Origin of the sequence: Vibrio sp. VB16 (assembly GCF_015594925.2) — a bacterium.
Classification (GTDB): domain Bacteria; phylum Pseudomonadota; class Gammaproteobacteria; order Enterobacterales; family Vibrionaceae; genus Vibrio.
In genome coordinates this window covers 3,571,735-3,629,405 of sequence record NZ_CP087590.1, presented here as the reverse complement: position 1 = coordinate 3,629,405, position 57,671 = coordinate 3,571,735, and the positions used below count along the sequence as shown (strand labels likewise).

Genomic DNA, 57,671 nt, shown 5'->3' with positions numbered 1-57,671 from the left:
ACCGGCAGAAGAGTGGTTAGTCTCAATTATTAATCAGATATAATCAATACATAAAGTGGATCGATAAGAGTCCACTTTATACCCTCATGTGGATAACTTATCCCTATAAACATAAATCAAACTAGACGACAAATAAATAATCATTGTGGATAACTACCCCTAAATCCGGTGATTAAGCTATAGTTATCCAGATAATAACTTTATTTTTATCTCTCTTGTGTTGATAACTAACCATTTTGATCCCAGCTAATCCTCCGTTAGATCAAAGCAAGATCACAAGATATGATCGTCATAACTACTATGATCTTGTTGATCATTTTCGAGTTACTAACAAGATCATGCTCCCTTAATAATAGATCCAATAGAAAGATCTCTATATAGATCCTATATATATTCTATATTTTTGATCCCTTTAAAATAATGTTAAAACCATTTTATCAACTTCACAAAAAAGGTAGAATGACGCTCTTTTTTCATTCACGTTTTAATTTGAAATACCTTAAGGTCGATCCATGCTTTATCACGAACAATTTGACGTCATCGTTATTGGTGGCGGACATGCTGGAACGGAAGCCGCACTTGCATCTGCTAGAACGGGTAGAAAAACACTTCTGCTGACACACAATATTGATACGTTAGGTCAAATGTCTTGTAATCCTGCTATTGGTGGAATTGGCAAGGGACATTTAGTCAAAGAAGTTGATGCCTTAGGTGGGTTAATGGCCCAAACAATAGATGAAGCAGGAATTCAATTTAGAACACTCAATGCTTCAAAGGGCCCAGCAGTTAGAGCAACTCGTGCTCAAGCGGATAGGGCAATTTATAAAGCCTTTGTAAGAAAAACGTTAGAGAACACGCCAAATCTAACCCTTTTTCAACAACCCGCTGATGATCTTATTGTTGAAAAAGATCAAGTGGTTGGTGTTGTGACTCAAATGGGCCTTAAAATACGCTCTAAATCGGTCGTGTTGACGGTTGGTACCTTTCTTGGTGGAAAGATCCATATAGGAATGGAAAGTTCCTCTGGAGGTCGTGCAGGCGATCCTCCTTCAATTGCTCTGGCCGACAGATTACGTGAATTACCACTACGAGTTGATCGACTAAAAACAGGAACACCACCGCGCATTGATGCAAATAGTGTTGATTTCTCAGTGTTGGAAGTTCAACACGGCGATAACCCAACACCTGTGTTCTCATTTTTAGGTAATCGTAGCCAACACCCAAGACAGATCCCTTGCTATATCACTCATACGAACGAAAAAACCCACAGTATTATTCGAGCTAATTTGGATAGAAGTCCAATGTATGCTGGTGTCATTGAAGGGATAGGGCCTCGTTATTGCCCTTCTATTGAAGATAAAGTAATGCGTTTTGCGGATAAAAATAGTCATCAGATTTTTGTCGAACCAGAAGGCCTAAATACAACAGAATTGTACCCAAATGGTATTTCTACCAGTTTACCATTTGACGTACAGGTTCAGATTGTTCATTCGATGAAAGGCTTTGAAAATGCACATATTGTCCGTCCAGGTTATGCCATTGAATACGATTTCTTTGATCCAAGGGATCTTAAACAGACCTATGAAAACAAGTATATCAAAGGGCTATTTTTTGCTGGACAGATAAATGGTACAACGGGCTATGAAGAAGCCGCTGCTCAAGGGTTAATGGCTGGTTTGAATGCCAGTTTATACACCCAAGGAAAAGAAGGTTGGAACCCACGCCGTGATGAAGCTTATATGGGGGTACTTATTGATGATTTATCAACAATGGGAACCAAAGAACCATACAGGATGTTTACCTCTCGCGCTGAATATAGACTGTTACTTCGTGAAGATAATGCTGACTTGCGTCTAACTGAGAAAGGTCGCGAATTAGGATTGGTTGATGACGAGCGTTGGGCTCGATTTAACCAAAAAGTAGATAGTTTGGAAACGGAACGCCAACGGTTGAAAGATATTTGGGTTAATCCTAAATCGGAAGGGGTAGATAAACTTAATGTTGTACTTAAAACTCCTTTGACAAAAGAAGCCAGCGGAGAGGACTTATTACGTCGCCCAGAAATTACTTATAAGCAACTCACAGATCTAGAAATGTTTGGTCCTGCTTTAGAAGATCTACAAGCGTCTGAACAAGTTGAAATTCAAGTTAAGTATGAAGGGTATATTCAACGTCAAAAAGATGAAATAGCAAAATCATTGCGTCATGAAAATACAAAATTACCCGTTGATACCGATTACAAAAACGTTCAAGGTCTATCTAATGAAGTTGTGGCTAAACTGAATGAAGCAAAACCAGAATCAATAGGTATAGCATCAAGAATTTCAGGTATTACTCCGGCTGCAATTTCAATCCTGCTCGTTTACTTAAAGAAGCAAGGTATGCTTAAGAAAGGGGAAGAGTAATTGAATAATTTAGATAATAAATTAGATCTTCTTATAGACAAAACCAATCTTGTTGTGAGTGAACAACAAAGAAGTCAACTTGTCAGATATGTTGAGATGTTAGATAAATGGAATAAAGCTTATAACTTAACATCTGTTCGTGATCCGATGGATATGTTGGTTAAACATATTCTTGATAGCATTATGGTCAGTCCGCATTTACATGGTAATCGATTAATAGATGTTGGAACTGGACCTGGTTTACCAGGCATTCCTTTGGCAATAATGAATCCGGAAAAAGAGTTTTATCTTCTGGATAGCTTAGGAAAACGTATACGATTTATCAAACAAGTTACCCATGAATTGGATATAAAAAACGTCACCACAATTCAAAGCCGAGTAGAACAATTTCAGCCTGAGGAAAAGTTTGATATTGTTTTAAGTCGTGCATTTGCTTCTATGAGCGATATGGTTAATTGGTGTCATCATTTGCCTAAACCAGAAACAGGTCGATTTTTCGCGCTAAAAGGGCAGCTTTCGCAAGATGAGATTGAACAGTTACCAGAATGGTGTAATGTGATCGAAGTCAAAGCTTTAAATATTCCTGAGCTAGAAGGTGAGAGACATCTTGTAACCTTAGCCAAGATGAAAGAGTAGAGAGGTTACAGTGGGAAGAATTATCGCAATAGCCAACCAGAAAGGTGGTGTCGGTAAAACGACGACTTGTATTAATTTGGCCGCTTCAATGGCGGCAACAAAAAGAAAAGTTTTAGTCGTTGATTTAGACCCACAGGGCAATGCAACTATGTCCAGTGGTGTTGATAAGTACCAAGTAGATTCTACTGCTTATGATCTTCTTGTTGAGGATGTACCATTTGAGGAAGTGGTATGTAAAAACACTAGCGGAGGCTATCACCTTATTGCCGCTAATGGAGATGTAACGGCTGCCGAAATTAAATTGATGGAGGTATTTGCACGTGAAGTTAGGCTTAAAAATGCATTAGCTTCGGTTCGTGATAACTATGATTTCATCTTTATAGATTGTCCCCCAGCCTTAAATCTACTTACAATCAACGCGATGGCAGCTGCAGATTCTGTGTTAGTTCCTATGCAATGTGAATATTTTGCACTCGAAGGTTTAACAGCACTAATGGATACCATTAGCAAATTAGCTGCCGTTGTAAATGATAATTTGAAAATTGAAGGTCTGCTCCGAACCATGTTTGATCCGCGTAACCGCTTATCGAATGAAGTATCGGATCAGCTTAAGAAGCACTTTGGCGATAAGGTATATAGAACCGTTATTCCTCGAAATGTACGTTTAGCAGAAGCTCCAAGTCATGGTCGTCCTGCGATGTATTATGACAAACATTCTGCTGGCGCAAAGGCCTATTTAGCATTAGCTGGTGAAATACTTCGTCGCGAAGAAGTACCAGCATAATAGACAAGAGAAGGGAATAACGTAAATGTCTAAACGTGGTTTAGGGATGGGCTTAGATGCCTTATTAGCTACCAGTTCTCTTGCTAGAGAAAAAGAGAAAACAGCATCCAGTAGTCAATCTATTTCAGTTGATGGTGAGTTGGCTGATATTTCAATTACTAACCTCAAGCCTGGTATTTACCAGCCTCGTAAAGATATGTCTTTAGAGGCATTGGAAGATTTATCTGCATCTATTGAATCTCAAGGGATTATTCAACCTATTGTGGTTAGGCATGTTGCAGGACATTCCTATGAAATAATTGCTGGTGAAAGACGTTGGCGGGCTGCTAAGCGTGTCGGCCTTAAACAGGTACCGTGCATCGTAAAAAATGTACCTGATAGTGCTGCAATCGCGATGTCACTCATTGAAAATATTCAGCGAGAAGATCTCAACGCTATAGAGGAAGCACAAGCTTTAGAGCGGTTACAGGACGAATTTGAATTAACACACCAGCAGGTAGCTGATGTAATAGGTAAATCACGGACAACCGTGACGAACCTACTTAGGCTGAATCAACTCGATGAATCGGTCAAGAATTTGGTTGAGAAAAAACAGCTTGATATGGGCCATGCTAGAGCGTTATTGGTTTTAGATATAGAAAGCCAAGGTGATACGGCTAAAGTGATTGCCGATAAAAAAATGACCGTTCGTCAAGCTGAGCAGTTTGTTAAGAAGTTATTGGCTCCAAAAGTTGAAGGTGAAACGAAAAAAGATACGGAAGCGGCTGATATATCAGAGCGACTAAGTCAGTGTATTGGCTCAACAGTATCTTTAACTCGTGGTTCAAATGGAAAATCTAAGATGACGATTACATTTGATGAACCTCACAAATTAGATCAATTGATTAAATTACTCGAAGACAATCAATAGTCTTCGGCTAATTTTGTTATTTGTTACAATTTTTATTGCTAAAGTTGTAGGTTTGTAAACAAATTTGTTATTTAATGCAGCGTTTTTATTGCAAATATATGTATCGAACGTATAATTTTGGCGATTTTTCCAAGCTCATTGATAAGAGTTTATGTGGGATTGGTATGAAGGTATGAATACATGGTAGCTAGGCTAGTTCAACCAGGACGGATACTTGCAAAGCGTCTGTTATTGATTCAATCTAGCGTGGTTACATTTGTGGCAGCAGGGATGGCTTTGGCCGTAAATGTTGATTGGGGAGTTTCTGCGTTTATAGGTGGCGGCATTTTTGTGCTTGCTAATACTGTGTTCGCATTTTTTGCTTTTATGTATAGTGGGGCTCGTGCTGCAAAAGCAGTCACGGCGTCTTTTTATACCGGTGAAGTACTGAAAATCCTCGTTACGGTTGTTCTCTTCTCTGTAGCTTACATGTATATGCAGGTGGAACTTGTTCCCCTGAAGCTAACCTATTTGTTGGCATTAGGTATTAATATCTTTTTGCCAGCGCTATTCATTAACAAAAAAAAATAGGATGAGTTATGGCTGCGCCAGGTGAAGCGCTAACAACGTCTGGATATATTGATCACCATTTGACTAATCTGTCACTTGCTAAGATTTCTGAGCATTTTGATTTAGGTTGGGGAATAACGGAGACCAGTTTCTGGAACGTTAATATCGATAGCCTGTTCTTTTCTGTGCTTACGGGCTTGATATTCCTAGGGATATTTCGTTCGGTAGCAAAGAAAGCAACAGTAGGTGTACCGGGTAAGCTGCAATGTGCGGTTGAAATGGTAATGGAATTTGTCGCAGATAACGTCAAAGAAACATTCCATGGACGCAACCCATTGATAGCTCCGTTAGCACTGACTATCTTTTGTTGGATATTACTAATGAATATCATGGATTTAATTCCAATTGATTTCTTACCGTATCCAGCTCAACATTGGTTAGGTATCCCTTATTTAAAAGTGGTTCCTTCTGCTGATGTTAATATCACGATGGCTATGGCTCTAGGCGTTTTCTTTTTGATGATTTATTACAGCATCAAGGTGAAAGGTCTAGGTGGTTTTGCGAAAGAATTAGCATTACATCCATTTAATCATCCAGTGATGATACCGTTTAACTTACTATTAGAAGTTGTTTCGCTACTCGCTAAACCTCTTTCTCTTGGTATGCGTTTATTCGGTAACATGTTTGCTGGTGAGGTTGTATTCATTCTTATCGCGGCTATGCTTCCGTGGTGGTTACAATGGTTAGGTGCTCTCCCATGGGCAATTTTCCATATTTTGATTATTTTGATTCAAGCGTTTGTATTCATGATGTTAACTATCGTTTATTTATCGATGGCACATGAAGACCCGGATCACTAATTTAATTTTACAAAGCTTTTTTAGGCACATATAAGCCAACAACTATAAATTGGAGATAGTAATGGAAACTTTACTGAGCTTTTCAGCAATCGCCGTAGGTCTGATCGTCGGTCTTGCTTCTCTTGGTACAGCGATTGGTTTCGCAATTCTAGGTGGTAAATTCCTAGAAGGTGCTGCGCGCCAACCAGAGATGGCTCCTATGCTACAAGTTAAGATGTTTATCATCGCGGGTCTACTTGATGCGGTTCCAATGATTGGTATCGTAATAGCACTACTATTCACATTCGCTAACCCATTTGTTAGTCAACTAGGTTAATTAACAGATCAAAGTAAATACTTTGTCGTTGATTAGCATTTTTTCGTTGGTGAACAAAATAGAGGGGTAGCTGTTGTGAATATGAACGCAACTCTGCTAGGTCAAGCAATAGCATTCTTTTTATTCGTGGTTTTCTGCATGAAATATGTATGGCCACCAATTATAGAAGCTATTGAAGAACGTCAGAATAAAATTGCTGATGGTCTATCTGCTGCGGAAAGAGCAGCAAAAGATTTGAATCTAGCTCAAGCCAACGCTTCTGAGCAACTTAAAGAAGCGAAGCGCACAGCAACTGAGGTCATTGATTCAGCGAATAAACGTAAAGCTCAAATTATTGATGAAGCACGCGAGGAAGCTCAGGCAGAACGCCAGAAAATCCTAACGCAAGCGGATGCAGAAATTGAAGCAGAACGTAATCGCGCGAAAGATGATCTGCGCAAACAAGTTGCTACTCTGGCTTTAGCTGGTGCAGAGAAGATCCTAGAGCGCTCTATTGATAAAGATGCGCACAAAGATATTCTTGATAACATTACTGCGAAACTTTAAAGCGAGGGGTGCACATGTCTCAACTGACAACAATAGCACGCCCTTACGCTAAAGCAGCGTTTGACTTTGCGGTAGAAAAAGGAGCACTTGACCAGTGGGGTCAAATGCTTACTTTTGCAGCCGAAGTTACAAAGAACAAAGATATAGTGGAGCTACTTAGTGGTTCTGTTTCTGCGGATAAACTCACAGAAATATTTATTGTTGTTTGTGGCGAACAGTTTGATGAGTTTGGCCAAAACCTTATTAAGGTAATGGCTGCGAATGGTCGACTTAAGGCCCTTCCTGAAGTATGTGATGCGTTTTTAGCTCTTAAACAAGAGTATGAGAAAGAAATGGATGTTGATTTAATATCAGCGACAGAACTTTCTGATAAACAACTTACAGACATCAGCAACAAACTTGAACTGCGTTTTGAACGCAAAGTTAACCTGAATTGTAGTGTAGATGAGACCCTACTTGGTGGGGTTGTAATTCGAGCCGGAGACTTAGTCATCGATAACTCAACACGCGGTCAGTTAGGCCGTTTGAGCGATGCATTGCAGTCTTGATGGGGATTGGAGCATGCAACTTAATTCCACAGAAATAAGCGACCTAATCAAACAACGTATCGAATCTTTCGAAGTTGTTAGTGAAGCTCGTAATGAAGGTACTATCGTATCGGTAAGCGATGGTATTATTCGCATTCACGGTCTAGCAGACGTGATGCAAGGTGAAATGATTGAACTACCGACTGGTCGTTATGCATTAGCACTTAACCTTGAGCGTGACTCGGTTGGTGCGGTTGTCATGGGGCCATATGCTGACTTACAAGAAGGCATGAAAGTTACTGGTACTGGTCGTATTCTTGAAGTACCTGTTGGTCCTGAAATGCTTGGTCGTGTGGTAAACACGCTAGGTGAGCCTATTGATGGTAAAGGTCCAATTGATGCGAAATTATCTTCTCCTGTAGAGATAATTGCGCCGGGTGTAATTGACCGTAAATCGGTTGATCAGCCTGTACAAACTGGTTATAAGTCCGTTGATGCCATGATCCCTATCGGGCGTGGTCAGCGTGAGCTTATCATCGGTGACCGTCAGACTGGTAAAACAGCGATGGCTATTGATGCGATCATTAACCAAAGAGATTCAAGTATTTACTCTATCTATGTAGCGATTGGTCAGAAAGCATCGACTATTGCTAACGTAGTACGCAAATTGGAAGAGCACGGCGCATTGGCTAACACCATTGTTGTTGTTGCATCGGCTTCTGAATCTGCAGCGCTTCAATATTTGGCGCCTTACGCAGGTTGTGCAATGGGTGAGTACTTCCGTGATCGCGGTGAAGATGCTCTGATTGTTTATGATGATTTGTCTAAGCAAGCGGTAGCGTATCGTCAGATCTCTCTACTACTTAAGCGTCCACCAGGCCGTGAGGCATTCCCAGGTGATGTATTCTATCTCCACTCCCGTCTACTAGAGCGCGCTGCTCGAGTAAGCGAAGTGTATGTAGAACGTTTCACTAAGGGTGAAGTGAAAGGTAAGACAGGTTCTTTAACTGCGCTTCCTATCATTGAAACTCAAGCAGGTGACGTATCAGCATTCGTACCAACTAACGTAATCTCGATTACAGATGGTCAGATCTTCTTACAAACTGAGCTGTTCAGTGCAGGTGTTCGTCCTGCTGTTGATCCAGGTATCTCAGTATCTCGTGTAGGTGGTGCTGCTCAAACGAAAATTATCAAGAAGCTATCTGGTGGTATTCGTACCGCACTAGCGCAGTATCGTGAACTTGCAGCGTTTGCTCAGTTCTCGTCTGACCTTGATGAAGCAACGAAACGACAACTAGATCATGGTCAAAAAGTAACAGAACTTATGAAGCAGAAACAATATGCTCCTATGTCTGTATTTGATCAGGCTATTGTTATCTTCGCTGCAGAACGTGGATATCTAGAAGACATCGAGTTGAATAAGCTTGCTGATTTCGAAGATGCGCTACTTTCGTTTGCTCGTAGCCAGTTTACCGATTTTGTAAAAGAGATCGATACAACGGGTGCATACAACGATGAGGTCGAAACACAACTTAAAAAGATTGTGGACGATTTCATAGCAACCCAGACCTGGTAATTGATAATGAGTAGGTGGCTCTAGGGTCACCAATATTTTTTATCTAAAGAGAGAGTAATACGATGGCCGGCGCAAAAGAAATTCGTACTAAGATCGGGAGTGTTAAAAGCACTCAAAAGATCACGAAAGCGATGGAAATGGTAGCGGCTTCAAAAATGCGTCGTTCTCAAGACGCAATGGGAGCTTCCCGTCCATATGCTGAAACAATGCGTAAAGTGATCGGTCATTTGGCGAACGGTAATCTAGAGTATAAACATCCATACCTAGAAGAGCGTGAAGCCAAACGTGTTGGTTACATCATTATTTCAACTGACCGCGGCTTGTGTGGTGGCTTGAACATTAACTTGTTCAAAAAGGCCATGTTAGACATGCAAGAGTGGAAAGAGAAAAATGCTGATATTGACTTAGCCATTATCGGTTCAAAAGCAACGGCATTTTTTAACAACAGTGGCGCTAAAGTAGCTGCTCAAGTTTCTGGTCTTGGAGATGATCCAAGCCTAGAGGAATTGATCGGTTCTGTTGGTGTTATGTTGAAGAAGTATGATGAAGGCGAGTTGGATCGCTTATACGTAGTATTTAACAAGTTTGTAAATACTATGGTTCAGGAACCAACGATCGATCAATTATTACCTTTACCTAAATCGGATAGCGAAAGTATGAAGCGCACTCACTCATGGGATTATATCTATGAGCCAGAGCCTAAACCATTACTCGATGCACTATTGATTCGTTATGTCGAATCTCAAGTATATCAAGGTGTGGTTGAGAACCTTGCTTGTGAGCAAGCGGCTCGAATGATTGCGATGAAAGCAGCTACAGACAATGCAAGCGATCTGATAGATGATCTAGAACTTGTGTATAACAAGGCCCGTCAATCGGCTATTACACAAGAACTATCTGAAATCGTATCAGGCGCAGCAGCGGTTTAAGCATAGGTAAAACTAATTAGTTAGAGGATTAACGATGGCTACAGGTAAGATCGTACAGATCATCGGTGCGGTAGTCGACGTAGAGTTCCCACAGGGTGAAGTACCTCGTGTATATGACGCTCTGAATGTTATTGAAGCGAAAGAACGTCTTGTTCTTGAAGTTCAACAACAGCTTGGCGGTGGCGTTATTCGCGCAATCGTGATGGGCAGCTCTGATGGTTTACGTCGTGGATTAGTAGTAGAGAACACTGGCGCTCCAATCACCGTACCAGTAGGTACGAAAACTCTTGGCCGTATCATGAATGTTTTAGGTGATGCGATTGATGAGTGTGGTGATATTGGTGCGGAAGAACACTATGCTATTCACCGTGAAGCACCAAGTTACGAAGAACAGTCCAATGTGTCTGAACTTCTAGAGACTGGCGTGAAAGTTATCGACTTGATTTGCCCATTCGCTAAGGGTGGTAAAATAGGTCTATTTGGTGGTGCAGGTGTTGGTAAGACCGTTAATATGATGGAACTTATCAATAACATCGCACTGCAGCACTCTGGTCTTTCAGTATTTGCGGGTGTCGGTGAACGTACTCGTGAAGGTAACGATTTCTATTTTGAGATGCAGGAAGCAGGCGTTGTTAACGTTGAAAATCCTGAAGAATCTAAAGTAGCAATGGTTTACGGGCAGATGAACGAGCCACCAGGAAACCGTCTACGCGTAGCGCTGACTGGTCTAACGATGGCAGAGCGTTTTCGTGACGAAGGTCGTGACGTTCTATTGTTCATCGATAACATTTATCGTTATACCCTTGCGGGTACAGAGGTTTCGGCTCTATTAGGTCGTATGCCATCTGCGGTAGGTTATCAGCCAACACTAGCTGAAGAAATGGGTGTTTTACAAGAACGTATCACATCAACTAAAGCCGGTTCTATCACGTCTGTACAGGCGGTATATGTACCAGCGGATGACTTGACTGACCCATCTCCAGCAACCACGTTTGCTCACTTAGATGCAACGGTAGTACTTAACCGTAATATCGCAGCTATGGGTCTATACCCAGCAATCGATCCATTGGATTCATCTTCTAGACAGCTTGATCCATTGGTAGTAGGCCAAGAGCATTACGACGTAGCTCGTGGTGTTCAGTCTACTCTTCAGCGCTATAAAGAACTGAAAGATATCATTGCTATTTTGGGTATGGATGAGTTATCTGAAGAAGATAAACTTGTGGTATCACGTGCACGTAAGATAGAGCGTTTCCTAACTCAGCCTTACCACGTAGCGGAAGTATTTACAGGTGACCCTGGTGTCTATGTATCTCTTAAAGAGACTTTACGTGGATTCAAAGGTCTTCTGGGTGGTGAATACGATGACATTCCTGAGCAAGCGTTTATGTACTGCGGTGTAATAGACGATGCTATTGAGAATGCTAAGAAGCTATAAGGCTAAATAGGAGGCTATATGGCAGCAATGACCTTGCACCTAGACGTAGTTAGTGCTGAGAAAGAAATTTTTTCAGGATTAGTTGAAACGTTTCAGGTGACCGGGAGCGAAGGTGAACTTGGTATTTTCCATGGGCACACTCCGCTGCTGACCGCTATTAAGCCTGGTATGGTGCGTATAGTTAAGCAACACGGCCACGAAGAAATTATTTATGTTTCTGGTGGTATAGTTGAAGTTCAGCCTGGTACAGCAACTGTATTGGCTGATACGGCAATTCGTGGTGATGAACTAGATGCAGCGAAGGCTGAAGAAGCTAAACGCCAAGCTGAGGAGAAAATCCAAAATCAGCATGGTGATATGAACTTCGCTCAAGCGGCTAGTGAACTGGCTAAAGCTATTGCTCAGCTTAGAGTTATCGAGCTGACAAAAAATAGACGCTAATCTACTTAGTGTATTGCTAAAAAGGCGGCCTGTTGGTCGCCTTTTTGTTTTTATTACGTCAAATTTAATTAACTCTTTTCGGTTAAGCGGTTAGAATTAAAACTTCAAAAAATAAATAAGGTTATTCCTATGAGCTTCAGCGCGGTGATTCTAGCGGCGGGTAAAGGTACTCGCATGTATTCCAATATACCTAAGGTGTTACATACCTTAGCCGGAAAGCCAATGGTCAAGCATGTTATCGATACCTGCAATGATTTGGGTGCGCAAAATATCCATCTTGTTTATGGTCACGGTGGTGATCTTATGCGACAAGCTTTATCTGCGGAGTCGGTGAATTGGGTGCTCCAAGCTGAACAATTAGGAACTGGACACGCGGTTGATCAAGCATCAGACAAATTTGATGATAATGAAAAAGTATTAGTGTTATATGGGGATGTTCCTCTTATCTCACCTGAAACTATTGAAAGTCTGCTAGATGCTCAGCCTGCTGGTGGCGTTGCTTTGTTAACCGTTGTTTTAGATGACCCAGACGGATATGGACGCATTGAGCGTAAAAATGATGCTGTTATTGCAATTGTTGAGCAAAAAGATGCGACGGAAGAGCAAAAACGTATCAAGGAAATAAATACCGGAGTAATGGTCGCCACTGGTGGTGATCTGAAACGATGGTTGTCAGGACTTAATAACCAAAATGCACAGGGTGAGTATTACCTTACGGACATTATTGCCGCCGCTCACGAAGAGGGCCGATCAATAGAAGCCGTTCATCCTTCATGCGCAGTTGAAGTTGAAGGGGTAAATAATCGTGTTCAACTTGCTCGTATTGAGCGTGCTTACCAACTCATGCAAGCTGAAAAATTACTTGAGCAAGGCGTGATGCTTCTTGACCCATCCCGCTTTGATCTGCGCGGTAAGCTTCAATGTGGTATCGATGTGCAGATTGATGTTAATGTTATTATCGAAGGCAGCGTAAGCCTAGGTAATAATGTCATTATTGGTGCTGGTTGTGTTCTGAAGGATTGTGAGATCGATGACAACACCCTTGTACGCCCTTATAGCGTGATAGATGATGCAATAGTAGGAGAAGCTTGTACAGTCGGTCCATTTACTCGTCTTCGCCCAGGAACAGAGCTAAAAAACAATGCTCACGTAGGAAACTTTGTCGAAGTTAAAAATGGCGTGATAGGTGAGGGATCTAAAGCAAATCACCTTACTTATATTGGAGATACTGTCATTGGTCAGCGTTCAAATATTGGTGCTGGAACGATTACTTGTAATTATGATGGTGTGAATAAGTTTAAGACGATTATCGGTGATGATGTTTTTGTCGGCTCTGACACACAGTTAATAGCGCCTATAACGGTTGGAAATGGGGTGACTATTGGTGCAGGCACAACTGTCACGAGGGACATATCTGAAGGCGAGCTAGTGATCACTCGTGCGAAAGAGCGCAGAATTGAAGGCTGGCAGCGCCCTGTTAAGAAGTAGTATAAGAAAGGATTTATGTTGTTTAGATAAAACTATTTTATAGATGTATAGTTAATCTATTTATCTGCTTGTAATTAAGGTAGTAATGTTTTAATTACAAGCAATATTAAAAAACATAAATTATTAATTATATTTTTAATATTATATATTTTTTGCAATCTTTATGATTAACGATATAAATCGTCAAGTAATGGCTTTTTCTTATATTTAACGATAGTCATAACTTGATATATACTCACCCTCTTTCTTGATAAAAAAGGCGGGAATTGTACAAGATATTAATAAAACAGCACTATAGAATGCACGGTCTGTTAAGCCGTTATAAGCATATGCAAAACTCCACAGGCCATAAACCATAATCCAAAGCCACATCATTTCTGGCCAGATCATATCTTTCTTTTTGTTCTTAGCAATAATAATACCAAACCAACCACAAATAGTAACAATACCTGCAATCGCACCTGTTCCCGCTCCTGATGTTTTAGGCCAAACAAAAATAGTAAGAAAAATACACCTAAAATTTTATAACGAGTAATTTCATTTAGAATAATAAGATCAATTAGAAATAACGACTAAAAAACCATGAACACCAAGGGGCTGACTCAAATAGAATTATATTTCCTCCATGTTTAATTAGATATAAAAACAACGTGCATATAAAAATTAATCGTCAAATTTGTTTTTTGTAATCGCGTATAAATTTTTTATTTAAAGTCATTAGTACAAAAGTAAGATATTTGTCTGGTTTTTTTAATTAGTACCTTTATGGTCAATGAAATGGCTTGTAAAGCCAAACAGAATGTATTTGTTTTCTCTATATTATACTCATATTTACATTCGATAATGTAATATTCACCTACATTATTTGAAGTTTGTTTTCCAGATTAGTGTCAGTGACCATGACTATGGTTTAATTTCTTATTAAGGATAGTACTATGTTATTCAACCCAAAATTGCACAATATCGAATATAGAGACCAGAATACGCAAGAGCTGATGCAAAAAGTCATCGACTTTTTTGAGAATAAAGGCTTGAAAAGCATTAAGGAAGATTGGCACAACAAAGTTTGGAATTATGAGTTTGTAGAGTTCATGAAAGAAAATAACATTCTAGAAACGTTAATGACGCCATCTGGTTACGGAGCTGAAGATGCTCGTTGGGATACTTATCGAAATACAAAGTTTGCTGAAATTGTTGGCTTCTATGGGTTAACGTATTGGTACACTTTTCAAGTGTCTATGCTGGGTCTCGCACCTGTTTGGCTAGGTAGTAATGAGGAGTTGAAACATAAAACAGCACGGCTTTTGAAAGAGGGAGAAGTATTTGCTTTTGGTCTTTCAGAGAAAGAACATGGTGCTGATATTTACTCTTCAGAAATGCAACTTCATCCGCAATCGGATGGTGGGTATTTGGGCCAAGGTGACAAGTATTATATTGGTAACGGTAATGAAGCCGCATTAGTATCCACTTTTGGTAAAAACTCTGATACAGGTGAATATGTTTTTTTTGCAGTAGATTCTAAACATGCGAATTACGAATGTATTAAAAATACCGTAAATGAACAAATGCACGTCTCTGAATTTCATATAGATAATTACCCACTTACTGAAGAAGATATTATGGAAAAAGGGCCTAATGCATGGGACAACATGCTTAATACCGTTAATATCTGTAAATTTAATCTCGGCTTTGGAGCGGTAGGTTTGTGCGAACATGCGTTTTATGAAGCAATTAAGCATGCAGCAAACCGGAATGTTTATGGAAAGCATGTAACAGATTTTGTTCATGTAAAACGTCTTTTTGTTGATGGATATGTACGATTATGTGGCATGAAGCTTTTTTCGGAACGTGCAACCGATTATATGCGTTCAGCTTCAACTGAAGATCGTCGTTATTTATTATTTAATCCATTAGTGAAAATGAAAGTAACGTCTCAGGGAGAAGATGTGATTAATCATTTTTGGGATGTTATTGCCGCAAAAGGTTTTGAAAAAGAACCGTTCTTTGAAGTTGCTGCACATGAAATCCGTATGTTGCCCAAATTAGAAGGTACAGTGCATGTCAATATGGCTCTGGTTATCAAATTTATGCAAAACTATCTATTTAATCCTAAAGAGTTTAGTCATATTCCTCGTCGCGATGATTTAGTCAATGACGATTTTCTGTTCGATCAAGGGGCAACAAAAGGGTTAAGTAAGATTCAATTTCATGATTATAAATTAACTTATGATCAATTCGACTTACCTAATGTAAACGTATTTAAAGAACAAATTAAGCTATTTAAAGATTTTTTGATAGAGTCTTCACCTAGCAAGGAACAGTCAAAAGATATTGATTACTTATTGGCAATGGGTGATTGTTTTACGTTGATTGTTTATGGACATTTGATTTTAGAAAATGCACAGATTAATGGGTGTCAAGATGAATTAGTGGAAGAAATATTCGATGTGCTCATTCGTGATTTCTCCAAATATGCCGTAATACTGATGACAAAACCAAGCAATACAGATACACAAGTTGAGCGAGTACGAAAACTAATCAAGGCTCCTATTGCGAATGAAACGCGTTTTGAAAGGTTTTGGTTTGAGCAAGTATATGCGTTAAATGATGCATATACTTTGGCTAATTGATAACGGATGATCAGAACTAGAATAATTGAGATGTCTAAAGAGTTTTATTGATTTAGCATTTCCTTTTAATCTAGTGGGGACGTTTGATGGGGCAGTTTACTTGCCCCATCAAATTTAATTTCTAGCACACTATTTTAATAGTCTACTCCTAAGATAAAAAGAACTTATACGCCGCATTATCTGATTCATCCTTGTAGGGATAATCCAGTTCATGAAGATGTGCGGCAAAACGTGGCAAGTCTGATTCTTCTAGCTCGAACCCGCAGAGCACACGACCATAATCAGCGCCTTGATTTCGGTAGTTGAACATACTGATGTTCCAATGAGTACCAAGCGTACTCAAGAACTTCAATAAGGCGCCTGGGTATTCAGGAAACTCAAAGCTGAACAATTTCTCTGTAAGTGCCTTTGACGGTTTACCACCAATCATATATCGAATATGTAGCTTCGCCATTTCGTTATCAGAGAGGTCGATAACAGGATACCCACCTTCTTTTAGATCATGAACAATACTCTCTAGCTCTTCCTGACCATTTTGCAGGCGTACACCTACGAATATATTGGCTAAACTGGCATCGTTGTACCGATAGTTAAATTCGGTGACAGCTCTACCACCAATAATCTGACAGAACTTAAAGAATGCTCCTGGTACTTCTGGAATTGTCACGGCTAATAGACCTTCACGTTTTTCACCAAGCTCGCATCTTTCTGATACATAGCGTAAACCGTGAAAGTTGGTATTTGCTCCAGATAGAACCGTCGCCAGTTTTTTATCTTTGAGGCTCTGTTGTTCTACAAATTTCTTCAATCCGGCCAAAGCAAGAGCACCTGAAGGTTCAGCAATCGCACGAGTATCTTCAAAGATATCTTTTACAGCAGCACATATTTCATCGCTAGATACCGCAATATGCCCATCAAGATACTTGTTACAGAGCCTAAATGTTTCATCACCAATACGCTTAACGGCAACACCATCGGCAAACATATTTATTTGGTCGAGAACAACTGGTTCACCAGCATCTAATGCTGCTTTTAGGCAAGATGACTCTTCTGGCTCAACGGCAATAACCTTAATTTCTGGCATTAGCTGTTTAACGAGTACGGCGACACCGGCTGCGAGACCGCCACCACCAACAGGAACAAATATATAATCCAAATGACCATTTTGTTGTAGTATTTCCATACCGATGGTTCCTTGGCCTGCAATCACCAATGGATGATCAAAAGGAGGAACAAAAGTATAGTTATTTAGCTCTGCCAATCTTTCGGCTTCTGCTTTTGCTTCATCAAAATTACTGCCATGAAGCACAACGTCACCACCAAAGCTTTTAACGGCTTCAACCTTGATATCTGGGGTTGTTATCGGCATTACAATGATGGCTTTAACGTCTAGTTTTTTGCCAGAGAGTGCAATGCCTTGAGCGTGATTACCTGCCGAGGCAGCAATGACACCTGCTTGTTTCTGAGCATCCGATAGGCTTGAAACCATATTGTACGCACCGCGTAATTTAAACGAGTGTACGGGTTGCCTATCTTCTCGTTTTATTTGCACCTGGTTTCCAATACGCTCAGAGATTCTAGGCATGTCTTGCAATAGAGTGACGGTTGCTACGTCATAAACTGGGGCTCTAAGGATGTGGCGCAGATATTCTGCACCACTCTTAGGCAGTGTTCCTAACGGATTTTCTGCCATTAAATTTAACCTTCCAACATGGATTTATCGCGCACAGCACCTTTATCCGCGCTGGTCGCTAGCATGGCATAGGCTTTGAGTGCCAAAGAAACTTTACGTTGGCGATTTGCAGGTTTCCAACCTGATTTTTCTTGCTCTGCTCTACGACTGACAAGTTCATCTTCAGTTACGTCTAAGGTGATCGAACGAGCGGGTATATCTATTGTGATGGTATCGCCTTGATTAACAAGACCGATAATTCCGCCCTGAGCGGCTTCTGGAGAAGCGTGGCCAATAGATAGCCCAGATGTACCACCAGAGAAGCGACCGTCAGTGAGAAGGGCACACTCTTTGCCTAAGCCCATTGATTTTAGGTAAGTCGTTGGATAAAGCATCTCTTGCATACCCGGACCACCTTTAGGACCTTCGTAACGAATGACAACCACATCACCCGCTTTCACTTTTCCACCAAGGATGCCCTCTACGGCATCTTCTTGGCTTTCAAATACTACCGCTGGACCTTGGAATTTGTGATTTTCTTCATCGACGCCAGCCGTTTTGACGATACAGCCATCGATAGCGATATTGCCTCTAAGTACAGCCAAACCCCCTTCCTGGCTAAAGGCGTTTTCTTTCGTACGGATACAGCCGTCTTCACGGTCGTTGTCTAGTGTGTCCCAACGACAATTTTGTGAAAATGCCTCGGTTGTACGAATACCAGCTGGACCAGCACGGAAGAATTCTTTCACCTCTTCTGATTCGGTTTGCATGATGTCGTACTGCGCTAATTGTTCTTTCATTGTCAGGCCAAGAACAGTATTGGTCTGATTGTTGATTAGCCCTGCACGATCAAGCTCACCAAGTATGGCCATAACACCACCTGCGCGGTGCACATCCTCCATATGATACTTTGGAGTAGAAGGCGCAACCTTACAAATATGTGGAACTCGGAGTGACATGCGATCAATGTCATCCATATCAAAGGCTATTTCACCTTCTTGCGCAGAGGCTAGTAAGTGTAGAACCGTGTTTGTTGAACCACCCATCGCGATATCAAGCGCCATCGCATTTTCAAATGCTTCTTTGCTGGCTATATTACGAGGCAATGCAGAGTCATCACCTTGCTCATAGTAGCGCTTAGTCAGTTCGACTACTCGGCGTCCTGCGCTTAGGAATAACTCTTTACGATCAGCATGAGTCGCGAGTAAAGAGCCATTGCCTGGTTGACTTAAGCCAAGAGCTTCAGTTAAACAGTTCATGGAATTTGCTGTGAACATACCAGAACATGAACCACAAGTCGGGCAGGCGCTGCGCTCAATTTGCTCACTTTGTTCATCGGATACGGATGGATCCGCACCTTGAATCATGGCATCAACAAGATCGAGTTTGATTATTTGATCAGAAAGCTTGGTTTTTCCTGCTTCCATTGGACCGCCTGATACAAAAATAACAGGGATGTTTAGGCGCAATGCCGCCATCATCATTCCTGGAGTAATTTTGTCACAGTTAGAAATACAAACCATCGCATCGGCACAGTGAGCATTTACCATATATTCAACTGAATCTGCAATAAGCTCGCGTGAAGGCAGAGAGTAAAGCATTCCGCCGTGACCCATGGCAATACCATCATCAACGGCAATGGTATTGAATTCTTTTGCAATGCCACCCGCCGATTCGATTTCTCTTGCGACAAGTTGCCCCATGTCCTTTAAGTGAACATGACCCGGTACAAATTGTGTGAATGAGTTTACGACCGCGATAATTGGCTTACCGAAATCCTCTTCTTTAACGCCTGTAGCACGCCATAAAGCGCGAGCGCCAGCCATGTTGCGTCCATGTGTTGTCGTGGCGCTGCGATATTTATTAGGAGTAGACATTTTACTTAAATTCCTTCTTTTACTTGTCTGAACGAACAGAGTTTTCGGGATAGACAAAATCTAACCAACCCCATTTGTCTTCTGTTGTACCGTTGAATAATCCAAAGAATGTGGATTGAATTTTTTCTGTAATAGGGCCGCGTTTGCCTTCACCGACGGTAATCTGGTCAACGCTTCTTACTGGTACTATCTCAGCGGCGGTACCGGTCATAAATATTTCGTCTGCAAGGTATAACGCTTCGCGAGCAATATTTTCTTCTCTGACTTCATAACCAAGTTCTTTGGCTAATATCATGATTGAGTCGCGAGTAATTCCTGGCAGGATAGCGCTAGTGGCAGGAGGAGTATGTAAAACACCATTTTTAATAATGAAGATGTTTTCTCCTGCACCTTCAGAAAGGTATCCATCAACGCTTAAGGCGATACCTTCAGCATAACCATGACGGCGAGCTTCTCCCCCAACAAGTAAAGACGAAAGGTAGTTACCGCCAGCTTTAGCTGCCGTTGGAATAGTATTGGGTGCCGCACGATTCCAACTTGAAATCATTGCGTCGACACCGTTAGCCAATGCTTCTTCCCCCAAATAGGAACCCCATGGGAAGGCGGCAATAATAAGATCCATTTCCGTGTCAGTTGGTGGACAAACACCTAAGCCAACGTTGCCAATAAAACCTAGCGGACGAATGTAAGCGGAGTCTAGCTTGTTGTCTCTTAAGGTTTCACGGCATGCTTCCATCAACTCATCAACAGAGTATTTAATAGGAAACCGATATATTTTTGCAGAATCTTTTAGGCGTTGCATGTGCTCTTTGTGGCGAAAAACAATCGGCCCTTCAGGTGTGTTGTAACAACGAATACCTTCAAATACTGAGGTGCCATAGTGCATAGCATGCGTAAGAACATGGACTTTAGCTTCGCCCCAAGGAACCATTTCACCATTAAACCAAATATAATCAGCAGTGTTTGTTGCCATCTTAGAATCCTTCCTTAAATTTTATAAGCACTGAGCATTTCGTCTTTTTTCAGTCTAGAGGTATGTACATTAGTGACATCCCATAGTTTCTCGACTTGATTTGTAATCAAGGTAATAGGACGATCACTGTCAACGACAAGTTCTATTTGAGCAACTTTACTCTCATGATTTTGTGTCGCAAGTATTTGCTTGATGGTAAAACCTCGGTGTCTTACCACTCTAAGTATACGTTCAACCAAAACAGGCTTATCGTTGGCTTCTATTTTTAATAGGTATCTATCCATTAGGTATTCTCCAACATATCTTGATTTGCTGCGCCCGGTGGAACGAGCGGCCATACGTTTTCATCTTCATCGATAAGAACATGAAGTAGATAAGCGGTTTCACTTGCTAGCATTTCTTTTAGGGCCGGCTCTACTTCTGCTTTCGTTGTAATGGTTTTACCTGGGATACCAAATGCAGCCGCGAGTGCTTGAAAATCTGGGTTATCATCCAGAATGGTTTCACTGTGGCGACCATCAAAAAAGAGTGATTGCCATTGACGAACCATACCCAAACGATGGTTGTTAAGTAAAACCATTTTGACGGCTACTTGCTTTCTTTTTATCGTGCCTAACTCTTGAATATTCATCATAAAAGAGCCATCACCAGTGATCAATATAGATTGATCATCAGGTCGAGCAATCTTTGCTCCAATGGCAGCCGGAAGGCCAAAGCCCATAGTGCCAAGACCAGCAGAGGTTATATAGTTTTCTGGTTTACGTGGTTGTATATGTTGCGCCGCCCACATCTGATGTTGGCCAACATCCGTAGACACGATAGAGCTGTCAGGCATTGAGTCTGAAAGTTGCTTTAATAGTAAAGGCGCATAGATAAGCTCTCCGGGATGATCGTAGCGCCATTTGAATTCTTTTCTCAGACTAGATGTCTGTTCAAGCCATGGAGAAATATCTTGTTCAAGTGTGAGTTGTGGAAGAATTATGTTGATATCACCCTGCAAAGATGCATTTGAACGGCGCAGCTTATTAAACTCTGCTGCATCAATATCGATATGGATGACTCTCGCATCTGGGGCAAACGAATCTAATCGGCCCGTCACTCTATCGTCGAAACGGGCACCAACCACAATTAATAGATCGGACTCTTGAACGATTAGATTGGCTGCTTTCGTTCCGTGCATTCCAACCATTCCTAGGTAATTAGGATCATGACGTTCTACGCTACCCAAGCCTTTTAAGGTACTCACGGTAGGGATTGGATTGTTAATAAGAAATTGTCGCACCGTATCTGTTGCTTTAGCTATTTGAACGCCCCCACCGATGTAAAGAACCGGTTTATCTGCTTTATTGAGTAGGCTTTGGGCTTTTTCTAATGCTTTGGGATCGGCTACTGGAATTGCGGGTGGTTCGATAAATGGAAGAAGATGAGTCGGAGCTTCAGCTAACTGGACATCTTTAGCAATGTCGACCACAACCGGCCCAGGTCTACCTGATTTTGCTACCTCAAAGGCCTCAGCTAACGTTGGCGCTAAGTCATCTATGTCGGTAACTAAGTAACTGTGTTTGGAGCAAGCTAGAGATATACCAATAACATCTATTTCTTGGAATGCATCTGTACCAATGAGTGGGCTAGCAACTTGACCAGTAATGGCAACGAGTGGCACAGAATCTAAAAGTGCATCCGCTAAGCCTGTCACGAGGTTTGTCGCGCCGGGGCCAGATGTGGCTAGGCAGACAGCAACATCTTGAGTTGCTCGTGCCATACCAATGGCCGCCATTGCAGCACCTTGTTCATGTCTGCAAAGTACATGCTCAACGCCACCATCGTAAAGGGCATCATAAATTGGCATGATGGCGCCACCTGGGTATCCAAATACTGTGGTTATACCCTGCTGTTTAAGGGCCGCTACTACCAAGTCGGATCCGTTCATTAATGCCTCCAGCTTGTTTGCGTTGTTCTCAACGCTAATTTAATTCTGCACATACAGTGCTCCTATACTTCCTGTTCTGCTAAATGTAAGCCAAAGTTTATTGTATTGAATAGTAAAAAACCCCCGAACTTTTCAGTGCGGGGGTTTTTTTTAACTCTTGTTATTTTGTTCCGCTTATACGCCCCCGCGCGGTGTCAATAATGACCACGATAATCAGGATAATGAGCACATTTATGTGAGCGGATAATTTCATTAGTTGTCTATTTTTCTAGCGAATGTGTTTGCATCTCTAGTGGTAACATAATTTGTTGTTAGCTGACAAGGAAAAATTCAGTCTTTTTCCATATTTATTTAGCCCAAATACACGCTATATAGTGTGAGCTATAAGTAATTTTTTGATTTTAAATAATTAAAAGGATAGATATGGTACTGGCGGTTATTCACAGCCGAGCAAGTGTTGGGGTGGACGCTCCTCCTGTCACTGTTGAGGTGCATATAAGCAATGGTATGCCAGGTTTTACACTTGTTGGTTTGCCTGAAACCACTGTAAAAGAGTCTAGGGATCGAGTTAGAAGCGCGATAATTAACTCAAATTTTGAGTATCCGAGCAAAAAGATCACAGTAAACCTTGCCCCTGCTGATTTACCTAAAGAGGGAGGACGATTTGATTTACCTATTGCGTTAGGGATCCTCGCGGCGGCTGAACAGATAGCCGTTGATAAACTTGGCGAATATGAGTTTATTGGTGAGTTAGCGCTTTCTGGGGCGTTACGCCCGGTTAAAGGTGTATTACCTGCGGCGTTGGCGGCCAATAAAATTCAACGATGCTTAGTTGTACCTGAAGAAAATGGAGATCAAGCGGCATTGGTTGGCAAAGAGAGGCATAAATCCGCTGCAAGTCTTTTGGAGGTGTGTTCGGCGTTATGCGGGCAAGACAACTTGTCTCTATTTCAGGTAGAAAGGTCTGAAGATAAATGGGTGCGTAGCCGAGATTTACAAGATGTCATAGGTCAGCAACAGGGAAAGAGAGCATTGGAGATAGCTGCGGCAGGTGGACATAATCTTCTTTTTCTCGGTCCGCCAGGTACAGGAAAAACCATGCTAGCTTCTCGACTTTGTGATTTATTGCCTGAAATGAGTGATGACGAAGCGCTTGAAACGGCCTCTGTGGCTTCTTTAACGGAGCAGGATATAAATAAGTTTAATTGGAAGAAAAGGCCTTTTCGTTCTCCTCATCATTCATCTTCTATGGCGGCCTTAGTCGGTGGTGGTTCTATTCCTCGTCCGGGTGAGATTTCCCTAGCACATAATGGATTGTTGTTTCTTGACGAAATGCCTGAATTTGAAAGAAAGGTGTTGGACTCAATGAGGGAACCATTAGAGTCTGGAGAGATTGTTATTTCTAGAGCGGCGGGAAAGACCCGCTTTCCCGCCCGATTCCAGCTCGTTGGAGCACTGAACCCAAGTCCCACAGGTTATTATGATGGCGACAAGTCTCGGATAAACCCTCAGGTAGTACTTCGTTATCTGAGTCGGTTATCGGGGCCTCTATTGGATAGGTTTGATATGTCATTAGAGATCCCCTTATTGCCGAAAGGAATGTTAGCGGAAGGTGGAGATAGAGGAGAAACTACGCATGTTATAAAGAGTAGAGTAGAAGAAGCACGAGCGTACATGTTAAAAAGATCAGGAAAAATAAATGCACTTCTAACAAGCCGAGAAATAGAAAAATTTTGTATTTTGGAGAAAAAAGACGCCGAGTTTTTAGAAGATGCACTACATAGGTTAGGGTTATCAATACGTGCATATCATCGAATAATAAAGGTTGCTCGTACTATCGCTGATTTGGAATCTAATGAACGAATTAGCCGAGCACATTTAGCTGAAGCGTTGGGGTACCGTTCTATGGATAGGTTATTGAAATTATTAAACGCTCAGGTGATCTAGGATAAGGTCAGAATGGCTATTACGTTTACGAATATGGGGTGTAAACGGAGCATTTAAGCTCCGTTTCTAATTTGATGCCTATAGCGCAAGTAGATAATTAACCAAGTCAAAATACTCGTCGTAGTTTTTAATCCCATCGGTTTTAACAACATAACGATTGTTGACAACGACCCCTGGAACTCCGCTTAACTTAACGGCTTTAAATTGTTTATCAAAACGTTTCTGCATTGAATCAATGGCAAATCCCTTGTATGCAGAATCAAATTTCTTTGCGTCTACACCATTGTCGATAAACATTTGACGTAATTCTTTTTCTGTCTTGGGTGGGGTACGAAGCGTGTGTATTTGGTTGAACATGTAAGGAACCATTTTATCTTCAACTTTTAATACAATCATGCTTGCATAAGCTTTAGCCATTGGAATACCCATGTTGCCACCCATAAAGGAAACATGTACTTTTTGAAATTTAGCGTTCTTGGGTATTTTTGTTTTAAGTTGCTGAATAACGGGTTCAAAATTATTACAATGGCCGCAAAAGAAAGAGAAGTACTCGGTAACTGTTGGAGTAGAAGTCTTTTCCAAGTCTAATACTTCATAGTGCGTTCCCTCATTAAATTGAGCGGCTTGTACTGATGTGCTTAACATCAGGGTAGCGAGTAACATAAATATTTTTTTCATTTGATCATTGACTCCATCTGTCGTTATTTTTTTAATTTTTATATTACCATTGAGGCATTAATGCAAGTGGGGGCTCTTGTAAAACCGATATCTGTTCCTTAAATCCAAGCACTTGGTTTTCCCAATATTTTGGGTCGCCAAACCAAGGAAAAGCGAGCGGAAATGCTGGATCTTGCCACCTTTTTGCGAGCCAAGCCATATAGTGTACCATTCGCAATCCACGTAATGGCTCAATAAGTTTCAGCTCTGACGGATTAAAATCGCAAAATTCCTCATAGCCTTCAAGTAATATATCTAATTGAGCAAGCCTGTCATGTCTATCACCGTTTAGAAGCATCCATAAATCTTGCACTGCAGGACCATTGCGGGCATCGTCTAAATCGACAAACATTGGTCCGTCCCGCCATAAAATATTACCGGGATGGCAGTCGCCATGTAAGCGAATTGAGGTGAAATTGTCACTCCAATTGTCTTCAATTCGCGCGATTAATAAATCGAGGTCGCTAAAAAAACTATTTTCTAAATGAGGCGGTATAAAAGTAGATTGTTGCAAAAGCTTACGCGGTTGGTACAGGTATTCGTCTAAGCCGAGACTTGGTCTATGAATAAAAGTTTGTTTCTTACCGATATTGTGAATCCTACCCATAAAGCGTCCAACCCATTCAAGGTGATTCGCATTATCAACTTCAAACTGTCGCCCCCCTACACTGACAAATAAGGTGAAATGATAGCCTTTGTATTTATGAAGTGTACGTCCATTAATAATGCAAGGAGGCGCGACAGGGAGTTCTTGTTCAAGTAGTTCTAATGTAAAGTCGTGTTCTTCTTGAATCTGATCTGTCGTCCATCTTTGTGGGCGATAAAATTTAACGACATAACGCTGTTTTTCTTCGTCCATGAATTGATATACACGGTTTTCATAACTATTTAGTGCAAGCAAACCTGATTCAGCTCTTATTCCAATGCTTTCTATTGCGTACCACATAAAATCTGGTGTTAGAGCATCAAAATTGAATGCAGTGTTTTTTGAAATGTCTGTATTGTTAGAATCGATAGTCATAAATGGATCCAGAAATAAAAAAGGGCCCTTTAGAGCCCTTTTTCTGATTGTTTTGCTAAGTTACAGTTTTTTAACAAACCTGCTCTCAACTTCGACAGTAAATTGGTTACTATCGGTGAGTATAAACTGAATCGTAGCAACAGGAGAGCTTAAGTTTTCAGTTGCTACTCCTAAGCTTATTGGTAAGTTGACAACTTCACCTGGTTGGACTTGAATGGTCTGGTTTCCGTACCAAGTAATATCATTTAGACCCGTTACATCCAGAGAGTAGTTCTGTAGTTGCTGAGTTTTGTTTATTATTTTTAGGTTATAGGTGTTCTCGACATAGCCTTCGGAATTGACTTTAAACAGTTGGTTTCTGTCTCTTAATACACTCATTCCAGCGGGTTCTACACTGGCAATTTGAAGGGCAAACAAGACAAGCATTAATACCATGATACCGCCGTAACCTATTAGTTTCGGTCGCATCACTTTCGTTTGTTTACCAGACAATTTATGCTCTGAGGTATAACTGATTAAATTCTTTTCATAACCCATACGATCCATTGTTTGATTACAAATATCAATACATGCACCACAGTTGATACATTCATATTGAAGTCCATCGCGTATATCAATGCCTGTTGGGCAAACTTGGACACACAAGTCACAATCAATACAGTCACCTAACCCTAGTTTTTTCGGGTCAGCCTTACGTGGGCGAGGGCCTCTAGATTCTCCGCGTTCTTGGTTATAACCGACAATAAAAGTATCTTTATCAAACATTGCGGATTGGAAGCGAGCGTAAGGGCACATGTGAATACAGACAATAGATCGCATCCAAGCTGCATTTGCGTAAGTACATATCGCAAAAAATATAACCCAAAAACCGGCCCAGAATGTCGTATTTAGCGTTAAGAAGTCGACCACAAGATCTTTAATAGGGACGAAGTACCCAACGAAAGTGAATCCAGTAACGAGAGCAATACCAAGCCAAGCTATGTGTTTGATGGTTTTTCGCAGCAGAAGGTTTGATGTCATCTTACCGCCATCTTGTTTTCGCCTTTTATTTGCCGCTCCCTCTAGTTTTTCTTCAAACCAGATATACATAAATGTCCAAACGGTTTGGGGACAGAGGTAACCACACCATACTCGGCCTAAAAATGTCGTAATAAAAAACAAGCCAAATGCCGCTATCATGAATAAGAGTGCAAGCAAGGTTAAATCTTGTGGGTATAAGGTGGTACCAAAAAAATTGAATTGTTGATTGCCAATATCAAGCAATATAGCTTGTCTTTCACCGTATGGTATCCAAGGAACCAATCCGAATAATAGGAGTAAAAACCAAGCGCCATAGCGCCTTAGTTTTTGAAAGGTTCCTTTGCTTTCTCGTACATAAATACCATCACTAGGATTAAATCTATCTTTTTTGCCCTTATGGGTTTTAGGGTTAAATGTTTTGGGAGTCACATCTTTTATGTCTATTTTATCTTGACTCATGAATGTTCCTTTTTGGGCTTTTGATTAAGCGATACGTACTTATATGACATTACTTTTTATGCTTTTAGTATTTATTAGACGACGATTATATATCCCTTAACAAATCGGTTTCTTTATTGATGTCTATTTTTAACAAAAATTGTGATCTAGAAACAAAAAAGCGACACACTTGTGTCGCTCTACATTCTTCTTTCCAGTTGGCCTATTTAATTATTCCACGGGCCTTTAATATCGCTGTTTTGAAGTCATTTTCCTGATCTTTGGCAAGGCCAGGGATCATCTCATTTTTGTTGCTGTTTCTCATCTTAAGGTGATAGATCAGAACATCATCGGTGAGATCGTCCAATTTACCGTTATAACCGGCTTCTTTACATAGTTTAAGGATAAATGGAATCAGATTAGTCTCTGGGTCTTTTTGCCATTCAGGGTGAAGTAACTCAATTACCTCATTAACTCGGTGACACTTCATGATTTCTCCACAACTTTTTTATTGATGTACAGTGCACGTTATCAAATAGAGTGGAAAGAAAAAAGCGCAGAGATTAAGACTGCGCTTTTTTGTTATGCCGCTTGGATGATTTGTTGATCATGCTGCTTACTGATTGCTTTTTTTTCTACCAGACTCTTTGCAGAGGTTGGCGCTTTAGCCATCGGTGCTGAAACAGCTCCACAACGACGTAGAGACACGCTTCTAGTGGTGCGTGAAAACCTGACGGATGTTGGTCGCATCAAAATACCTAACAGTCAGGCAACTCCTTTGCCAAGTTAATGGCCTGATTATTTACGAGATAAATCTCTTTGGTGTAAACCATTCCAACAAATAATCAGGAATAACAATATGCGTTGCATATCGTTATAAATAATATCACTCAGATAGGATCTTATCGAGATATGGTTCAAAAAATAGTTGTTTTTTTAAACACTAATTAGTTGGAAATAGTGTGGTTAGTTCTATTTTGCTATTTTGTGGTGAGTTTTTTTGGTCTAGAGTGGTTAGTATGAATAAGATGTTTTCTAAAGGAGTAAGGTAATGTCGTTTCTTAAAAAAACTTTAGCCAGTTTCGGTGTCGGTTCAGCGAGAGTTGACTCAATCTTACAGCAAGAATTCCTAATTCCAGGTGAAAAAGCGAAGATTGTAATCGAGGTCTATGGTGGTTCTACCCCTCAGGATATCGATAATATAGATCTGAAAATCTATTGTCGGTATATCGACGAAGTTCCTGCAGACAATGATAAAAGTAAAAGTGATAACTATGTGGGAAGAATGAGGCGTGTTCCCCGCGATTATGTTTTGGCGAGTTGGAAGCTTCCTTATTCTTTTACTATTGAATCTGGGCAACAAAGGAGCTTTGATATCGAGTTAGATTTACCTGCCAATACTCCGGTAACAATAGGAGATACCAAAGTTTGGTTGGAAACAGGGCTAGATATTTCCTTGGCTAAAGATCCTACCGATAAGGATATTTTAACGGTAAGACCAACCCCTATTTTGGATGGCGTATTTTCTGCTCTTGAAGAAGAAGGTTTGCGTATTCGGCAGGTGGAGTGTGAAGCGACGAAAGGGTTTGATCTCCCATTTGTTCAAGAATTCGAACTTGTGCCTACTACAGGTCAGTTTCATGGTCGCTGGAGAGAACTGGAAATTGTGGCTTATCAGCATGATGATGCACTCGAACTTTGGTTTGAGATTGATCGTCAGAAGCAAGGGCTGGGAGGTATGCTTTCAAACCTTTTAGGTGCAGGAAAAATAAAGAGAAATTTATTGATACCTAAAGGAACAGAAGGCAGTGAGGCCGGTAAACTGGTGATAGAGTATTTGGTTTCGACAAGTTAAATATTGTCTCAATTATCAAACAATGCCAACAAATTCAGCTTACACGTGTAAGCTTAATGTGACATACTTCGGTATTCTAGCCTTATAAAGAAGCTGAAGTATGTCGACTAAACCAGAAAATGAATACAGTGTATGGGAGGAGATCGCGAATAGTGTGTCCCATGGTCTTGGGATCATTTTTGGTGTCGTTGGGTCCTATTTTCTAATAACAAAAGCCGTTGAGAACAATGCAGATGCATTAACGATAATTAGCATGAGTCTTTATGGTGCTAGCATTATTGTGCTTTTTTTGGCCTCAACGTTGTATCACTCTATCCCATATCAAAAAACCAAGCGAGCACTTAAGACCTTTGATCATTGTGCTATTTATTTACTCATTGCTGGCAGTTATACACCCTTCTTATTAGTAAGTTTAAGAACCCCATTAGCAATTGGCTTAATGGCTGTTATTTGGGCGATAGCCTTGTTTGGGATTATCTTTAAGTTTGCCTTTGTCTATCGATTCGAAAAACTGTCTCTTTGGATTTATCTTACGATGGGGTGGTTATCGCTAATTGTGATTTATCAGCTAGCGATGAATATCGATATAGGTGGATTAGCGCTATTGGCTGTTGGAGGCGTGGTCTATTCTTTAGGCGTTATTTTTTATGTGGCTAAGAAAATACCATTCAATCACGCTATTTGGCATGGTTTTGTTTTGGCTGGGTGCGTATGTCACTTCCTTTCTATCTACTATTATGTTGATCCAAGTTAGCGATTATCAATAAGAGTTGTTTTATTTATAAACCTTAGTTTACGTGCGCCAAAAAGCAGGAAAGAAGAGTACAAGAATAGTGAGTATTTCTAGTCGCCCCATTAACATTCCTAATCCGAGTATCCATTTTGCCAAATCAGGCAACGGCGCAAAATTTCCAGTAGGTCCGATTATGTCCCCCATGCCTGGGCCAACATTTGCGACGGCAGTAATAGAACCTGAAATGCTTGTGATAGGATCTAACCCTATAGCGGATAAAGAGCCCGCAATAATGATTATTGTTGCAAAAAAGGTGATACCAAATGCGACCATTGAACGGACAATATCGTCACTTACAGGACGTTTATTGTAGCGTTGTACAAATATACCGGATGGATGGATTAGCTTTAGCATCTGTTTGTTGAATAGCGTCATCGCAATTTGGAACCGAAATATTTTGATACCACCTGAGGTAGACCCGGAGCAAGCGCCTACTAACATTAAAAAAGCAAAGAGAACGGTAGGTAGTCCTCCCCATGCAGTAAAGTCCTCTAACCCATAACCTGTGGTTGTAATAATAGAGACGATATTGAACATAGATACGCGAATAGCATCCGATGTAGTGTAGCCGTTATGTACAATTAACCAACTGGCTATCACCGCACTAGCGATGACAAATATCAGGGCAAATCCACGAACTTGAGCATCGAGATAGAGGGCGGTAAAGGTTTTGTTTCGTAATACACTAACAAAGAGCAGAAAAGGTAAGCCACCGAGAAACATAAATAATGTCGCTACCCAATGAGCGCCATTAGAAAAATGGTTCATTGAGCCATCCGATGTTGAGTAACCACCAGTGGATAGTGTCGTAAATCCATGATTTACCGCATCAAAGAAATCCATACCAGTGATTAAGTAACCAATGATGCAGGCTGCCGTTAGTGAAAGATAAACAGCAACAATATTTTTTGCGACGGTTTTTGCTCTAGGTGAACTTTTATCAGACCAATCGGATGATTCTGTCTGGAATAGCCTCATGCCACCAACATTTAACATTGGCAAGACAGCGACCGCCATAACAATGAAACCAATTCCTCCTAACCATTGAAGGGTTGAGCGCCATAACAGTATACTTGGCGCCATATTGTCTAGGCCGCTTAAGACGGTAGAGCCTGTTGTTGTAATGCCAGACATCGTCTCAAAATAAGCATCCGTGAAGCTGATATGGTTAATAAACACAAAAGGGAGTGCTGCAAATACGCTCGCTATCATCCAAACCAAGGATGTGATTAGAAACATATCTCTTACGCCAAGGCGGAAATGTTCGGTTTTACCGAGCGAAATACATAGAAATGCAGCGATATGCGTGATGACAACCGCCTTGCCAAACTCAAGAAAACCGTCAGTACCAGAAAAGAATGCGACCAGTGTTGGAATGTACATAAACAAGGCTAGTTTTGATAATACTAACCCTATAACAAACATAATTGGACGAAAATTAACCATGATGAACGCTTAGCCTAGTTATAAAAAGAACGGGCTAGGTTGGAAAAGCAGTTCAACGTCAGGAACATACTTTTTATCCACAAGGAACATAACAACGTGGTCATCTTGCTCTATCACCGTTTTGTCATGAGCAATCATTACTTCTTCACCACGGACAATTGCGCCTATTGTGGTACCAGGGGGCAGTTTTAATTGACCTATTGGTCTGCCAACAACCTTTGATGTGGTTTCATCTCCGTGCGCAATGGCTTCAATGGCTTCCGCTGCTCCGCGTCTTAATGAAGATACGTTAACAATATCGGCACGCCTTACGTGAGTTAATAGAGCCGAAATTGTAGCCTGTTGAGGTGAAATAGCCACATCAATATTGCCTCCCTGAACGAGGTCAACATAAGCGCCACGTTGGATGAGTACCATTACTTTTTTTGCACCCATACGTTTTGCTAACATGGCAGACATAATGTTGGTTTCGTCTTCATTAGTTAACGCAATGAAAACATCCACCTGATCGATGTTTTCTTCAATCAACAGTTCTTGGTCGGCAGCATCACCACAAAATACGATGGTTTTTTCTAGTTCTTCCGATAATTTTTCTGCTCGAGCTAAACTGCGTTCGATTAGTTTCACACTGTAATCAAGCTCTAATCGTTTTGCTAGAGAAGAGCCGATATTACCTCCACCAACGATCATAATACGTCTGTAGGGCTTCTCGAGTCGTTGTAGCTCACTCATAATAGAACGAATATGATAGCTATCCGCTACGAAGAATACTTCATCATCCGCTTCTATTATGGTTGTACCTTGAGGTCTGATAGGTCGACCTTGTCTGAAAATAGCGGCGACACGCGTATCTATATGAGGCATGTGATCGCGCAGAGTGGAAAGTGCGTTACCAACGAGAGGGCCACCATAATAGGCTTTAACTGCCACCAAACTTACTTTCTTATCAGCAAAACTGACAACTTGCAGTGCGCCAGGGTACTGGATTAGACGTTCGATGTAGCTAGTCACGAGCTCTTCAGGAGCAATTAAATGATCAACTGGTACGGCGCCAGAGTGGAAGAGTGTTTCTTTCTCTTTCAAATATTCAGGAGAACGGATACGAGCGATTCGATTGGGTGTATTAAAAATAGTGAATGCAATCTGACAAGCCGCCATATTGGTTTCGTCAGAGTTGGTCACGGCCACTAGCATGTCCGCATCTTGAGCACCGGCTTCGCGTAACGTGTTCGGGTGACTGGCGTGTCCATTGACTACTCGTAAATCGTATTTATCTTGAAGCTCCCTTAAGCGATCACTGTTTTTGTCTACGATGGTGATATCGTTATTTTCACCCACTAAATTTTCAGCGAGTGTGCCACCAACCTGACCTGCTCCAAGAATAATGATTTTCATAACTGTGCCATCTCTTTAAAAAGCCAATATGTCGTTGTTAATGCATATAAATTAGTTTATTAGGCATTCTTTTTTAGTACGGCATAATAAAAACCGTCCATATCTTCTTCCCCGGGAAGAATTTGTCGTCCCGGGCTTTCAATATCAGAGCCGATAAGCTCAGCATTATTCGTTCTTTTTAAAAAACCGATTACTTGTTCACTGTTTTCTTGTGGGGTAATTGAACAGGTAGCATAAACCATTGTGCCACCTGTTTTAAGTTGTTGCCACATAGCGTCGATAATCTCACTTTGAAGTTGTGCTAAAGCCACAATATCATTGGCTCGACGTAACCATTTAATGTCAGGGTGACGTCGAATAACGCCGGTTGCCGAACAGGGAGCATCTAAAAGGATGCGGTCAAACTTTTTACCTGTCCACCATTCTTCTGGCTTACGAGCATCACCGCATATCACTTTTGCATTTAGGTTTAGTCGGTCAAGGTTTTCGTAAACCCTTTTTAGCCGATATTCATCGGAATCTATGGCGACAACTTGACTGTTTTTGATACGCTCTAATATATGAGCCGTTTTTCCACCTGGAGCGGCGCAACAATCAAGAATGAGTTCATTTTCTTGTGGATTTAAGAAATCGACCGATAGCTGTGCTGCCGCATCTTGAACGGAAACCCAACCTTGATCAAACCCTGGGAGGTTGCTGACATCCGTTGGTTTTTCTAGTTTTAATGCATTTCTCGCATGAGGGTGAATGGTTGCATTGATCTCTTCATTCTTTAATAAAGCTAAATATTCATCTCTACTGTGATGCGCTTCGTTTACTCTTAACCACATTGGTGCCTTGCTGTTATTAGCTTCAACAATCGATTCCCAGTTATCAGGGTAGGCGCCTTTCAGTAGCTTAAGTAGCCAACCTGGGTGGCCATATTTTCCAGCGTCATTGCTTACAGCGAACAGGTCTAACTCTTGTTGATTTCTTTGGTAGCTTCTTAAGACTGCATTGATAAGGCCGCTTAGGCTTTGTCCTTTAAGGTTTTTTGTTGCTTCTACTGTCTCGCCAACGGCCGCATGCGCAGGAATGCGCATAAAACTAAGTTGGTAAATTCCAACTAACACCAAATGATGGAACACTCGCTTTTTCCCTTTTAAAGGGTTATCCATTAGTTTATTTGCAATGGTTTCGAGCCTTGGTAAGTAGCGAAGCGAGCCATAGCAAATTTCTTGTAGTAAGGCATGGTCTCGTGGCTTTATGGTTTGTTGGGCGGCAGGAAGAGCAGTAGATAAAGATTGACCTTTATCTACGACTTGGAAAAGAACGGTGGCTGCGGCTGCACGAACATTCATTTTAAAAACCTAATTTCATTTTAACAGTAGTGATCGTTATTAAAACGGGCACATTAGTATGATCTAAAAAGAAGAGGCTAGCGGGAGGCTAGCCTTAAATATCTGTCTTTAAAGTAATTGACTGCCTACTTCAAACCAACTATTGCGTGAGTTGAGGACATCTTGAACAGGCATGGGTTTTTTCCCTGGAATTTGAATCTGTTCTAACACTAGAACATTATCTCCTGTGGCGATATATATACCATGTTTATCGGCTTGTAATATCGTCCCAGGTTCTTTGTCGTTTTTGATGTTTTCGACTCTGCTGCGCCAAACCTTAATATTGTTATCGGCAACACTAAAGTAGCTCATTGGCCATGGGTTAAAAGCTCGAACGCAACGTTCAATTTGCTCTGCATCGATTGACCAGTCTATCTTTGTTTCTTCTTTCGATAGTTTTTTTGCGTAATTAGCAAATGCATCATCTTGCTTTATAGGATTTGCTTTAGAGTCAGCTATATCAGACAAACAGTTAATCAGTGCACTCGGTCCAAGATCAGCTAATTTGTCGTACATTGACGCACTTGTATCTGTTGCTTCAATTGGTAACGTATCTATTTTGAGCATATCACCTGTATCTAGCCCAATATCCATCTGCATGATAGTGATACCTGTTTTCTCATCTCCAGCCCAAATTGAGCGCTGAATTGGAGCGGCGCCTCGCCAGCGGGGAAGAATCGAACCATGTACATTAATGCAGCCCAATCTTGGAGTGTCGAGTACCCGTTGTGGCAGTAATAAACCATACGCAACAACAACCATTATGTCGGCATCGAGGTCAATGAGTTGTTGTTTCGCCTCATCTGACTTGAAATTCTCCGGCTGAAAAACAGCAATATTATTTTCTAATGCGATATTTTTTACAGGACTAGCGGTTAATTTTTTACCGCGACCTGCTGGACGATCTGGTTGAGTATATACAGCAATGACCTCGTGCTCCGAAGACAATAACGCCGCCAAGTGGCGGGCGGCGAAATCCGGAGTACCGGCAAAGACAATACGTAGTGATTGGCTCAAGGTAACCTCGTTGTTAATTGTTTTTTTCGTTGAAGCGTTTAATTTTTTCGAGCTTATCTTTAATTCGCTTACGCTTTAAAGGCGACAAATAATCAACAAAAAGCTTCCCTTCTAAATGGTCCAATTCATGCTGAACGCATATAGCTAAAAGGTCATATGCCTCAAAACTGAATTTTTCGCCATTGCGGTCTAATGCTTCTACCGATACTTCCGAAGCCCTTGGAACTAAAGCTCTTGCTCCGGGAACCGATAGACAGCCCTCTTCTATACCATCATCACCACGTTTATCAGTGATTTCTGGATTAATTAATACCATCGGCTGATCGCGCGAATCGGAAATATCGATTACGACGATACGTTGATGGAAATCAACTTGAGTTGCTGCAAGGCCAATGCCTTCTTCTTCGTACATGGTTTCAATCATGTCATCGACGAATTTTTGGATCTGTGGAGTGACTACCTTGACTGGTTTAGCGACAGTGCGAAGGCGATCATCCGGGAATGTTAATACTTCTAATACAGACATAAATAACTCTAAAAATTGAACTGTGTCCAAACCGCGAAACGGTGAATTACGCAATTCTAGACATTTAATAGATCAAATGACAGCATCCTAAAATCTCAATATTCAGGAATAAAAGCCACGATCTGACTATTTTACTCTTTTTTTACTCAAATTTAGTATTTTTTTTAGTCTCTTCTTTTTTTTGTATATAAGCCCGATCTAAATCTGCTCTAGAGAGAGGTTATTAATGTGTGAAAAAATGCTTTCGGCATGGTTAACTCTTAGTTTTACTCCCTATATAGGGAGTCGTAATTTCAGTAAGTTAGTTGCTATTTCTTCTCCGGAGAATATCGTCAGCTATTCTCGAAATGAATTAGAATACTTAGGGTTAAAACCACAACAGATCGATTACATCAAACGATATGCGGCGAAAGATGTGGATTATTGCCTTTCATGGCAACAATCTGCTGCTTCTCATAGAATTATGACTTTAATCGATAATGATTATCCGGAACTCCTGAAACAAATTGGGCTCCCACCTCCGATCCTGTTTATAAAAGGGGACGTTGATTGTCTGTCTGATCCACAAATTGCCATCGTTGGAAGTCGAAATGCGAGCGTTGATGGTTTGCAAAATGCGAAAGCTTTTTCTGGAGACCTGGCTCGTAAAGGAATAACTATTACTAGTGGATTAGCATTGGGTATTGATGGCCATGCGCATGACGGTGCTCTAAAGGCAGGAGGAAAAACAATTGCAGTGCTTGGTTCAGGTTTAGAGAGTATTTATCCTGCCAAGCATCGTGACCTTTCGAAAAGAATTATAGAAAATGGTGCTTTGGTATCGGAGTTTAGGCCTAATGGGTTACCCAAACCCGAAAATTTCCCTCGTAGAAATAGAATCATTAGTGGACTGTCATTAGGTGTACTTATTGTCGAGGCTGCGCAAAAGAGTGGTTCGTTGATCACGGCAAGGTATGCCAATGAACAGGGTAGAGAAGTATTTGCGCTACCAGGTTCTATTCATAATCCGCACGCCAAGGGGGGGAACTCGCTAATAAAAGAGGGGGCAAGTCTTGTTCAGTCCTCAAGTGATATGCTGAAAGAGATAGACAGTTTGTTGAACTGGTCGATTAACAATCAAAGAGAGCTATTTTCTACTGAAGATGAAAAAGAGCAATTGCCATTTTCGGTACTCTTGGCTAACGTAGGGGAAGAAGAAGCTGTATCGGTTGATATTTTGGCACAGAGGACCCATATCCCAGTGAATGAAATTATGATGCAGCTTCTGGAGCTAGAACTTCAGGGGCATGTTGCAGCTGTATCTGGCGGTTATATTCGAACGAGGAGGGGTTAGCTATGATGGACATCTTGATGTATTTGTTCGAAACCTACATCCATAATGATGCAGAGTTAATAGTCGACCAAGACGAACTTGAAGATGAGTTACTAAGGGCGGGTTTCCACCAAGAGGAGATCTATAAGGCGCTCGATTGGCTCGAAGATTTGGCGGCGCTACAACAGAGTGATCAACGTTCTGCGATTGCAAAAGGCGCGTCAACCTCGACAAGAATCTACACTGAAGATGAAAAAAGTCGTCTTGATGTTAAAAACAGAGGTTTTTTACTCTTTTTGGAACAGGTTAATGTGTTAACAACTGAAACTCGAGAAATGGTCATTGATCGGGTTATGGGATTAGAAACACAAGAGCTACTGCTTGATGATTTAAAATGGATCATTTTAATGGTGCTATTTAATGTACCTGGAAATGAGAATGCTTATACGCTTATGGAAGAGTTACTCTATACCGCAGAAACGGGTATATTACACTAAACGAGATCTTCAGGGCATGTATGAGCGGAAAGATAAATAACCAACTGTTTGAAGCACATGAGCATGCACTAGAGCATGATTCTTGCCCTTTATGTGGAGACACATATGGAGGAGAGCTTGCCCTTCGACATGGAAAGTTAGGACGATTTCTTGGGTGTACTCGCTATCCCGATTGTGAGTACATTAAAACGCTTCATAATAACGACGGACATATCGTTAAGCCGTTAGGTATTCCATGTCCTGAATGTGAAAACGAATTGGTTCTTCGACAAGGTCGTTACGGCATGTTTATCGGCTGTAGCGGTTATCCTGAATGTCATCATATTGAATCACTTGATCAGCCCAACGAAGAAGAAGCAGAGTCGTTTAAGTGTCCTGATTGTACTGGAGGCCATCTTGTCGAGCGAAAATCTCGTTTTGGAAAGGTTTTTTGGGCCTGTGATAATTATCCCGAATGTAGGTTTGCAGTTAATCAACCCCCTAAGAATGGTAAATGTGAAAACTGCGGGTATCCTCTTTTAGTTGAAAAAAACTCCTCTAAGGGAGTTCGTCTTCAATGTGCCGAGCGAAAATGTCAGCATATTAAAAAATAATAACGGCGCAGATAGCGCCGTTTTTATTTTAGTTCCCGCTGTGCTCTAGTTTGATAGCGTAGTGTTTGAGAGCAGGAAATGAAGCCTCATCCAGTATCTCTGATAGTATAAGTAACTGCTCACTTAGCTCATAGTAATTGTCAGCACTGACATTGATGTGCCCCATCTTTCTTCCCGGACGTTTATCTTTGCCATACCAATGAATATGGCATGCTTGTTCTTTTAATACTCCCGTTGGAAGCGAGTCTTCACCAAGAATATTTATCATCGCTGTTGGTCGAATCAGATTGGTACCACCTAGAGGCAGTCCGCATACCGCCCGTAGATGATTTTCGAATTGACAAACCTCTGCGCCTTGCTGAGTCCAATGCCCAGAATTGTGTACCCGTGGAGCGATTTCATTGACTAGCAATTTACCGCCTACATCGAAAAACTCTAAAGCAAGTACGCCAACATAATCTAATGTCTGGGCTACGTTGGTAAACATTTGGTTAGCTTGTAATTGTAAGGCTGGATCGATGATTGCGGTAGAGAGAGATAAAACACCATTGGTATGGATGTTTTCCGCAAGTGGATAAACAGCAATTTTGCCATCTTTACCTCTGGCGCCTACTAGAGAAACCTCTCGATCAAATGGTATAAACGCTTCTGCCACGATGGCTTGGTTTGGTGATTCATCGATGCAAGCTTTTACTTCGAGCCAAATATTTTTTGCTTCTGACTGACTTTTGATTCGCCACTGGCCTTTTCCGTCATAACCACCGAGCGTGCTTTTCAAAACCATGGGCATACCGACTATTTCGATAGCTTTTGCGAAGTCCTCTTGAGTATTTATTACGTGATATTTGGCATTGGCTACACCGGCTTTATCTAATAAGGCTTTCTCTAATCTACGGTCACCACCAATCTTAATGGCTTCAGTACTAGGTAGAAACTTTCCACTTGCTTGGCAAATATCTAAAATATCATGAGGAATATGTTCGAATTCGGCTGTTATTACATCGGCTTGCTCAATAGCGTTTTCTAACCCGTGGCCAAGTAGTGCTTGAGTCAGAGGGTGAATAATATTTTCACTCGTCACATCAAATGCAGAGATATGAATATTGAGTGGAGCCCCAGCTAGTGACATCATTCTGGCCAACTGGCCGGCACCTAGTACAAGAACGTGCATTATTATTAATCCTCTGCAGGGTTAGGGTTTGCCAAAACAGTTTCGGTTTGCTCTTTACGAAAAGCTTCCACCTTTGCCATTACTGCTTCATCATTCGTTCCAATTATTTGGGCTGCTAGTATACCTGCATTTGCTGCACCTGCTTCGCCAATTGCCAACGTTCCAACCGCAATACCTTTTGGCATCTGGACAATCGATAATAGTGAGTCCATTCCTTTTAATGCACGAGATTGAACTGGGACGCCTAATACTGGTAAACAAGTGAAGGCAGCAGCCATACCAGGAAGATGAGCCGCACCACCAGCGCCAGCAATGATGACTTTTAGTCCGCGTTCTCTTGCACTGTTCGCATAGTCAGCTAATAGTTGCGGAGTTCGGTGAGCCGAAACGACTTTCGTTTCGTAAGGTACACCAAATAGATCTAACATTTCAGCAGCAAGTTTCATGGTGGGCCAATCTGATTTAGAACCCATAATAATTCCGACTTTCATCGCTAACTCCTACAAATTAATTCATTCATTGTTAGTTGATATTTTCCGCGCATTATAAGGTTAAAATGGCACAAGGAAAACGTTTGCGTCAGTTATTTTTAAATAGTCATTAGCGGCTTAGCATAAGAATTTGTACACTAAGATGAGTATTGGGGCTATAAAGTAGAAAAATGAGTAACTTTGACCAAGTAATTGAAGCGTTAATTAGTGGCAGCGTAATCGCCTATCCAACAGAGGGTGTTTTCGGTGTTGGCTGCGATCCAGACAATGATGAAGCAATAAACAAGCTTCTTGATGTAAAAAAAAGAGCCGTAGAAAAAGGACTTATATTAGTTGCGGCCACTTACGAACAGATTGCGCCCTACATTGACACCTCTTCATTGAGTACTGAGCGATTAATTGAAATTAAAGAATCGTGGCCGGGGCCAATCACTTGGGTTATGCCTGTTAGTCACCTGACATCTAATCTTGTTACGGGTCAGTTCGATACGGTGGCGGTTAGGGTGACTGATCATCCGTTGGTTCAAAAAGTCTGTATGGCGTTTGGGAAGCCAATTACCTCGACAAGTGCGAACCTGTCTGGGCGACCAGCGTGTATGACGACAGATGAAGTCATTGCTCAACTTGGGAATACTGGTGTTATTGTGTTAGAAGGCAATACTGGGGGTAGAAATAAACCTTCAGAGATAAGAGATGCATGTAGTTCTACAATATTAAGACCTGGGTAGCGGTATTTACAGCAAATAAAACGATATTAACATAGAGATAGAATAGTATCTGCGGTGAAAAAATTATGTCTACAGTGAATAAAGAGCAAGTAAAATCATTTTTGTTAGGGCTGCAAGATAACATCTGTCGGCAAGTCGAACAGGCGGATGGCGGAGCAACATTTGAGGAAGATGCTTGGAAAAGAGAGCAAGGAGGAGGAGGTAGAACTCGAGTCCTTAGAAATGGCGCTGTATTCGAACAGGGAGGAGTAAATTTTTCTCATGTTTATGGTGAAAAAATGCCAGCCTCTGCTACTGCTCATAGGCCAGAATTAGCTGGCCGAAAATTTGAAGCGATGGGGGTCTCATTAGTTATCCACCCTAAAAACCCCTATATCCCCACATCTCACGCTAATGTTCGATTTTTTATTGCAGAAAAAGAAGGAGAAGACCCCATTTGGTGGTTTGGTGGAGGGTTTGATCTGACGCCTTTTTACCCTTTTGAAGAAGATTGCATTCAATGGCATCAAAAAGCGAAATCTATTTGTGAAGCGTTTGGACAAGATGTTTACGCCGAGCACAAAAAGTGGTGTGACGACTATTTTTATTTACCGCATAGAGATGAAACGCGTGGCATTGGTGGTCTGTTTTTTGATGACCTGAATCGATGGGAATTTGATAAATGCTTTTCCTACATCCAAGCAGTAGGTGAAGGGTTTACTTGTGCCTATCTACCAATAGTAAACAAAAGAAAGTTAATGGAATATGGCGATCGTGAACGTCAGTTTCAACTATATCGACGTGGACGCTATGTTGAGTTCAACTTAGTGTACGATCGGGGTACGTTATTTGGATTGCAAAGTGGAGGAAGGACAGAGTCGATACTGATGTCGATGCCTCCATTAGTTAGATGGGAATACGATTTTCAACCAGAGGCCAATAGCGCAGAAGCACGACTCTATAGAGAGTATTTGAAGCCCAAAGAGTGGGTATAAGTTATTGGCTAAGCGAACTTGAAATGGTAGGGTCATCTTAGATGGCCCTTTTTATTTATTACAGTAGGCAAGGATATGGTTGGTACCACGGATAAATACCTCGTATTTGGTAACCCAATTTCACAAAGTAAATCTCCCTTTATTCATACTCTGTTTGCGAGGCAAACTGCTCAAAACATGGAGTATTCTAGCTGTGGACCTGAAGCTGGCCATTTTTTAAGCGCCGTGGAGCACTTCTTTAAGGACGGTGGGAGAGGGTGCAATATTACGGCACCATTTAAGGAAGAAGCATTTCAATTTGCTGATAGGCTGACTAAACGTGCGGAATTGGCTGGCGCAGTCAATACGCTTAAAAGGCTCGATGATGGTGAGATAATCGGTGACAATACAGATGGTGAGGGCCTTGTTCAGGATCTAATTCAGTATCAAGTGCCATTGGAAGGTAGCCGTATTTTGTTACTCGGCGCCGGTGGTGCGGCGAGGGGCGTGATTAAACCTTTATTAGATCAAAAGCCAAGTCAACTTACCTTAGTCAATCGAACATTCGAGAAAGCAGAACAACTTGCTCAGATATTTACACCTTTCGGTAATGTCACTACAGAATATATAGATGAAATAGATAGTCCATTTGATGTGGTTATCAATTCAACCTCTGCCAGCTTATACAAACAAGTTCCGAATATCAGCACTAAAATTTTTGGTGTGAACACCATCGCTTATGACATGACCTATTGCGCAGGGATGACGACCTTTAATCAATGGGCAAGGGATAATGGTGTTGCGCAGATTTATGACGGGCTTGGTATGTTGGTTGGTCAGGCGGCCGAAAGTTTTATGCTTTGGCGAGGACTGCGCCCGGGAACCAAACAGATACTAAGAGAGCTTCGAAAAAACTTGGAGGGCCAGTAATGAATCAGTCGATATTGTTCTCTGATATCCAAGAGTGGGATGACAAACGAGAGGTCGTAGAATTTGCTGCGCAACAGGCGGGTTCATTAATAAAATGCACTATCTCAAGAGAACGACTGACAGCGATGTCAGGATCCATTGAACTACATTCAGATATTATCTTAGATGTCTTCTCTGAGTATCGATTTGATATTGAAGAGATAGCCGAAGAAATGATCGAGGACGAACGCTTTAACGACCTCGATCAAGTTGAAATTAATTAATAGGATTGACGTGTTCTAGATAGTCGTTTTTATTTGCTACATAGTTATCTGCCGATTTTTTTAAAAAGGCCAGTTCTTGTTCTTTCAAAGGACGAGCTTGTTTAACCGGGCTGCCGACATAGAGATAGCCACTTTCTAATATCTTATTCGGTGGTACTAGGCTACCTGCCCCAACCATGACATTTTCCTCAATCGTGACACCATCTAAAACAATGGCAGCCATACCGATAAGCACACAATCGTTAATTGTGCATCCATGCAACATTACTTTGTGTCCAATGGTTACATCGTTTCCTATTATGAGTGGGTAACCATTGGGGTTGTCTTTTGACTTGTGAGTAACATGTAACACACTGCCATCTTGGATATTTGAGCGTTGACCTATATGAATATGATTAACATCGCCCCTAGCCGACACAAAAGGCCAGATACTCGAATCATCTCCAATCTTTACATCGCCAACTAAAACTGAAGTCTCGTCTATATACACAGAGGAACCAATTTCAGGGTGTATTCCTTTAAAGCTTTTCAATTTGCTCATCATTTATCCCTTTTATTTACTTATATAGAGTATATGCAAATAGTAAAGTTAGTAAAACTGGCCTTTAGTGGATAAAAACTGTCCAAACAGTAAATAAATCGTGAAAATCATAAAAAAGGGGTTGCCAATATCCTTAAGCTCTCTATAATGCGCCAACACTGACACGGCACAGCCCACAAGGGTTAGCGCACAATGTCAGTTAGGTGAACAGCTCAGCGAAACGACATTTATTTTCATTTTTTGTAAAGTGAAAAATAAATAAAAAAGTGTTTGACACTTCACGTGAAATCGCTAGAATGGCCGCCTTGCTTAAGACAGACCTTAACGGGGATATCCAAGCAACGCTCTTTAACAATTTAAACCTATATCAATCTGTGTGGGCACTCGTTGATGACAATCGAAGATGATTCTCTGCTTTAGGGCACGAAATCAACAACGGTTTCAATGAACTGAGTGACCTAATTTGATGCTTTCGGGTATCGAACACAGTTATTTAAATATCACTCTGTTGGAGTGATAGAACTTTAAAGAACACTTTACTATTTAACCTTCGGTTATCTAAAGTAAAAGGCAATTTAAAGTCAGTATTCATTGAGCCAAAAAGAACTTAAATTGAAGAGTTTGATCATGGCTCAGATTGAACGCTGGCGGCAGGCTTAACACATGCAAGTCGAGCGGAAACGATGTTAACAATCCTTCGGGAGCGTTAATAGGCGTCGAGCGGCGGACGGGTGAGTAATGCTTAGGAATTTGCCCAGTTGAGGGGGATAACTATTGGAAACGATAGCTAATACCGCATACGCCCTACGGGGGAAAGGAGGGGACCTTCGGGCCTTCCGCGATTGGATAAGCCTAAGTGAGATTAGCTAGTTGGTGGGGTAATGGCTCACCAAGGCGACGATCTCTAGCTGGTCTGAGAGGATGATCAGCCACACTGGAACTGAGACACGGTCCAGACTCCTACGGGAGGCAGCAGTGGGGAATATTGCACAATGGGCGAAAGCCTGATGCAGCCATGCCGCGTGTATGAAGAAGGCCTTCGGGTTGTAAAGTACTTTCAGTAGTGAGGAAGGCAGTAAGTTTAATACGCTTATTGTTTGACGTTAGCTACAGAAGAAGCACCGGCTAACTCCGTGCCAGCAGCCGCGGTAATACGGAGGGTGCGAGCGTTAATCGGAATTACTGGGCGTAAAGCGCATGCAGGTGGTTTGTTAAGTCAGATGTGAAAGCCCGGGGCTCAACCCCGGAAGGTCATTTGAAACTGGCAAACTAGAGTACTGTAGAGGGGGGTAGAATTTCAGGTGTAGCGGTGAAATGCGTAGAGATCTGAAGGAATACCAGTGGCGAAGGCGGCCCCCTGGACAGATACTGACACTCAGATGCGAAAGCGTGGGGAGCAAACAGGATTAGATACCCTGGTAGTCCACGCCGTAAACGATGTCTACTTGAAGGTTGTGGCCTTGAGCCGTGGCTTTCGGAGCTAACGCGTTAAGTAGACCGCCTGGGGAGTACGGTCGCAAGATTAAAACTCAAATGAATTGACGGGGGCCCGCACAAGCGGTGGAGCATGTGGTTTAATTCGATGCAACGCGAAGAACCTTACCTACTCTTGACATCCAGAGAAGCCAGTGGAGACACAGGTGTGCCTTCGGGAGCTCTGAGACAGGTGCTGCATGGCTGTCGTCAGCTCGTGTTGTGAAATGTTGGGTTAAGTCCCGCAACGAGCGCAACCCTTATCCTTAATTGCCAGCGAGTTATGTCGGGAACTTTGGGGAGACTGCCGGTGATAAACCGGAGGAAGGTGGGGACGACGTCAAGTCATCATGGCCCTTACGAGTAGGGCTACACACGTGCTACAATGGCGCATACAGAGGGCAGCCAACTAGCAATAGTGAGCGAATCCCAAAAAGTGCGTCGTAGTCCGGATTGGAGTCTGCAACTCGACTCCATGAAGTCGGAATCGCTAGTAATCGTAGATCAGAATGCTACGGTGAATACGTTCCCGGGCCTTGTACACACCGCCCGTCACACCATGGGAGTGGGCTGCAAAAGAAGTAGGTAGTTTAACCTTCGGGGGGACGCTTACCACTTTGTGGTTCATGACTGGGGTGAAGTCGTAACAAGGTAGCCCTAGGGGAACCTGGGGCTGGATCACCTCCTTAAACGATGATTGCTCATGATGAGTGTTCACACAGATTGAAATAGGTTTAGAAAAGCAAAGAGATGATAACTCAGAAATATCTTCTGTTATTGCATCATGATTTTTCTTAGTTCAACTAAGAGAAAGCATAAAGCAAGAATGGGTCTGTAGCTCAGCTGGTTAGAGCGCTCGCCTGATAAGCGGGAGGTCGGTGGTTCAAGTCCACTCAGACCCACCAAACTCTCCTTTATACTGCGTTAAATTGTTCGTCGTGTATTTACATACACTTCCTTGCAATTTGCCTTGTCTAAAAAGAGTTAACTTTATTAGATTTCATGAGTTGTCAAAAAAAACACCCAACTGATGGGGTTATAGCTCAGCTGGGAGAGCGCCTGCCTTGCACGCAGGAGGTCTGCGGTTCGATCCCGCATAGCTCCACCATCTTTAAGTGTTTTTACTCTGCATAGAGAAAAGAATATTTAAAAATGGTTTTGGCTTATTTTTATAAGTATGAAATCTTTGCTCTTTAACAATTTGGAAAGCTGACTGATAGATAATTGATTATTATTTATCAAAATAAAAGTTCTCAAATCCTAAATCTTTTAGATTTAGGTACTTGTTGTCACTTCGGTGATAACAAACCAACACACATTCAAGTGTTCTTGGAAACAGCTAACTTCGGTTAACTGTTTAATATTTGAGTCCGGCAAAATCGAAAATGTTGTCTCGCTCATTCAAATAATGAGGCAACGATAGAAACCTTGGTTACTAATACAATAACAATTCGTTGTTATTTCGCGTAAGCGAAACCCTTTGGGGTTGTATGGTTAAGTGACTAAGCGTACACGGTGGATGCCTTGGCAGTCAGAGGCGATGAAGGACGTATTAACTTGCGATAAGCGTAGATAAGGCAGTAAAAGCCACTTGAGTCTACGATTTCCGAATGGGGAAACCCACTAGCATAAGCTAGTATTATTAACTGAATACATAGGTTAATAAGGCAAACCCGGGGAACTGAAACATCTAAGTACCCGGAGGAGTAGAAATCAACCGAGATTCCGAAAGTAGCGGCGAGCGAAATTGGATTAGCCCTTAAGCTTTTAATGATGCAGGTGAAGATTCTGGAAAGTATCGCGATACAAGGTGATAGCCCTGTAACCGACACGTCATTTTAAGTGAAAACGAGTAAGGCGGGACACGTGATATCCTGTTTGAATATGGGGGGACCATCCTCCAAGGCTAAATACTACTGACTGACCGATAGTGAACCAGTACCGTGAGGGAAAGGCGAAAAGAACCCCTGTGAGGGGAGTGAAATAGAACCTGAAACCGTGTACGTACAAGCAGTAGGAGCAGGCATTGCGTCCTGTGACTGCGTACCTTTTGTATAATGGGTCAGCGACTTATATTTAGTAGCAAGGTTAACCGTATAGGGGAGCCGTAGGGAAACCGAGTCTTAACTGGGCGTCGAGTTGCTAGGTATAGACCCGAAACCAGGTGATCTAGCCATGGGCAGGTTGAAGGTTGAGTAACATCAACTGGAGGACCGAACCGACTAATGTTGAAAAATTAGCGGATGACTTGTGGCTAGGGGTGAAAGGCCAATCAAACCTGGAGATAGCTGGTTCTCCCCGAAAGCTATTTAGGTAGCGCCTCGGACGAATACTACTGGGGGTAGAGCACTGTTAAGGCTAGGGGGTCATCCCGACTTACCAACCCTTTGCAAACTCCGAATACCAGTAAGTAATATCCGGGAGACACACGGCGGGTGCTAACGTCCGTCGTGGAGAGGGAAACAACCCAGACCGCCAGCTAAGGTCCCAAAGTATAGCTAAGTGGGAAACGATGTGGGAAGGCTCAGACAGCCAGGATGTTGGCTTAGAAGCAGCCATCATTTAAAGAAAGCGTAATAGCTCACTGGTCGAGTCGGCCTGCGCGGAAGATGTAACGGGGCTAAGCTATACACCGAAGCTGCGGCAACATAATTTATTATGTTGGGTAGGGGAGCGTTCTGTAAGCCGTTGAAGGTGGACTGTAAGGTCTGCTGGAGGTATCAGAAGTGCGAATGCTGACATGAGTAACGATAATGGGAGTGAAAAACTCCCACGCCGGAAGACCAAGGGTTCCTGTCCAACGTTAATCGGGGCAGGGTAAGTCGACCCCTAAGGCGAGGCCGAAAGGCGTAGTCGATGGGAAACGGGTTAATATTCCCGTACTTCTTATAATTGCGATGGGGGGACGGAGAAGGCTAGGTGAGCCTGGCGATGGTAGTCCAGGTTCAAGGGTGTAGGCTAATTTCTTAGGTAAATCCGGGAAATTGTTAGGCTGAGACCCGATGTCGAGTCACTACGGTGATGAAGTCATTGATGCCATGCTTCCAGGAAAAGCCTCTAAGCTTCAGATTATAAGAAATCGTACCCCAAACCGACACAGGTGGTCGGGTAGAGAATACCAAGGCGCTTGAGAGAACTCGGGTGAAGGAACTAGGCAAAATGGTACCGTAACTTCGGGAGAAGGTACGCTCTTGACGGTGAAATCCCTTGCGGATGGAGCTATCGGGAGTCGCAGATACCAGGTGGCTGCAACTGTTTATTAAAAACACAGCACTGTGCAAAATCGTAAGATGACGTATACGGTGTGACGCCTGCCCGGTGCCGGAAGGTTAATTGATGGGGTTAGTCTTCGGACGAAGCTCTTGATCGAAGCCCCGGTAAACGGCGGCCGTAACTATAACGGTCCTAAGGTAGCGAAATTCCTTGTCGGGTAAGTTCCGACCTGCACGAATGGCGTAATGATGGCCACGCTGTCTCCACCCGAGACTCAGTGAAATTGAAATCGCTGTGAAGATGCAGTGTACCCGCGGCTAGACGGAAAGACCCCGTGAACCTTTACTACAGCTTGGCACTGAACATTGACCCTACATGTGTAGGATAGGTGGGAGACTTTGAAACTTCGTCGCTAGATGGAGTGGAGTCGACCTTGAAATACCACCCTTGTATGCTTGATGTTCTAACGTAGGCCCCTTATCGGGGTTGCGGACAGTGCCTGGTGGGTAGTTTGACTGGGGCGGTCTCCTCCCAAAGAGTAACGGAGGAGCACGAAGGTGGGCTAAACACGGTTGGACATCGTGTGGTTAGTGCAATGGCATAAGCCCGCTTGACTGCGAGAATGACAATTCGAGCAGGTGCGAAAGCAGGTCATAGTGATCCGGTGGTTCTGAATGGAAGGGCCATCGCTCAACGGATAAAAGGTACTCCGGGGATAACAGGCTGATACCGCCCAAGAGTTCATATCGACGGCGGTGTTTGGCACCTCGATGTCGGCTCATCACATCCTGGGGCTGAAGTCGGTCCCAAGGGTATGGCTGTTCGCCATTTAAAGTGGTACGCGAGCTGGGTTTAGAACGTCGTGAGACAGTTCGGTCCCTATCTGCCGTGGGCGTTGGAAGATTGAAAGGGGCTGCTCCTAGTACGAGAGGACCGGAGTGGACGAACCACTGGTGTTCGGGTTGTCATGCCAATGGCATTGCCCGGTAGCTAAGTTCGGAATCGATAAGCGCTGAAAGCATCTAAGCGCGAAGCGAGCCTTGAGATGAGTCTTCCCTGGCACTTTACGTGTCCTAAAGGGTTGTTCGAGACTAGAACGTTGATAGGCAGGGTGTGTAAGCGTTGTGAGGCGTTGAGCTAACCTGTACTAATTGCCCGTGAGGCTTAACCATACAACACCCAAGGGGTTTTGTGGACTCAATGTAAGAACATTGAATGTGTGTGAACTTTTATTTAGGTCAGTAATCCAGATTATTAAAGTTTTCTAAGTTATTAGGAAGCTTTACCAAATTTGCTTGGCGACCATAGCGTTGTGGACCCACCTGATTCCATGCCGAACTCAGAAGTGAAACGCAATAGCGCCGATGGTAGTGTGGGGTCTCCCCATGTGAGAGTAGGACATCGCCAGGCTTTAATATCGTTTTATCTTTTTTAGGAAAGATAAGGCAAAAACAATCAAAGCTAAGTTTTATAAGACTTCGATTGTCGTAAGAATACCATGTGGAGTGGTAGTTCAGTTGGTTAGAATACCGGCCTGTCACGCCGGGGGTCGCGGGTTCGAGTCCCGTCCACTCCGCCAGTTCTTACAAAAAAAGTTCAGAAGCCTCAGCAGAAATGCTGAGGCTTTTTTGCGTTTATAGAAGAAAGGAATACCCTGTGGTGTGGCCGCTCAGTTGGTTGCTTTTTGTTAGGGGAAGCCGGCCTGTCACGCCAGGGGGCGCGTGGTTGTAAACGGAAAGGGAGTCCCGTCCACTCCGCCAGTTCTTACAAGAAAAGTTTAGAAGCCTCAACAGAAATGCTGAGGCTTTTTTGAGTTTTAAGCTTATACCAATTAAAGTAAAAATATGATCTAATTGAGGCTACCTGAAACAAACTTATTATCACTATGAAAAGCCTCAATAATATCGACTTCAAAAAGCTTGCTAGTCAGCAAAAATCTATGCAGATGAAAATGCGTTTTTTGGCCTTGGCACACTTCAAAGACGGAGCTTCTAGAACCCAAATTGCAAAATCTCTTAAAGTGAGTAGAACCAGCGTGAATAAATGGGTTCAAATCTTTCTAGAAAAAGGTATCGATGGTTTCCAAGAAAAACCACGAACTGGAAGACCAGCATTTTTGACTCTGGCTCAACGTGAGCAACTCAGCCAATACATCAAAACAGAAGCTGAAAACTCATCAGGTGGTCGACTGACTGGCAGTGATATACACGCTTACATAATTAATAATTTCGATAAGCACTATCACCCAAACTCCATCTACTATCTGCTCGAGCATATGGGCTTTTCTTGGATAACGTCACGCTCAAAACACCCTAAACAATCGCCACAAGCTCAGGACGATTTTAAAAAAATTCAAAATTGAAACGATCCTCAAGATCCCTGGTCACATAAGGCTTGAGCACGTTGATGTTTGGTTTCAGGATGAAGCCAGATTCGGCCAGCAAAACACGACAACACGACTTTGGGCAGAACGAGGAACTCGGCCTCGAGTTGTGAAACAACAGCAATTTGAATACGCCTATCTGTTTGGTTCCGTTTGTCCCGCAAGAGGTATAGGTGAGGCAATGGTCGTCCCTTGGGTCAATAAAGATATTATGATTGAACACTTGAAACAGATATCTGAAATGACCCAAATTGGGCGTCATGCAGTGGTGATAATGGATGGTGCAGGATGGCATACCGAAGATATCGTTAACCAATTCGATAATGTCAGTATCATCAAACTTCCACCATATTCCCCGGAGTTGAATCCTATCGAGCAAGTTTGGAGTTGGCTACGACAACATTACCTCGCCAACCAAAGTTTTGAGCACTATGACGATATAGTTTCTCAAATATGCACCGCATGGAATGGCTTTTTAGAAAGCTCAAAGAGAGTCACGGAAATGTGTTCTAGAAGCTGGATAGACCTGACCAGTTAATTTTCCGGAATGGTATTAGTAAGAATCGGCTCGCTTTTTCAGAGTATCGATATCGCTTCCATGGAACAGACATCAATGGGAAGGAGATCCATTGCTAAATGTACAGGGATGTCTAGAGCGGACGGCGGAATGACATCCATATCAGTCATAAATGTATAACTCGCCAGTAGAATGGCTGGATAGTGGTCGCTTTGTTGGTTAGCTTTTGTTGAAGAGGGAGCGCGTGCGGCCTCTAGAAACTCGAATCAGTAAAACCCCGATTAACCTTCCATAAGAGTCTAAAGTATGTGTAGTGAGCGTTCTAACGCTTATCAATGGCGATAATTTATTAACGGTAACTTCTAACAGCGAAGCCTAAAATTAGGTGACCTCAGATCAAAATTTTAAAATCCAGATTTAGAAAGTACTCAAGCGAATGGAGTGTTTAAGTAGTGAATCCAAGATAATCTTAGAAGCAAACCAACCAAGTAGTGCCTGCATGTGATTATATACAGTTAAAGTTACGCCTGTAACATTTCAAATCTAATGATTTGGTTGGCATAACTATACTGATTATGCATTATTTTTATTGGTTAATTTATAGCTAAATCTATAGAATATCGTCAAGTTTCTTTTCTTTGGTTAATTATGAGTCAGTTTACAATCTTAGGTTTTATTGCGATAGGGGGAGCGTTTGGTGCGTGCTCTCGATATTTGATCTCCGAGCTTTGCGTTATGTTGATGGGTAGGGGCTTTCCGTATGGAACATTAACCGTAAACGTTGTGGGTTCTTTCATTATGGGTTTGCTTATTGCCGCTTTTGAGACTGAGTTATTGGCTCAGGTTCCATGGAGACAGGTTATTGGTCTTGGCTTTTTAGGTGCCCTAACAACATTTTCTACTTTTTCGATGGATAACGTTTTATTGCTGCAGCAGGGTGCCTTTTTTAAGATGGGACTCAATATATTACTTAATGTAATTCTAAGTATTTCCGCTGCATGGTTAGGTTTTCAGCTTCTGACTCGTACTTAGATTGAGTCATTATTCTGGCAAATAGACATTACTGTGGGAAGATTTTTGTCTAAGAGGATATTAGATAAACCAAAGTAATGATCTGTGTGTCGTCCATTAATTTGATAGCCGTTAAAACACGTTGGCAATATCTGTTTTGAGGTGCCTGTGTTTATCGGTGTTCTAATATCAAAAACCTACTCGATACTCTCTTATGTTTCACGTGAAACAAAAATGATAGCAACTCTATAATTCCATTAATGAGATTGTACTTTTCAAACTATGCAATAGGGCTACTTTCCAACTGACCAGAAACTACTTGTTATTTTTTCAATATGGTAAATAGTTTCGATATTCGCTCGCCAATAAAAGGTTTTGTCGGAGAGTCGATGTTGGAGTAGCTCAATAAATGTTGTGAGCTATTTTAGAGAAGGTAATAAAATTTACCAGAGTTTGTGTTGAATAATTAATAGTAGATACTGATCTGAAATTTGGATGGTCAGAGGCTTTTTCTCTGGGTTTATATTTAGCGGAGTACTGAATTGGAGCGACGAGATTTTTCTTTCTCTAATGTTTTCTCGTTAATTTACACTTCCTATGAGGTCTCCAAGTCATCTAATGGGACTTTTCGAGTTACCGCAATTGAAGCTTCGAATTATTCGATTTTAAGAAACGAAAAATAGTCGGAATGAGTATGGTTGGATTTAATCGACACTAGTTCAATTACGGCTTTGAGGTTCAGTATTTCAATCGAACATTGTACGTAAGCGATTAATGGTGAGATTGTCTTGATAGGTTTCACGTGAAACATGCAGCGTTTAGGCTGCATGTTATCTTTCAATTAAGAATGACTTAATGGCGAGGTGGCATTGTCTAGCCATAGACCAATTTTGCTGTCTACGAGTGGTGCTAAGACTGTGCGTACCTTTTTATGATAAGCGTTTAACCACCGTAATTCAGGCTTAGTCAAAAGATTAACGTCTATGCATCTTAGGTCGATAGGGCAGAGCGTTAATTCCTGAAAGCCCAGTCCAGAAAAGTCCCCGTTCGTGACCTTTGAAACAATAAGTTCTAAGTTCTCGATACGTATACCGAAACTATTTGCTCGGTAATAGCCGGGTTCATTCGAAACAACCATTCCCGGCAACAAGGCGACGGTATTCGGCCTCTTAGATATACTCTGTGGTCCTTCATGAACACTTAAGAAATGACCGACACCGTGACCGGTTCCGTGGTCAAAATCAAAACCATTAGCCCACAAATGTTGCCTTGCCAATACATCTATCTGGCTCCCCGTTGTGCCATGAGGGAAGATAGCTGTTGCGATCCCAATATGACCTTTTAACACGAGGGTAAATAGTGTCTTCATTTCAACTGTTGGTGTACCAATAGCTACTGTTCGTGTTATGTCCGTTGTGCCGTTAGGATACTGACCTCCAGAGTCAACTAAGTAGAGTGAGTCCAGTGTTAGGCTCCCTGGAATCGCTTGATCGTTATGATTATAATGACACATAGCAGCATTAGAACCAGTAGCCGAAATAGTGTCGAAGCTAAGGTCTACCAATTCATCATGCTCTTCTCTGAAGTTTTGTAATCGGTCTGACAAATAGGCTTCATTATGTAGTCTCCCAGATTCAACTTCGGCATCGAGCCAATTCAAGAATTTTACCATTGCCACCCCATCAACGATGTGGCTCGAAATCATCCCTTCAATCTCGGTGGAATTCTTAACTGCTTTGAGTAATAAACAAGGATCAGCCTCATCTATCATATTGACTGAAAAGCGATCCATCTGGAGCTTGAACCAAGCGCTACTAGAGGTGGGGTCAAACAATACACTTTTACCACTTAGATTCTCTAAGTGTCGAGTGAGTTGCTTCGGATGCACAATGGTAACGTCACCGCCTACATGCGTACCAAAGTTAGAGGAAACACGTTCATGCTCTATAAAGAAATCAACACTAGCATCAGAATAAATAATGGCGTGTGACAACAGGACTGGCAGTCGAGACACATCCAAACCTCGTATGTTCAAGAGCCAACAGATGGTATCTAATCGAGTAAGGACTGCCGCATCGGCCTTCTTGTCGGATAGTATTTCAGCTATAGATTCTCGTTTCGACAAACTGTCTTGTCCTACAATATCTTTGCCCATAAGGCGCATATTAGTTAGGCTTGCACCTGGACGGTCATTCCAACAATCGTCGACAGGATTGACTGATGTTTCTATTAGTCGAATTTCGGTATCTAGTAGATCGCCAATATTATTAAGCCATGACGCTGGATGCATTCGAGGATCATAAGCGACGGTTGTAACGGAATTCTTGTGGGCATTTAGCCACTGCCAGTAGGGCGCTTCAGTTAGATGATGATATTCAAATAAATCACTAGGTACTTGGTTTTTGACCTGAACGGTATATCGACCATCTACGAATATGGCTGCGTTGTCCCTAGTGACAACCGCTGCGCCAGCGGAACCAGTAAATCCGGTCGCCCAATGTAATCGTTCATTATGCGCGGGAATATACTCCCCTAAGAACTCATCCTCATGAGGAATGATAATTGCGTCATAATTATGGGTGGTAAGCCACGTACGTAAGGATTCTATCCTTTGCGATATTGTAGTGTTCATTATCATTCCTTTTAATGTAAAGATGTCGAACGTTTGAGAATCGAACTGTCACCAGAACGCCATAGCGGTTGCATCGTGTACCATTATCTTAGATGTCGAGTTTTTTCGATGATAAGGTTTTTTAACCAGTTCAACGCAGGGTCATTCTCCCTCTCCACACTCCAAAAAAGCGTGTATGCCATAGGAGGAAAGTCCAAAGGGAGAGGCACTAATGTTAGATCATAATGATTCGCTACGAGTTTAGTAAAATAGCTTGGTGCAGTAAATATAAAGTCACTATAAGTACAAAGTGCGGAAGCACTATTAAAGTCTGGGACGGTGATAGCAATATCACGTTCGCAACCCAGTTCGGCCAACTTGTAGTCCAACAACCATCGATCACTCCCGTCACAACGTACTTGGATATGTCTAAGCTCTAGGTAGCGATCTAACGTCCACTCCTTATCCAATATGGGATGATTTTTTCGAACGACGCACATTTGCCTATCGCGGTATATTTCGGTCTCAGAGATATATTTAGGCGTTGGCGTCGTTAGCGCGGCGTGAGTCATGTCTATATCTCTACCCGTTATTCCTATATCCAATTCACCGTTACGTATATTTTGAAATGTTTCATCTCTCCAATTGTGAGAACTTATGGTGATGTGGGGGGCATTACTGAAAAGAGCCGGCAAAAAGTGTGGAAGAATGAGCGGATAAGCGCTTTCAACTAAAGCGATATTGAATTTGATCCGAGAAGAATCAGGGGCAAAAATATCTGGTTGGTTAATAAGTTCTAATTGATGTATTAAACGGTCTAACTTGGGGTGTAAATTAAGAGCCCTTGGTGTTGGTTTTAGACCATGCGATGTCCTTACGAAAAGAGGGTCTTCAAATTGAATGCGTAATTTTGCAAGCGACTTACTCACCGCTGACTGACTGACATACAAACGGTTTGCTGCTCTTGTGACGTTAAGTTCTTCAAATAGAACTTTAAGGCAAACTAGAAGGTTTAAATCTGTTCGAGACAAATTCTCTAGGTTCATTGTGAAATTCCAAGCAGGAATAGTTGTAATGATTATAAGCCATTTGAGTTCATATCAGTAGCTCTATATTATGCGAGTCCACGATATGATATGGCAAGTGATCACAATGAATAATCAAACGACGGATAAGTTTCAAATGGCATTATTAGTCATGTTGGTTCTGTTTAGCCCTTTAGCTATCGATATCTATCTACCGGCACTACCTCTAATCTCCGAAACGTTCCACGTGGAACATGCGTTGGCGCAGGACACTGTGACCTGGTTTTTATTCTCTATGGGTGTTGGGCAACTATTCGCTGGCCCTTTAGCTGATAAATATGGTCGCAAGAAAATAGCGTTGACTGGAATAATGATATACGGCATGAGTGCTTACTTAGCTTGGTTAGCGAGTAGCATTGAACTCTTACTTATTGCTAGATTATTACAAGGTTTTGGAGCATGCGCGACAGCCGTTGCAGCTTTTGCGACCGTTAGGGACATGTTTGGTGCTGAAAGAAGTGGCAGAATGATTAGCTATCTGAATGGTGCAATATGCTTTATTCCCGCACTCGCTCCTATACTAGGCAGTTATATTACTCAGCAATTTGGCTGGCGTAGTAACTTCTCTTTTATGGCCGTATTTGCTCTTGTAGTGGGTAGTCTTATATTACTTGGAATGAAAGAGACGAATCCTATTCAAGAAAATCAAAAGGTATTTAAGTTAGAGCGATATTTAAGTGTAGTTTCAAATCCAAACTTCTTGTTTCATGCGTCACTTTGCATGCTCTCAATGGGGGTAATCCTTGCGTATGTTACATCAGCACCAATTGTACTGATGGAGCAAATGGGGCTGAGTATGAACGCGTTTACGTTTTGGTTTGGTGTCAATGCTGTGGTGAATATTCTCGCTGCCTTTATGGCGCCTAGGCTAATGGACAGCAAAGGAACACATAGTGCACTAATCATTGGTATTGTGACCATGCTTCTTGGTGGTATATTAATGCTGCTATTGCCGAGTCACCAGTACCCGTGGGCGTTTATGTTGCCAATTTTCTTATCGTCTGTCGGTTTCGCACTTGTATTAGGAATCTCAGCAGGAAAAGCTTTGGCTCCATTTGGCGATAGAGCGGGCACCGCTGCTGCATTGGTTGGATTGTTTCAAATGAGTGGTGCAGGTATTGTTGTTGGAACGGTACAAAGACTGGGTCTAGATGCTCAGAATGGGATCGCATTACAGATGTTTTTCATTGCGCCTGCTTTAATTATCTTATTTAGCAAGCGTGGAAGATTGTGGCATCAACCTTGTCGTTAATATAATTCCAACAATTAATAGAATGTTTGTTTTCCAAGCAAAGAATACAGTGTATATTCAGAGTGCACACCGTGCCTATCTACTATTAACCGTTGGAAATATATACATCTAATGTCATTAACGACTTATGAAATGGCTCGCATATTAGAGCAACTAGAAGAATCGCCAGAAAAAATAATGTTTGGCAAATTGCTCAACGAGTTAGGTAATCAAAGTGAAGAACGAATTCGAAGCGCAGCTAAACAAGTGCCACTTTATATACTGCGAGATATCGTTTATCAATTTCAAAGAGTAATCGAATCACGAAAAGGAGAGCAGGTTGAACTTATGGCTAAGGAACTAGCCGAGCAAGGGATTTCTGCAGAAGAGTTACAAAAATTCTTAGATAAATAGGCTCCTATTTTAGATAAGAGCCTATTTATTTTAATTCAGGTAGTATTTTTTGATCTGATATTAAAGACTTTAGATTTAACTAAATAATCTATTGAGAATGCGCCTGCACCCCAAACAATATTTATTAATATCATCAAACCCCATAACTGGTGGTCATAAAATCCTTTCTCCCAAAGTAATGGGTATGAGGCCACGGCTATGATGTTGAATCCG

Annotated in this window: 52 protein-coding genes, 3 tRNA genes and 3 rRNA genes (2 of these 58 only partly in view); 36 read left to right on the top strand and 22 right to left on the bottom strand. The window is 41.8% G+C overall.

All coding sequences use genetic code 11. The features are described from left to right. The 15 genes from mioC to glmU form a co-directional block, all read left to right on the top strand. Positions 1–43 carry the end of an FMN-binding protein MioC gene (gene mioC / locus IUZ65_RS16590; protein ID WP_195704743.1) on the top strand. It extends 392 nt beyond the left edge of the window, so 43 of the gene's 435 nt are visible here — the last part of the coding sequence; the start codon falls outside the window, past its left edge; the stop codon is at positions 41–43. A 469-nt stretch (positions 44–512) separates the two neighbouring features. After that, positions 513–2,405 (top strand): tRNA uridine-5-carboxymethylaminomethyl(34) synthesis enzyme MnmG, encoded by a 1,893-nt coding sequence (mnmG, locus tag IUZ65_RS16585; RefSeq protein WP_195704742.1) that lies wholly within the window; start codon positions 513–515, stop codon positions 2,403–2,405. Then, positions 2,406–3,041 carry a 16S rRNA (guanine(527)-N(7))-methyltransferase RsmG gene (gene rsmG, locus IUZ65_RS16580; protein ID WP_195704741.1) on the top strand — a complete coding sequence of 212 codons (636 nt, stop codon included), beginning with the start codon at positions 2,406–2,408 and terminating at the stop codon, positions 3,039–3,041. Positions 3,042–3,051: 10 nt separating this feature from the next. Further along, entirely contained in the window at positions 3,052–3,825 is a 774-nt protein-coding gene (locus tag IUZ65_RS16575; protein WP_195704740.1) for a ParA family protein, read from the top strand. A gap of 25 nt (positions 3,826–3,850) precedes the next feature. After that, entirely contained in the window at positions 3,851–4,735 is an 885-nt protein-coding gene (locus tag IUZ65_RS16570; protein ID WP_195704739.1) for a ParB/RepB/Spo0J family partition protein, read from the top strand. 180 nt (positions 4,736–4,915) lie between these two features. After that, entirely contained in the window at positions 4,916–5,305 is a 390-nt protein-coding gene (locus IUZ65_RS16565; RefSeq protein ID WP_195704738.1) for a F0F1 ATP synthase subunit I, read from the top strand. 8 nt (positions 5,306–5,313) lie between these two features. Then, entirely contained in the window at positions 5,314–6,144 is an 831-nt protein-coding gene (gene atpB, locus IUZ65_RS16560; RefSeq protein WP_195704737.1) for a F0F1 ATP synthase subunit A, read from the top strand. Between the two features lie 61 nt (positions 6,145–6,205). Next, complete coding sequence (gene atpE / locus IUZ65_RS16555) at positions 6,206–6,460, top strand: F0F1 ATP synthase subunit C (RefSeq protein ID WP_195704736.1); 255 nt, start codon at positions 6,206–6,208, stop codon at positions 6,458–6,460. Positions 6,461–6,535: 75 nt separating this feature from the next. After that, positions 6,536–7,006 carry a F0F1 ATP synthase subunit B gene (gene atpF, locus IUZ65_RS16550; protein WP_195704735.1) on the top strand — a complete coding sequence of 157 codons (471 nt, stop codon included), beginning with the start codon at positions 6,536–6,538 and terminating at the stop codon, positions 7,004–7,006. Between the two features lie 14 nt (positions 7,007–7,020). Beyond that, on the top strand, positions 7,021–7,554 hold the full coding sequence (gene atpH / locus IUZ65_RS16545; RefSeq protein ID WP_195704734.1) for a F0F1 ATP synthase subunit delta: 534 nt from the start codon (positions 7,021–7,023) through the stop codon (positions 7,552–7,554). A 13-nt stretch (positions 7,555–7,567) separates the two neighbouring features. Then, positions 7,568–9,109 carry a F0F1 ATP synthase subunit alpha gene (gene atpA / locus IUZ65_RS16540; RefSeq protein ID WP_195704733.1) on the top strand — a complete coding sequence of 514 codons (1,542 nt, stop codon included), beginning with the start codon at positions 7,568–7,570 and terminating at the stop codon, positions 9,107–9,109. 62 nt (positions 9,110–9,171) lie between these two features. Beyond that, a complete protein-coding gene (gene atpG, locus IUZ65_RS16535; RefSeq protein ID WP_195704732.1) occupies positions 9,172–10,038 on the top strand; it encodes a F0F1 ATP synthase subunit gamma in 867 nt (288 codons plus the stop codon). A 34-nt stretch (positions 10,039–10,072) separates the two neighbouring features. Then, positions 10,073–11,476 carry a F0F1 ATP synthase subunit beta gene (gene atpD, locus IUZ65_RS16530; protein ID WP_195704731.1) on the top strand — a complete coding sequence of 468 codons (1,404 nt, stop codon included), beginning with the start codon at positions 10,073–10,075 and terminating at the stop codon, positions 11,474–11,476. An 18-nt stretch (positions 11,477–11,494) separates the two neighbouring features. Next, positions 11,495–11,917 (top strand): F0F1 ATP synthase subunit epsilon, encoded by a 423-nt coding sequence (locus IUZ65_RS16525; RefSeq protein WP_195704730.1) that lies wholly within the window; start codon positions 11,495–11,497, stop codon positions 11,915–11,917. Between the two features lie 129 nt (positions 11,918–12,046). Continuing rightward, a complete protein-coding gene (gene glmU / locus IUZ65_RS16520) occupies positions 12,047–13,405 on the top strand; it encodes a bifunctional UDP-N-acetylglucosamine diphosphorylase/glucosamine-1-phosphate N-acetyltransferase GlmU (protein WP_195704729.1) in 1,359 nt (452 codons plus the stop codon). A gap of 207 nt (positions 13,406–13,612) precedes the next feature. Here the strand turns inward: glmU and IUZ65_RS23520 are convergent, their stop codons facing one another. Then, positions 13,613–13,819, bottom strand: coding sequence for a DUF5692 family protein (locus IUZ65_RS23520; protein ID WP_443083750.1), 207 nt, complete (start codon positions 13,817–13,819; stop codon positions 13,613–13,615). Between the two features lie 521 nt (positions 13,820–14,340). Here IUZ65_RS23520 and IUZ65_RS16515 point away from each other — a divergent pair. Next, complete coding sequence (locus IUZ65_RS16515; RefSeq protein ID WP_195704728.1) at positions 14,341–16,035, top strand: acyl-CoA dehydrogenase family protein; 1,695 nt, start codon at positions 14,341–14,343, stop codon at positions 16,033–16,035. Between the two features lie 148 nt (positions 16,036–16,183). Here the strand turns inward: IUZ65_RS16515 and ilvA are convergent, their stop codons facing one another. From ilvA to ilvG, 5 genes are read right to left on the bottom strand one after another with little or no spacing between them, the layout of a single operon-like run. Further along, positions 16,184–17,728, bottom strand: a complete 1,545-nt coding sequence (gene ilvA, locus IUZ65_RS16510) for a threonine ammonia-lyase, biosynthetic (protein WP_195704727.1) — start codon at positions 17,726–17,728, stop codon at positions 16,184–16,186. Positions 17,729–17,733: 5 nt separating this feature from the next. Continuing rightward, positions 17,734–19,584 (bottom strand): dihydroxy-acid dehydratase, encoded by a 1,851-nt coding sequence (gene ilvD / locus IUZ65_RS16505; RefSeq protein ID WP_195704726.1) that lies wholly within the window; start codon positions 19,582–19,584, stop codon positions 17,734–17,736. A 19-nt stretch (positions 19,585–19,603) separates the two neighbouring features. Continuing rightward, a complete protein-coding gene (locus IUZ65_RS16500; protein ID WP_195704725.1) occupies positions 19,604–20,557 on the bottom strand; it encodes a branched-chain amino acid transaminase in 954 nt (317 codons plus the stop codon). Between the two features lie 14 nt (positions 20,558–20,571). Then, positions 20,572–20,841 carry an acetolactate synthase 2 small subunit gene (gene ilvM / locus IUZ65_RS16495; protein WP_195704724.1) on the bottom strand — a complete coding sequence of 90 codons (270 nt, stop codon included), beginning with the start codon at positions 20,839–20,841 and terminating at the stop codon, positions 20,572–20,574. Then, positions 20,841–22,487 (bottom strand): acetolactate synthase 2 catalytic subunit, encoded by a 1,647-nt coding sequence (ilvG, locus tag IUZ65_RS16490; protein ID WP_195704723.1) that lies wholly within the window; start codon positions 22,485–22,487, stop codon positions 20,841–20,843. Before ilvG ends, ilvM begins: the two co-directional genes overlap by 1 nt. A gap of 423 nt (positions 22,488–22,910) precedes the next feature. Here ilvG and IUZ65_RS16485 point away from each other — a divergent pair, with 423 nt between their 5' ends. Then, positions 22,911–24,434 (top strand): YifB family Mg chelatase-like AAA ATPase, encoded by a 1,524-nt coding sequence (locus IUZ65_RS16485; RefSeq protein WP_195704722.1) that lies wholly within the window; start codon positions 22,911–22,913, stop codon positions 24,432–24,434. Between the two features lie 78 nt (positions 24,435–24,512). On the opposite strand, the gene IUZ65_RS16480 is transcribed toward IUZ65_RS16485, so the two are convergent. The 5 genes from IUZ65_RS16480 to IUZ65_RS16460 all read right to left on the bottom strand — a co-directional run bounded on the left by IUZ65_RS16480 (position 24,513) and on the right by IUZ65_RS16460 (position 28,380). Beyond that, positions 24,513–25,112 (bottom strand): thiol:disulfide interchange protein DsbA/DsbL, encoded by a 600-nt coding sequence (locus IUZ65_RS16480; protein ID WP_195704721.1) that lies wholly within the window; start codon positions 25,110–25,112, stop codon positions 24,513–24,515. 43 nt (positions 25,113–25,155) lie between these two features. Continuing rightward, a complete protein-coding gene (locus tag IUZ65_RS16475) occupies positions 25,156–26,172 on the bottom strand; it encodes a serine/threonine protein kinase (RefSeq protein WP_195704720.1) in 1,017 nt (338 codons plus the stop codon). A gap of 60 nt (positions 26,173–26,232) precedes the next feature. Further along, on the bottom strand, positions 26,233–27,651 hold the full coding sequence (gene ccoG / locus IUZ65_RS16470) for a cytochrome c oxidase accessory protein CcoG (protein WP_195704719.1): 1,419 nt from the start codon (positions 27,649–27,651) through the stop codon (positions 26,233–26,235). 202 nt (positions 27,652–27,853) lie between these two features. Beyond that, positions 27,854–28,120, bottom strand: coding sequence for a YihD family protein (locus IUZ65_RS16465; RefSeq protein ID WP_195704718.1), 267 nt, complete (start codon positions 28,118–28,120; stop codon positions 27,854–27,856). 92 nt (positions 28,121–28,212) lie between these two features. Further along, positions 28,213–28,380, bottom strand: coding sequence for a hypothetical protein (locus tag IUZ65_RS16460; protein WP_195704717.1), 168 nt, complete (start codon positions 28,378–28,380; stop codon positions 28,213–28,215). A 301-nt stretch (positions 28,381–28,681) separates the two neighbouring features. Between IUZ65_RS16460 and IUZ65_RS16455 the strand changes: the two genes are divergently transcribed. Together IUZ65_RS16455 and trhA are read left to right on the top strand one after the other, a co-directional pair. Next, positions 28,682–29,485 carry a sporulation protein gene (locus IUZ65_RS16455; protein ID WP_195704716.1) on the top strand — a complete coding sequence of 268 codons (804 nt, stop codon included), beginning with the start codon at positions 28,682–28,684 and terminating at the stop codon, positions 29,483–29,485. Between the two features lie 100 nt (positions 29,486–29,585). Further along, complete coding sequence (gene trhA / locus IUZ65_RS16450; protein WP_195704715.1) at positions 29,586–30,239, top strand: PAQR family membrane homeostasis protein TrhA; 654 nt, start codon at positions 29,586–29,588, stop codon at positions 30,237–30,239. A gap of 39 nt (positions 30,240–30,278) precedes the next feature. On the opposite strand, the gene IUZ65_RS16445 is transcribed toward trhA, so the two are convergent. The 5 genes from IUZ65_RS16445 to def form a co-directional block, all read right to left on the bottom strand. Next, on the bottom strand, positions 30,279–31,724 hold the full coding sequence (locus tag IUZ65_RS16445; protein WP_195704714.1) for a TrkH family potassium uptake protein: 1,446 nt from the start codon (positions 31,722–31,724) through the stop codon (positions 30,279–30,281). Positions 31,725–31,742: 18 nt separating this feature from the next. After that, a complete protein-coding gene (gene trkA, locus IUZ65_RS16440; RefSeq protein ID WP_195704713.1) occupies positions 31,743–33,119 on the bottom strand; it encodes a Trk system potassium transporter TrkA in 1,377 nt (458 codons plus the stop codon). Between the two features lie 59 nt (positions 33,120–33,178). After that, positions 33,179–34,459, bottom strand: coding sequence for a 16S rRNA (cytosine(967)-C(5))-methyltransferase RsmB (gene rsmB / locus IUZ65_RS16435; protein WP_195704712.1), 1,281 nt, complete (start codon positions 34,457–34,459; stop codon positions 33,179–33,181). Positions 34,460–34,567: 108 nt separating this feature from the next. After that, on the bottom strand, positions 34,568–35,515 hold the full coding sequence (fmt, locus tag IUZ65_RS16430) for a methionyl-tRNA formyltransferase (protein ID WP_195704711.1): 948 nt from the start codon (positions 35,513–35,515) through the stop codon (positions 34,568–34,570). Positions 35,516–35,528: 13 nt separating this feature from the next. Next, positions 35,529–36,041 carry a peptide deformylase gene (gene def / locus IUZ65_RS16425; RefSeq protein ID WP_195704710.1) on the bottom strand — a complete coding sequence of 171 codons (513 nt, stop codon included), beginning with the start codon at positions 36,039–36,041 and terminating at the stop codon, positions 35,529–35,531. Positions 36,042–36,267: 226 nt separating this feature from the next. Between def and dprA the strand changes: the two genes are divergently transcribed. Genes dprA through IUZ65_RS16410 form a run of 3 tightly spaced genes read left to right on the top strand, consistent with a single transcriptional unit; the run spans position 36,268 to position 38,443 of the window. Next, the gene (dprA, locus tag IUZ65_RS16420) at positions 36,268–37,374 is read left to right on the top strand and encodes a DNA-processing protein DprA (RefSeq protein ID WP_195704709.1); all 1,107 of its coding nucleotides are present in this window, start codon (positions 36,268–36,270) and stop codon (positions 37,372–37,374) included. A 2-nt stretch (positions 37,375–37,376) separates the two neighbouring features. Then, positions 37,377–37,850 carry a DUF494 family protein gene (locus IUZ65_RS16415; RefSeq protein WP_195704708.1) on the top strand — a complete coding sequence of 158 codons (474 nt, stop codon included), beginning with the start codon at positions 37,377–37,379 and terminating at the stop codon, positions 37,848–37,850. A gap of 20 nt (positions 37,851–37,870) precedes the next feature. Beyond that, positions 37,871–38,443: a DNA topoisomerase family protein gene (locus tag IUZ65_RS16410; RefSeq protein WP_195704707.1), complete on the top strand. Its 573-nt coding sequence runs from the start codon at positions 37,871–37,873 to the stop codon at positions 38,441–38,443. Between the two features lie 28 nt (positions 38,444–38,471). Here IUZ65_RS16410 and IUZ65_RS16405 read toward each other — a convergent pair whose 3' ends face one another. Both IUZ65_RS16405 and purE read right to left on the bottom strand, forming a co-directional pair. Beyond that, positions 38,472–39,614 carry a 5-(carboxyamino)imidazole ribonucleotide synthase gene (locus tag IUZ65_RS16405; RefSeq protein ID WP_195704706.1) on the bottom strand — a complete coding sequence of 381 codons (1,143 nt, stop codon included), beginning with the start codon at positions 39,612–39,614 and terminating at the stop codon, positions 38,472–38,474. A gap of 5 nt (positions 39,615–39,619) precedes the next feature. Then, positions 39,620–40,105 (bottom strand): 5-(carboxyamino)imidazole ribonucleotide mutase, encoded by a 486-nt coding sequence (purE, locus tag IUZ65_RS16400; protein WP_195704705.1) that lies wholly within the window; start codon positions 40,103–40,105, stop codon positions 39,620–39,622. 170 nt (positions 40,106–40,275) lie between these two features. Between purE and IUZ65_RS16395 the strand changes: the two genes are divergently transcribed. The 4 genes from IUZ65_RS16395 (at position 40,276) to IUZ65_RS16380 (ending at position 42,979) form a co-directional block, all read left to right on the top strand. Beyond that, on the top strand, positions 40,276–40,833 hold the full coding sequence (locus tag IUZ65_RS16395; protein ID WP_195704704.1) for an L-threonylcarbamoyladenylate synthase: 558 nt from the start codon (positions 40,276–40,278) through the stop codon (positions 40,831–40,833). A 65-nt stretch (positions 40,834–40,898) separates the two neighbouring features. After that, entirely contained in the window at positions 40,899–41,807 is a 909-nt protein-coding gene (gene hemF, locus IUZ65_RS16390; protein WP_195704703.1) for an oxygen-dependent coproporphyrinogen oxidase, read from the top strand. Positions 41,808–41,882: 75 nt separating this feature from the next. Beyond that, positions 41,883–42,716: a shikimate dehydrogenase gene (gene aroE / locus IUZ65_RS16385; protein ID WP_195704702.1), complete on the top strand. Its 834-nt coding sequence runs from the start codon at positions 41,883–41,885 to the stop codon at positions 42,714–42,716. Then, positions 42,716–42,979: a DUF1488 family protein gene (locus IUZ65_RS16380; protein ID WP_195704701.1), complete on the top strand. Its 264-nt coding sequence runs from the start codon at positions 42,716–42,718 to the stop codon at positions 42,977–42,979. The genes aroE and IUZ65_RS16380 overlap by 1 nt, the downstream gene beginning before the upstream one ends. Here IUZ65_RS16380 and IUZ65_RS16375 read toward each other — a convergent pair. After that, positions 42,972–43,520 carry a gamma carbonic anhydrase family protein gene (locus IUZ65_RS16375; protein ID WP_195704700.1) on the bottom strand — a complete coding sequence of 183 codons (549 nt, stop codon included), beginning with the start codon at positions 43,518–43,520 and terminating at the stop codon, positions 42,972–42,974. The genes IUZ65_RS16380 and IUZ65_RS16375 overlap by 8 nt on opposite strands. A gap of 609 nt (positions 43,521–44,129) precedes the next feature. Between IUZ65_RS16375 and IUZ65_RS16370 the strand changes: the two genes are divergently transcribed. The 8 genes from IUZ65_RS16370 (at position 44,130) to crcB (ending at position 52,138) form a co-directional block, all read left to right on the top strand. After that, positions 44,130–45,682, top strand: a 16S ribosomal RNA gene (locus IUZ65_RS16370). Between the two features lie 139 nt (positions 45,683–45,821). Next, positions 45,822–45,898, top strand: a tRNA-Ile gene (locus tag IUZ65_RS16365). 127 nt (positions 45,899–46,025) lie between these two features. Then, positions 46,026–46,101, top strand: a tRNA-Ala gene (locus IUZ65_RS16360). Between the two features lie 384 nt (positions 46,102–46,485). Beyond that, positions 46,486–49,378 (top strand): 23S ribosomal RNA (locus IUZ65_RS16355). Positions 49,379–49,500: 122 nt separating this feature from the next. Continuing rightward, positions 49,501–49,616: ribosomal RNA gene (rrf, locus tag IUZ65_RS16350) — 5S ribosomal RNA — on the top strand. The 16S, 23S and 5S rRNA genes sit together here with 3 tRNA genes alongside, the layout of an rRNA operon. A 92-nt stretch (positions 49,617–49,708) precedes the next feature. Further along, positions 49,709–49,785 (top strand) — tRNA-Asp (locus tag IUZ65_RS16345). A 306-nt stretch (positions 49,786–50,091) separates the two neighbouring features. Beyond that, positions 50,092–51,127, top strand: a protein-coding gene (locus tag IUZ65_RS16340) for an IS630 family transposase (protein WP_195704632.1) whose coding sequence is annotated in 2 segments (ribosomal slippage) — positions 50,092–50,550 and positions 50,552–51,127 — 1,035 coding nt in all. Because the reading frame shifts where the segments join, the coding sequence is not laid out codon by codon here. A gap of 627 nt (positions 51,128–51,754) precedes the next feature. Further along, the gene (gene crcB, locus IUZ65_RS16335) at positions 51,755–52,138 is read left to right on the top strand and encodes a fluoride efflux transporter CrcB (protein ID WP_195704699.1); all 384 of its coding nucleotides are present in this window, start codon (positions 51,755–51,757) and stop codon (positions 52,136–52,138) included. Between the two features lie 820 nt (positions 52,139–52,958). On the opposite strand, the gene IUZ65_RS16330 is transcribed toward crcB, so the two are convergent. After that, a complete protein-coding gene (locus IUZ65_RS16330; protein WP_195704698.1) occupies positions 52,959–54,749 on the bottom strand; it encodes an aminopeptidase P family protein in 1,791 nt (596 codons plus the stop codon). Positions 54,750–54,832: 83 nt separating this feature from the next. Further along, on the bottom strand, positions 54,833–55,774 hold the full coding sequence (locus IUZ65_RS16325) for a LysR substrate-binding domain-containing protein (protein ID WP_195704697.1): 942 nt from the start codon (positions 55,772–55,774) through the stop codon (positions 54,833–54,835). A 106-nt stretch (positions 55,775–55,880) separates the two neighbouring features. Here IUZ65_RS16325 and IUZ65_RS16320 point away from each other — a divergent pair, with 106 nt between their 5' ends. Together IUZ65_RS16320 and tsrA are read left to right on the top strand one after the other, a co-directional pair. Next, positions 55,881–57,065 (top strand): multidrug effflux MFS transporter, encoded by a 1,185-nt coding sequence (locus IUZ65_RS16320; RefSeq protein ID WP_195704696.1) that lies wholly within the window; start codon positions 55,881–55,883, stop codon positions 57,063–57,065. Between the two features lie 111 nt (positions 57,066–57,176). Further along, positions 57,177–57,458, top strand: a complete 282-nt coding sequence (tsrA, locus tag IUZ65_RS16315) for an H-NS-like global regulator TsrA (protein ID WP_195704695.1) — start codon at positions 57,177–57,179, stop codon at positions 57,456–57,458. Between the two features lie 35 nt (positions 57,459–57,493). Here the strand turns inward: tsrA and IUZ65_RS16310 are convergent, their stop codons facing one another. Continuing rightward, a protein-coding gene (locus IUZ65_RS16310) for a DoxX family protein (RefSeq protein WP_195704694.1) crosses the window boundary here: on the bottom strand, positions 57,494–57,671 show its 3' portion. 299 nt of this gene lie beyond the right edge of the window; the window shows 178 of its 477 coding nt (coding positions 300–477); the start codon falls outside the window, past its right edge; it ends in the stop codon at positions 57,494–57,496.

What these genes read in the sequence shown, in the direction of transcription:
- def (WP_195704710.1), bottom strand. Translation starts at nt 36,041, where the DNA reads ATGTCTGTATTAGAAGTATTAACATTCCCGGATGATCGCCTTCGCACT.
- IUZ65_RS16460 (WP_195704717.1), bottom strand. Translation starts at nt 28,380, where the DNA reads ATGCGACCAACATCCGTCAGGTTTTCACGCACCACTAGAAGCGTGTCT.
- hemF (WP_195704703.1), top strand. Translation starts at nt 40,899, where the DNA reads ATGTCTACAGTGAATAAAGAGCAAGTAAAATCATTTTTGTTAGGGCTG.
- IUZ65_RS16325 (WP_195704697.1), bottom strand. Translation starts at nt 55,774, where the DNA reads ATGAACCTAGAGAATTTGTCTCGAACAGATTTAAACCTTCTAGTTTGC.
- atpA (WP_195704733.1), top strand. Translation starts at nt 7,568, where the DNA reads ATGCAACTTAATTCCACAGAAATAAGCGACCTAATCAAACAACGTATC.
- crcB (WP_195704699.1), top strand. Translation starts at nt 51,755, where the DNA reads ATGAGTCAGTTTACAATCTTAGGTTTTATTGCGATAGGGGGAGCGTTT.
- trkA (WP_195704713.1), bottom strand. Translation starts at nt 33,119, where the DNA reads ATGAAAATCATTATTCTTGGAGCAGGTCAGGTTGGTGGCACACTCGCT.
- IUZ65_RS16415 (WP_195704708.1), top strand. Translation starts at nt 37,377, where the DNA reads ATGATGGACATCTTGATGTATTTGTTCGAAACCTACATCCATAATGAT.
- atpG (WP_195704732.1), top strand. Translation starts at nt 9,172, where the DNA reads ATGGCCGGCGCAAAAGAAATTCGTACTAAGATCGGGAGTGTTAAAAGC.
- ilvD (WP_195704726.1), bottom strand. Translation starts at nt 19,584, where the DNA reads ATGTCTACTCCTAATAAATATCGCAGCGCCACGACAACACATGGACGC.
- IUZ65_RS16395 (WP_195704704.1), top strand. Translation starts at nt 40,276, where the DNA reads ATGAGTAACTTTGACCAAGTAATTGAAGCGTTAATTAGTGGCAGCGTA.
- ilvG (WP_195704723.1), bottom strand. Translation starts at nt 22,487, where the DNA reads ATGAACGGATCCGACTTGGTAGTAGCGGCCCTTAAACAGCAGGGTATA.
- aroE (WP_195704702.1), top strand. Translation starts at nt 41,883, where the DNA reads ATGGTTGGTACCACGGATAAATACCTCGTATTTGGTAACCCAATTTCA.
- atpE (WP_195704736.1), top strand. Translation starts at nt 6,206, where the DNA reads ATGGAAACTTTACTGAGCTTTTCAGCAATCGCCGTAGGTCTGATCGTC.
- dprA (WP_195704709.1), top strand. Translation starts at nt 36,268, where the DNA reads ATGTGTGAAAAAATGCTTTCGGCATGGTTAACTCTTAGTTTTACTCCC.
- mnmG (WP_195704742.1), top strand. Translation starts at nt 513, where the DNA reads ATGCTTTATCACGAACAATTTGACGTCATCGTTATTGGTGGCGGACAT.
- IUZ65_RS16380 (WP_195704701.1), top strand. Translation starts at nt 42,716, where the DNA reads ATGAATCAGTCGATATTGTTCTCTGATATCCAAGAGTGGGATGACAAA.
- tsrA (WP_195704695.1), top strand. Translation starts at nt 57,177, where the DNA reads ATGTCATTAACGACTTATGAAATGGCTCGCATATTAGAGCAACTAGAA.
- trhA (WP_195704715.1), top strand. Translation starts at nt 29,586, where the DNA reads ATGTCGACTAAACCAGAAAATGAATACAGTGTATGGGAGGAGATCGCG.
- glmU (WP_195704729.1), top strand. Translation starts at nt 12,047, where the DNA reads ATGAGCTTCAGCGCGGTGATTCTAGCGGCGGGTAAAGGTACTCGCATG.
- IUZ65_RS16465 (WP_195704718.1), bottom strand. Translation starts at nt 28,120, where the DNA reads ATGAAGTGTCACCGAGTTAATGAGGTAATTGAGTTACTTCACCCTGAA.
- IUZ65_RS16485 (WP_195704722.1), top strand. Translation starts at nt 22,911, where the DNA reads ATGGTACTGGCGGTTATTCACAGCCGAGCAAGTGTTGGGGTGGACGCT.
- IUZ65_RS16320 (WP_195704696.1), top strand. Translation starts at nt 55,881, where the DNA reads ATGAATAATCAAACGACGGATAAGTTTCAAATGGCATTATTAGTCATG.
- IUZ65_RS16515 (WP_195704728.1), top strand. Translation starts at nt 14,341, where the DNA reads ATGTTATTCAACCCAAAATTGCACAATATCGAATATAGAGACCAGAAT.
- IUZ65_RS16375 (WP_195704700.1), bottom strand. Translation starts at nt 43,520, where the DNA reads ATGAGCAAATTGAAAAGCTTTAAAGGAATACACCCTGAAATTGGTTCC.
- purE (WP_195704705.1), bottom strand. Translation starts at nt 40,105, where the DNA reads ATGAAAGTCGGAATTATTATGGGTTCTAAATCAGATTGGCCCACCATG.
- ilvA (WP_195704727.1), bottom strand. Translation starts at nt 17,728, where the DNA reads ATGGCAGAAAATCCGTTAGGAACACTGCCTAAGAGTGGTGCAGAATAT.
- rsmB (WP_195704712.1), bottom strand. Translation starts at nt 34,459, where the DNA reads ATGAATGTTCGTGCAGCCGCAGCCACCGTTCTTTTCCAAGTCGTAGAT.
- IUZ65_RS16455 (WP_195704716.1), top strand. Translation starts at nt 28,682, where the DNA reads ATGTCGTTTCTTAAAAAAACTTTAGCCAGTTTCGGTGTCGGTTCAGCG.
- IUZ65_RS16565 (WP_195704738.1), top strand. Translation starts at nt 4,916, where the DNA reads ATGGTAGCTAGGCTAGTTCAACCAGGACGGATACTTGCAAAGCGTCTG.
- atpD (WP_195704731.1), top strand. Translation starts at nt 10,073, where the DNA reads ATGGCTACAGGTAAGATCGTACAGATCATCGGTGCGGTAGTCGACGTA.
- atpB (WP_195704737.1), top strand. Translation starts at nt 5,314, where the DNA reads ATGGCTGCGCCAGGTGAAGCGCTAACAACGTCTGGATATATTGATCAC.
- IUZ65_RS16445 (WP_195704714.1), bottom strand. Translation starts at nt 31,724, where the DNA reads ATGGTTAATTTTCGTCCAATTATGTTTGTTATAGGGTTAGTATTATCA.
- IUZ65_RS16410 (WP_195704707.1), top strand. Translation starts at nt 37,871, where the DNA reads ATGAGCGGAAAGATAAATAACCAACTGTTTGAAGCACATGAGCATGCA.
- IUZ65_RS16570 (WP_195704739.1), top strand. Translation starts at nt 3,851, where the DNA reads ATGTCTAAACGTGGTTTAGGGATGGGCTTAGATGCCTTATTAGCTACC.
- ilvM (WP_195704724.1), bottom strand. Translation starts at nt 20,841, where the DNA reads ATGGATAGATACCTATTAAAAATAGAAGCCAACGATAAGCCTGTTTTG.
- IUZ65_RS16330 (WP_195704698.1), bottom strand. Translation starts at nt 54,749, where the DNA reads ATGAACACTACAATATCGCAAAGGATAGAATCCTTACGTACGTGGCTT.
- IUZ65_RS16525 (WP_195704730.1), top strand. Translation starts at nt 11,495, where the DNA reads ATGGCAGCAATGACCTTGCACCTAGACGTAGTTAGTGCTGAGAAAGAA.
- ccoG (WP_195704719.1), bottom strand. Translation starts at nt 27,651, where the DNA reads ATGAGTCAAGATAAAATAGACATAAAAGATGTGACTCCCAAAACATTT.
- IUZ65_RS16475 (WP_195704720.1), bottom strand. Translation starts at nt 26,172, where the DNA reads ATGACTATCGATTCTAACAATACAGACATTTCAAAAAACACTGCATTC.
- IUZ65_RS16405 (WP_195704706.1), bottom strand. Translation starts at nt 39,614, where the DNA reads ATGCACGTTCTTGTACTAGGTGCCGGCCAGTTGGCCAGAATGATGTCA.
- atpH (WP_195704734.1), top strand. Translation starts at nt 7,021, where the DNA reads ATGTCTCAACTGACAACAATAGCACGCCCTTACGCTAAAGCAGCGTTT.
- IUZ65_RS16480 (WP_195704721.1), bottom strand. Translation starts at nt 25,112, where the DNA reads ATGAAAAAAATATTTATGTTACTCGCTACCCTGATGTTAAGCACATCA.
- IUZ65_RS16500 (WP_195704725.1), bottom strand. Translation starts at nt 20,557, where the DNA reads ATGGCAACAAACACTGCTGATTATATTTGGTTTAATGGTGAAATGGTT.